Below are 56717 nucleotides of genomic sequence, written 5' to 3'. Positions count from 1 at the left end.
CTGGTGCTCGCGCCGATCGCAATTGTTCTGGTCGGCGTCATTGCTTGGCATCGACGTTGGAAACTGGCAGGAATAGTTGCCATGGCGTTCGCCGGGGCGACCATATTCGTTCCCACGATGAAAATACTGATCCATCGCGCCCGACCTATGGAACTATACCAGGGCGCCGACGGATTCAGCTTCCCGAGCGGTCACGCAACGCTGTCCGCAGCAATTGTGGGCATCACCTTTCTTGTATGCTCACATGAATTGAAGCCGCGCGCGCGTCTGGCAGCTTTTGTTCTAGGCGCGGGTCTGATCGTCATGATTGCTTTCTCTCGTCTCTATCTGCGAGCTCATTGGCCAAGTGACGTTTTTGCAGGAGTATTGTTCGGCGTATCGCTCACCTTCCTGCTTGCTTGGCTGATACATGGAAAAATGCTTGCACCGATCTCTCGGCATGCCGCCATGGCGATTGGTGCAGTTTTTCTTGTTGTATATCCCTTCCACCTGATCAGCAGCTATCCATCAGCTCACGAGAAATATGTTCGAGCGGTCGAGGAACGCTTTGTAACCAAGAATGAATGGCTCGCAGATCCACTGCGGTTTGGGTCGGCAAGCCGCATCATGCTTGATGGTGAGCTCGCGCAGCGCATCATACTTCAAACCGACATGCCGATTTCGGAGATTGAAACGATACTGATCCAGGCCGATTGGACGAAGTCGGAGTCGGGCCAAGTTGCGCAGCTCATCAATACGATTTTGCCCAGCCGGAGCGATGTCGGTACATTCGTGCCGTTTCCCGAGACGAACAATGGCGCATTGCCCATCGCAACATTTTATAGGGAAACAGCGCCTTTACAGCATCAGATTTTGCGGTTCTGGGCCACGAAATTCAAGATATCCTCTGGTAGCAGAAGCACAGAACTCCTTGCAGTGACCGTCTCCGATCAAATGGTCGAGCCTGTTGGTTTTGGCTTTTCCTTGCCCGAGCATGTTTCGACCACCCCGCAGGCAGCTGGCTCAGTTGGCCAACAGATATCAAACACATTATCGTCTGCGAGGAATACGAAGCCGCTCCGTTCACTCGGCATTTATTTGGTGCCTTCCGCTTGACCGTATGGAAGGCGGTTCTTGGACGTTTGAATGAAACAAAAATGGCATCATTGTAATAATTCGGTTCACACGGAGCACAGGTTAACTTTGTAAGCAGTTAAATCTCGCTCTCTGCTGAGGAAAAGCTCAACCGTATCGCCATCACTGTCAATGGCACGGTACGATACACCTGCGCCACAGGGGCGCATTACAGCCGATGAGGATAAAGAGGAAATTGCCAAGCTGAAGCGGATCGTTGCTGACCTGCCCTTGGATGAAGGCTTGTTTCAGGACGTTCAGTCCTGAAACCTCAACGCCTCAATCAGCATGGAAAACCCGGAGGAGTGCTGCCGTCGGCTCGGATAATAGAGATAGTAGCCCGGAAACGGCGGACACCAATCCTCCAGCACACGAACGAGCAGGCCGTCGGCGATGAGCGGTAATACCTGATCTTCTGTGATGTAGGCGATACCGAGTCCATCGACAGCTGCTTCCAGCGCTAGCGACGTATCATTGACAATCATCTGCCCGTTTACCCGGACATTGAGCGCGCGGCCGTCCTTCTCGAATTCCCAGGCATAGAGGCCGCCATAGGTAGGGAAGCGCAGATTGATGCAATTGTGGCGGTTAAGATCGCGTGGAGTCTGCGGCGATCCGTGGGCGGCAAGATAGGCCGGCGAAGCCGCTGCTGCCATCCGCATGTCGGGGCCAATGCGGACCGCGATCATATCCTGTGCTACGGTCTCACCAAGCCGTACGCCAGCGTCGAACCGTTCGGCGACGATGTCAACGAAACCGGCGTCGACACTGAGTTCGATATTGAGGTCTGGATAGTCCGTCAGGAGCGGAACCAGTGCCGGTTCCAGAATGGTCCGGGCCGCGTGCGCGCTCGTCGTGATGCGGATCGTGCCCGCCGGTTTGTCGCGAAGCTCGCTTAAGCTTGCAAGTTCAGCTTCAACGGCATTGAACAGCGCACCCACCGACAGAAGCAACCGATCACCGGCCTCTGTCGGCACGACACTGCGGGTCGTACGATTGAGCAAACGGATGCCAAGCCGTTCCTCCAACCCGCGAATGGTATGGCTGAGCGCAGAAGTCGATACGTCCATCTGCGCCGCTGCCCGCGTGAAACTGCGCTCCGTCGCGACCGCACGAAACGCCAGCAGATCATTGAAATTGTTTCGCGCCATTGTTGAGCCTGATTCAAAACCGCATCCTGATTATCCAATCTAATCGCTGAACCTGTCTACGGCTAGATTGTATCGCATAAGGAGATTGTGATCGTGGCAGACAACCAGACACCGATGCGCGCGCCATGGGGCGATATTGCGCCAGGATTGACCGAAATCACCGATACCGTGCTGTTCGATGATGTGTGGATGCGGCCGGGACTTTCCCCGCGCGACCGTAGCCTTATCACTGTGGCCAGCCTGATCGCACTCTATCGCAGCAACGAACTGCCCTTTCATCTGAAGAAGGCGCTGGAGAACGGCGTCACCCGCGACGAGATCGTCGAGATTGTGACGCATCTTGCGTTCTATTCGGGCTGGCCCACCGCCAGCACCGCCATCGCCATCATCCGGCAGGCGTTCGAGGACGTGGATCGACAGCAATCTGCTGCCGACCATGAGCGGCGAACCTGACCCCGACACCATCACCCTTGAAACGTTCAGCCGGGTCATTCCCCAAGCTTGAGGAGCACAAAATGAAAATGAGAAAACTTGGAAACAGCGGCCTTGAAGTGTCCGCCATCGGCCTCGGCTGTATGGGGATAAGCTTCAGCTATGGGACTGCACTGACGAAAGAAGATGGCATCAAGCTCATCCGCGAAGCGGTCGAGCGGGGTGTCACCTTTTTCGACACTGCTGAGGTTTACGGCCCCTTCGTCAACGAGGATGTGGTGGGCGAAGCGCTGCGTCCTGTTCGTGACCAGGTGGTGATCGCCACCAAATTCGGCTTCGATATCGATCCTGACACGCGCGAAAATCGCGGCGTCAGTAGCCGACCTGAGCATATCCGCCGCGCAGTCGAGGGTTCGTTGAAGCGTCTCGGCGTCGAAACCATAGACCTGCTCTATCAGCACCGCGTCGACCCGAACGTGCCAATCGAAGACGTGGCTGGAACAGTCAAGGAACTGATCGCCGAGGGTAAGGCAAAGCATTTCGGCATGTCGGAACCCGGTGTGCAGACATTGCGCCGTGCCCACGCCATTCAGCCTGTCGCAGCGGTCCAGAATGAATATTCGCTCTGGTGGCGCGCGCCCGAAACCAATGGTATCCTCGATGCCTGCGACGAACTTGGTATCGGATTCGTGCCTTATAGCCCGCTCGGCAAGGGCTTCCTAACCGGGGCGATGGACAAGGATACGACGTTTGGCGCCAACGACTTCCGGGCCAGTGTGCCGCGGTTCTCGCCACAGGCAATGGAGCGAAATCAGGCGTTCGTCGATCTGCTGAAGCGTGTCGCTGATGAAAAGGGAGCGACGCCCGCGCAAATCGCACTGGCATGGCTGCTTGCACAGCGGCCTTATATTGTGCCGATCCCCGGCACGACGAAGCTGCATCGTCTTGAGGAGAATATCGGCGCGGCGGCGATCCAACTTTCCGATGCCGACCTCGCGGCGATCCAGCAGGCTGCCGCCGGGATTTCAGTGGAAGGTGACCGCTATGCGCCCGCGCACATGGCCATGGTCGGCCGCGAGGCACCGCCGTTGAGCACCAACACCTGACACCATCTCCACAGCCATAAAGGAAACCGCCATGCGTGCCACTGTTATGCACAAAGCGCACGATGTGCGTATCGAGACCGTTCCCGATGCAGCCATCGAAAACCTACGGATGCCGTGACCCGCATCACGCGGGCATGCATTTGTGGTAACGATCTGTGGCCCTATAATGATCTCCAGCCGGACAGTGTGCCCGGTGGCGTCGCATGGGGTACGAAGCAATCGGAGTGGTTGAGGCGATCGGCAACGAGGTTCGCCCGATCCGCCCCGGTCAGGTCGTCATCATGCCCTTCGCCTATCCGGACGGCAGTTGCATGTTCTGCGAGGACGGCCTGCACACCTCTTGCCGCCATGGCGGGTTTTTCGGGGCGGGCGGCGCTACCGATATGGTAAGCGCTCGCGGCCCGGCGGAGCGAGCGGACGTGTATATAATCAAAGGCACTCGCTATGCGCCGCGATGGCATTTTTCGGCCGAAGAGAAGATCAGGGTTGTGCTGGAAGGCCCACGCGAGGAACGATACCCGAGGGTCGGCTGTGCTGCGCCGTCAGAGCATCCACCTTAGCCGTAATGTTGCCGATGCGCGGGGCAATTGCACCCCGAAGCCACTCGCTGCCTCGATGAATGAATTGCCGCGCGGTGCCCGCCTCGGATGATTCTATTCCTTCTTGATGTGATCGTGATGCGCCGAACGGAGAACGGCCGACGGGATCATTACTCCTCCAGCCGGATCAGCGCCGCTTTGGCCGCCTCATTCCCCAGATCAGCCGCCTGTCGGTAAAGTGCCAATGCCCTGATCGTATCCTGCGGCACACCCAGACCACGCTCGTACAAGCTTGCCTCGCCGACCATTCCGTCAGAGGCGATGGCGTCCCCGCGCGCGGCGGATTTCTGATACCAGGCCATCGCCGCCACATAGTCCTGCGGCGCGCCGGTGCCTGTTTCATAGGCCTGGCCCAGATAATATTGGCTGGTGATATCGCCCAGTTCCGCTGAATGACGGAACCATTGCGCGGCCGTCTGTGTATCTCCTTTTTCTTGGGCGATCAGGCCAATATAGCGGCCTGCCTTCATGTCCCCCTCGGCATTGGCTGTCTTGAAGTACTCAAGCGCCTTGTCCGGATCGGCGGTCACGCCAAAACCCTTCATCCAGATATGGCCGAGAAGCAGGTTGCCACGGCCGACACCGGCATCGGCGGCTTTTTGTGCCCATTCCATCGCGGCAGCATAGTTCCGCGCCACGCCCTTCTCGCCCTCAAGATATATCTGTGCGATCTGGGCCATAGCCTCGGGCTTGCCCTCGGCTGCAGCGGCGGTGAACAGCTCCAGAGCCTGCGGGCCGTTGCCCGCATCCATGGCTGCCTTTGCCGCAGCAAGCTGAGGATCCGAATTGATCGGGTTTTGTGCCTGTGCCATGCAGGAGGGTGACATAGTGATCAGGAAGGTCGCCAGAAAAGCACGGCGTGCCACCGCCCTCATGCTTTCACCTGCCGGAACAGCCAATCGCGGGCTGCGGTGATGTAGAAGAATTTACGAGCCGACCCCATGTGGTCAACGCCTTTGAATGTCAGGAAGGTGATATTCCCGCCCTCATCCAGATAGCCGTTGATCTGAGCGGTCAACTCTTTCTGATCATCGGCAGGGAAGATCAGTGCAGGGTTCAGAAGAGTATCCGGTCGCGTCACCTTCGCTCCCGCTTCCCGCCAGACGGGCACGCATTTCTCATTCCAGGGCGTTGCCTTATTGTCGTCGGACCCGGTGATGATCAACACGTTCTGGTCGGCCAGAGTTACCATGTCCTGGGGGCGTTGCTGCCCGGCAATAACCAGCCCGCCGGCGAAGGTGTCGGGATGCTTGGCCAAGAGCCAAAGCGTTGTCATCGCGCCCATCGACCAGCCCGTGCAATAGACCCGCGCCGGGTCGATCTTCAGCACTTTACCCGCCCGGTCCGGTAGGTTCGGATTGCCATAGTTCCAAGTGTTGGACATGAGCGATTGCACCAGCCGGTAAGTGTTCTCCACATCCGCCGTATGCTCCCAATAGTCGTTCATCGTCGTGCGTTCATAGCGCGGGGTGATGATGACGCATTCGTGACGCGCCTGCTCCTCGGGCATGCCCCAGATACTGGCGATGACGGTCTCGGTCAGGGTCTCGGCGCAGGTGCCGTCATAGCTGGTACCGGAATGGGTAACAGCCAACAGCAGCGGATAGGATTTCTCTTCGCCCCCCGGCGCGAGGAAGGATTTCGGCAGATAGATGCTGTATTCCAGCCATGCCGCACGATCGTCATCCCGCCACCAGTGATTTTGCTCCCAGTCATCAACACCGCGGATCGCCACGTTGTTGCCGCCGCGTTGTCCGATATTGCTCCAGCTTTTCGGATCTGCGACGTAGGTTGTGCCAGTCGTGGTGCGCACATCCCGAAGCTGGATGATGGCGACCATATTGCTGTCGGCTGTGGGGATGCTGAGGTCGGTATCATGTGCGAATTCGACGATCACGAAGGACCCGAGTGCGCTGGACTTGTCGGAACGCAGCGCGGGCTCATTGTTGGTATAAATCGCCATCGGCGCGCGGGGCGCGGGCGGCTCGGTCGTTGCATTTTTGTCGGGGCCCGATGGCATGCCGGGGAAATAACCCGCCGCTGCCGGAACAACGCTTGTCGCGAAACTATCCAGCCCGAGATCAGTCGGGTCGATCTCGATGTCATATTCGATGGCGATACCATAGACTTTTTCGCCGCCGCCGGTCACTTCGCAGACGGCAACGATGCGTTGTATGCCCGGCGTTTTTGGCCCAGCATCAGGCCCATCCAGAGCACTGGAAGCTGCCGTGAATCCCCCGCCCGTGCCTTGTGCCCTAACAAGTCGCGGGACGCCGCCGGCAAAAGCAACGAGGGCAATCCCGCCCGACAATATGCTTCTTCTAGAAAAATCGGTCATCTGCGACTCCGCCACTGAATATATGAAACAAAACCGATGCCAAATTCCGCGTTTCGAACAGAAGCACGTGGTTCCGCATCGAAATCAAGTTAATCGTTCTACTCAATTGCCTGCAATTGCCGTCGAACTACAAGGAGAAAACGGGCTTAAAACTGCGATCTCTGCCTGCGCACGGTGTTGTAATGGCTGGTCAGCATCATGCTGACATTCGGGCGAGTGTGACTGGTCGGTGAAAGGTCCTGCCTCAGATCTGATATGTTGACGAACCATTCCAACGTCATTTCGCGTTATGGTGATCCGAGTTTGACCTGCCAATCCGGACGCAACATCAGAGCAGCAGCTGAGGCCGTTCGCAGCCGCCGCGACAGGACGATTGTGTCGGTCGAAGCTCGAAATGCCCGGAAATGCGGTGTCGCTAGATGGGCCTGATAGGCGGCCTCATCGCGGTAGATCTCGAAGATCGTAAAGCGGTTCGGCGCGTCCGCATCTGCGGCGGACAGTAGCGCCAGACATCCGGGCTCGGTCCGCAGGGCGGCTGCGGCGATGCGGGCGGCAGCGGCTGCGAAATCGGTGCATCTCGCAGGATCGACCTCCAGTTCGGCGATGCGGATAAAGGGCGGCGTGGCGGTCTGCTCGGTTGGCTTGTAGACGCTCATGGGGTGGCGCCTTTCAATCCCAGCAGCCGTTCGGCATTGCCATATGCGATCAGGGCCTTGTCAGTCGCGCTGATATCCAGCTGTTCAAGAAATGCACGGGCGCCATTCAGGCTTTGATAAGGATAGTCGACCGAATAGAGGATGCGGTCTGCCCCCATCACCTCGTGGATAAAGCGGAAATGCGGTTCAGTCAGCATCCCCGAGGGGCTGACATAGACATGGTCGCGATAGGTCTGGATGATGGGGCGCGACAGGCCGGAAGCCTCTGTTGGGATCGAATCTTCCAGCCGTTGCAGGAAGAACGGCACCATCTCGCCCCAATGGCCGCTGATGATGCGCAGATCGGTGAAACGGTCAAAGGCACCCGACAGTAGCAGGCGTAGGGTCAGGATGCCGGCTTCGTTGTGCCAGCCCCAGGCGAACATCGACAGCCGCGCCGACAGTTCGCGATCAAACCCGCCGTAATAGGGTTCCTGAACCACGTGCAGCGGCAAGCCGGGGTGAATATAAAGCGGCAGTTTCAGCCGGTTCAGCGCGTCCAGCACCGGAGCGTATTGCGGCGCGTCAAGGAAATCGGAGCCGGGGCGACCATTGATCAAGCAGCCTTTCAGTCCGTTAGCGGCGGCGCGTTCCATTTCCTGCACGGCGGCCTCTGGCGCCTGCCATGGCAGGGTGGCGAAGCCGGAAAAGCGGCTAGGGTGGTTCACGATGATTGCGGCCAACCGGTCATTGGCGGCGCGGCACAAATCAACCGCCTGGCCAGCAGGCAAAAGCTGCGGGAAGCCGCCATAGGACAACACCTGTGTGTCGATGCCCGCCCGGTCCATGTCGGACAGCCGATCGTTGATCGGGGCCAGCCCTTTGCGGGTGGATTCCGCGCTGGCCAGTACATGCGGGCGGGGCGTGTCCGCGACCTGACCATCGGTCACACGAAGACCCCAATCGGGCAGATAGGGCGCCTCAGCCATGGCAAAAGACGCGCCCGCCTGACCGATGGCGGGATCGAGAAGATGTTCTTCGACACAGATCAGTTTCATCACGGCCTCCAATAAAAGGGCGCGCGCGGCGAGGGTGCCGCGTCGCGGATATCAGGCCAACAGTGCGTCGCGCAGCACTTCGCCCAGATGGGCCGCCGATTGCGGGTTCTGCCCGGTGATCAGGCGACCATCGCGGATGACGTTATCGGACCAGTTCGGGCTGTCCACATGATGCGCGCCCGCCAGTTCCAGCCGGTCGGCCAACAGGAAGGGCACGACATGGGTTGACTGAACCTCCTCCTCTTCACCATTAGTGAAGGAGGCGAGCTGCTTGCCCGCGACCAGCAGGATGCCATCGGCGCCCTGCGCATTCACCAGCGCGGCGGGGCCATGACACACGGCCGAGACGATCCCGCCAGCGGTGTCGATCTCGCGGATCGCCCGTTGGATCGCGGCATTATCGGGAAAGTCCCACATCGTGCCATGCCCGCCGGCAAAGAAGATCGCCGAATAGCGCGCGGGGTCGACCTGATCGATCGGCATGGTGTGGCTGATGGCCCGGCGGAATTCGGGATCGGCCCAGTAATGCGCGATCACCGGGTCGTTCATATCCTCCAACCCGTCAAGCGGCGCGTCGCCGCCCTTGGGTGAGGCGAACTCTACCTTGATGCCCGCCTGTTGCAGCTTTTCCAGCGGATGGGTAACCTCGGCCAGATTATAGCCGGTGGGGATGCCGGTCGCCCCCTTGACGTTGTTGCTGCTGACGACGAACAGCACTGGTTTCACATCACTTGCATTGGTCATGTCGATGATCCTTTCAAGTTCGCCTTAGGCGAACAGCATTTCCCAATTGGTGAAGGGGCCGACCGGAATGGTCTCGAAAGTGACCAGACCGGCCTTGGCCAGTGGGAACCCCTCGACGGCGGCGCGGGCGGCTTCAAGGCTGTTGGCCTCGACCATCACGACAACGCCCAGCACATCCTGACGGAAATAGATTTCGCGGAAGATGCCATTCTTGTAATTGTCCCAGCCATAGCGGACCTCGGCCTCAAGATGGGGTTGGAACTGTTCCATACCGGCCCCTTCGACGGGGCGGCAAATGCAGACGAAACGCATGGCCTTTCCTTTCTGTGGTGAATTGCGTGCCGGGGCCGATCAGAAGTCCTGACGGGTCGGGCGGATGGTGATTTCATTGATGGCGACGTCGGCGGGCTGTTCGATCGCATAGGCGATGGCGCGGGCGATGCTGTCGGCGGGGATTTCATTCGCGGCGTAAAAGGCCTGCATGGCCGCACCAGAGGTTGCGTCCGAGCTGCCATGTTTCAGCTCGCTGTCGATGGCGCCGGGATACAGCGTGGTGACGCGGATATTGTCGCCCGCGACCTCGGTCCGCAACCCCTCGCTGATCGCCTTCACGGCGAATTTCGTGGCACTATAGACTGTGCCCAACCCGCCCGAGACCTTCAGCCCCGCTACCGAGGACAGGTTGATGATATGCCCGGATTTGCGTGCTTGCATGCCCGGTAGGACGGCGGCGATGCCGTAAAGCACACCCTTGATGTTCACGTCGATCATCTGGTCCCATTCATCAACCTTGCGCATCGCCATCGGGGCCAAGGGCATCACGCCCGCATTGTTGATCAGCACATCGACATGGCCGAATTTGCCTGTCGCCTGACGGATGAGGTTTTCCAGATCGTCGCGCTTGGCGACATCAGTGGTGACGGCCAATGCCTCTCCGCCCCTAGCCTCGATATCGGCGACCAGCTTTTCCAGTCGTCCGGCCCGGCGTGCAGCCAACACCAGCTTGGCGCCATTGGCAGCCAGATGGCGGGCCGCGGCCTCGCCCAGACCGCTGGATGCACCGGTAATCACGACGACCTTGTTTTCGATATTACTCATCACATGCTTCCTTTGTTGTTTTGATGGCGATTAGGCCTCAAGCCCTTCGACCAGATAGGCACGGTTGCTGGCGGCGTTCAGCCGGTGGGGCAACAACTCGCGATAGGCGGGCGAGCCATACCAGTCCCGCGCCTGCTGCAGACTGTCGAAACGCAGCATCACCACCTTACCTTGTGGAGCGGAGCCTTCCAACGCGTCAAGCGTGCCCCCATGCACCAGCGGCGTCGAGGCAAAGGGCGCCAGCGTTGCACCGGCCTTTTCCAGATAGGGCTTCATTGCCTCGGGGTCGTGAATGTCGATTTCCAGGATGAAATAGGCGGGTTTTCTCATGGCTTTATTCCTTCAGGCGGCTTGGCGCAGCGGAAGATCGCGCAGCGCTGCGATCAGTCGGTCGGCGTGGTTATGGGCGCGGGCTTCGACATTCACGCGGTCCGCATCGCTGCTGACGCCGGGGATGAAGGTCATGCCGCTGGAATGGATCGGGGACAGGTATTCCATCCCGCATAGCGCAGCGGTCTGGCGCTGTGGCGGCAGGAATTCCTCGATGGTGAAGTTCATCGGCTTGCCGTGGGCATAGGACTCGGCCGGTGCGCCGGTGGTGAAGGACTGGATCAGCGCTTTACCACGCAGCTTGTCGCCGCCCGTGCCATGGGCAAAGCCGAAGACCAGCACGTCATCGACCCATTTCTTCATTAACGCCGGCAGGCCATACCAATGCAGCGGGAACTGCCAGACGATGATGTCGGCCTGCGCCAGCGCTGCCTGCTCAGCTGCCACGTCGATGCGAAAGTCGGGATACAACCGATCCAACCGGCGCTGTTCGACCTGAAGTACCGGCAGATCCTGAAGATCCGACAGGATGGTGCGGTTGGCCAGCGAGCGGTCCAGATCTGGATGGCCTGAGATGATGAGAAGCTTTGTCATTGCAATGTCCTTGCTATCTATGATTGCGTTGAGGAAAAAATAGCAGCGTTGATCCTTGACGATTAGCTGCAGACTGGCGAAATTATTCTTTCCTGAATGGAAAGGGTGACATTGATGGACAACACGCTTTACGGCCAGCTGCAGGTCTTTCACGCCATTGCGACCGAGGGCAGTATTTCGGGCGCCGCGCGCCGGTTGGGCCTTGGCGTGCCCGCCGTCAGCAAGTCGCTGAAGGCGCTGGAGAACAGTATGGGCGTGCCGCTGTTCAACCGCAGCACAAGGCGGCTGGAGATCACCGAGGCCGGGCAAATGTTGCAATCCCGCAGCGCGGATGCTCTGCAATCGCTGCGCTATGCCGTTGAAAGCGTGCAGGATCTGGGCCAAACGCCCAGCGGCGTCGTGCGGGTCACCGTCGCGCGGCATGCCTATAAGTGCCTGTTGAAACCGCGTCTGGCCCGGTTCTGCCATGCCTATCCTGAGATCCGATTGGAAATCTCGGTCTATGATGGCACCGTCGATATTCTGGAACAGGGCTATGACATGGGCATCCGATTTGGCGACCGTGTCGAAGAGGGCATGGTCGCCCGCCGTCTAAGCGCGCCTTTCCGCGAAGGACTTTATGTGTCTGAAAGCTATATCGGTCGCTATGGGACGCCTACGGGGCCGGAGGATCTGTCGCGGCATCGTCTCATCGGTTATCGCTTCATTACCGCCAACCGCATGTTACCGCTGATCCTGAATAATGGCGGTGAGGAACTTGCCGTCGATATGCCAACCACCGTCACCACCAATGATATCGAGGTGATTGCAGATGCGGTGCGTCAGGGGCTGGGCATCGGTCGTCTGTTCGAGCCGGTTTATCAGCACCTGCCCGACCGTGAGACCTTTATTCCAGTATTGGAACCGTTCTGGCGGCGCTATCCGGCGCTTTATCTGTATTTTCCGCAAAACAGCCAGCGCGCCAAGCGCATCCGCGCCATGATCGACTTTCTTGCGGATGGAGATGGTAGGTGATGGCAACCGCGGTGAAAATCCGTTTTTATCTCAGTATGCTGCGTCAAGCCATCAGGGTTCATTTTGTGAGGCTATAACGTAGACGTGGTTCTCCGTTTCATCAACTTCGGTCGCGCGCCGGTTCAATTCGGCGGTATTCTGGCTGCACCGCTCGCTGATCGCGGCTATGACAGTGATCAGGTACACAAACGGTGAGCTGCTTTTTTAGTAGATCACGTTCCTGTCGCAGAAGTTTGTTTTCTTTACGAAGCCGGGCCAGCTTTTGGCTCATGTCCTCATGCGGCCCAGAAAGCAAATCTTTCTCAGCAAAATTACGCCGCCAACGGTCAAGCGTTGATTTGCCAAAACCAAGGTCCTCCGCAACCGATGAAATGCTGCGCCCGCTCGTCGTTAAAATACGAACGGCTTCCCGCTTGAAATCTTCTGTAAATTCTCGCTGCTTCAATTCTAAGTCTCCCGTCAGTCTTGTCTAAAAGAAGCCCACCTCTTTTGAAGGGAAGTCCAACTGGTCGCATTACGACCTTTATGACAAGTCTGAGCCGGTCGGGCTGGCACTCGAACGATTGATACCGTTCTTCAAAGGGCATCTCGGTGAGACAGCCAGCGCGCAGTTTTGAACTCAAAACTGGTCCATGAAAAATTTGGTTGAGGGTTTAAAGTTTTGCGCGCGCGATGCTAACGAATTTGATACTTTCATCCGTCAAGTTGCGAGCAATCCCAAGGACTTATGAGGAGTAATCTTGGGGCTTTTAGGAGGAATTTATGAAGATTACTGCGCTGGAAACCGTGCGCGTGGCTGAACGCGCTAACCTGCTCTGGGTTCTTGTCCATACGGACGAAGGTATTACGGGGCTTGGTGAAACATTTTTCGGCGCAGAAACAGTCGAAACCTATATTCACGAATATGTTGCACCAAGGGTTATAGGCCGAGATCCTTTGGAAATCGATCTGCTGGCATCGGATCTCGTTGGTTATGTTGGTTTTCGCTCGTCAGGCGCAGAAGTGCGCGGAAACTCAGCTTTCGATATTGCGTTGTGGGATATTTTTGGCAAGGCAACCAATCAACCGATAGCACAGCTTCTTGGTGGTTTCTCGCGACGGGAAATCCGAACCTACAATACTTGCGCAGGCACCGAATATATCAAGAAAGCGACCGGCCAGACCACAGGCAATTATGGTCTTTCCAGCGGTCGCGATTACGATGATCTCAACGGCTTTTTGCACAGGGCTGATGAATTGGCCCATTCGCTGCTTGAGGATGGCATAACGGCCATGAAAATCTGGCCATTCGATGCAGCTGCGGAAAAAACGCGGGGGCAATATATCTCTTCAACAGATATGAAAGCCGCACTCGAGCCTTTTGAGAAGATCCGTAAAGCTGTTGGTGATCGCATTGACGTTATGGTGGAGTTTCACTCCATGTGGCAGCTTTTGCCAGCCATGCAGATCGCGAAAGCACTGACGCCTTATGGGACTTTCTGGCATGAAGATCCCATCAAGATGGATAGTCTTTCCAGCCTCAAGCGCTATGCAGAAGTCTCTCCCGCGCCCATTTCCGCATCTGAAACGCTGGCTTCCCGATGGGGCTTTCGCGATTATCTTGAGACCGGTGTTGCAGGGATCGTCATGCTGGATATCTCGTGGTGTGGGGGGCTGTCCGAGGCACGAAAAATTGCGTCGATGGCGGAAGCATGGCATCTGCCCGTTGCTCCGCATGATTGTACTGGTCCGGTGGTTTTGTGTGCTTCGACCCATCTATCACTGAACGCGCCGAACGCGCTGGTGCAGGAGAGTGTCCGCGCCTTTTACCGGACCTGGTATCGTGATCTGGTCACAGCTCTCCCAGAGGTGAAGAACGGTATGATTACGGTTCCTCCCGGCCCTGGCCTTGGCATGGAGCTAAACCCGGAGCTGGATAAGGCATTCACGGTGAGCCGTCGTATTTCGGATGCGACCTCAATTTGATGTCGAGCAATAACGAACAGTTCTGAACGGAGGCTCCATGTCTGCCACCACACAACAGCAGCGCGGCGGCAGTGCAGTTCCGGCAATCGCCGGACCGGCACTCATGCTTATCGGCATGCTGATGTTTTCATTAAACGACGCAATGGGTAAATGGCTTGTCGCCAGTTACAGTGTTGGTCAGGTCATTCTGATCCGCAGTGTTGCAGCACTTGTCATTCTGGCTCCTTTTCTTTGGCGGGCTGGTCTGCAACCTATTATAAGGGCGGAGAAGCCGCTTCTGCAGGCAGCGCGTGTCTTCTTTTCGACCTTTGAGGTTTTTGCATTCTACTTTGCTGTCATGTATCTGCCGTTGGCTGATGTCATGACCTACTGGCTGGCCGCACCGATCTATGTGGCGGCGGCATCGCCTTTTCTGCTTGGTGAAAAGGTAGGCTGGCGTCGCTGGACAGCTATCGCTATTGGCTTTGTGGGCGTGATTATTGCGCTCAATCCGTCCAGCGCGATGTTTACGGCTCCTGCCATTATCTCGATCCTTGGCACCATTGCTTTCGCGTTCATGATGATTTCGGGCCGCAGTTTGCGCGCTACGCCGGACAAGACACTTGTTTTCTTTCAATTGATGGGCGCCCTGATCGCTGGCATCATCTTTGCGCCGCTTGATTGGCGGCCGCTGGGCACATCGGCCGATATCGCACTCATGCTGCTTTTGGGTATCGTAGCGATGGCCGCTCATATGCTCGTCAACCGCGCACTGAAAATCTCCGACGCAGCAACCGTGGCACCACTGCAATATACGCTTTTGTTATGGGCTGTGCTTTTTGGCTGGATGTTCTTCGGGGATATTCCGAAAACGAGCATGGTGATCGGCGCAGCGCTAATCGTCGGATCGGGCCTGTTTATTTTCTTCCGTGAACAGCGGGTGAAACAGAGAGCATAAACGAATGGGCAACTGCTTCGTCCATAAAATGATCTTACAAGAAAGCCCGTGGTGAATTATCACCACGGGCTTTCTTTTTGCGTTAGCGCCGAGAATTACTTGCGCAGATCGGCAAGGATACTCTGAGCGCGTTCCACGATATCAGCGCCGATGTCGGCTTTATGCTTCTCGTAAATTACCTGCGACTTTTCCAGAATGCGTGCATGTTCTTCTGGCGTAATCGTATTGAACTTCACTCCTGCCGCTTCGATTTTTTCAAGCGACTTCTTGTTCAGTTCCGTGATTACCTTGCGTTCTACGTCACGACCGACGCCAGCGCATTCCTTCAGAGCAGCCTGTTCTTCGGGAGAATAGGTGTTGAAGATCGGCTTGGAGAACAAGAAAAGGAAAGGTGTGTAGGCGTGTTTTGTTTCTGAAACATAGGCTTGCACTTCATAGAATTTTGAAGTGTCGATCGTCACGTAAGGGTTTTCCTGTGCGTCGATAGCTTTGGTTTCCAGTGCCGAGAAAACTTCGCCAAATGCCATTGGAGTGGCGTTGGCACCAAAATTCTTGAACGTATCGAGGAAGATATTGTTCTGCATCACGCGAACCTTCATACCTTCAAGATCTTCCCATTTGTTGATGGGGTGCTTGGAGTTAGACAGGTTGCGGAAGCCATTTTCCCAATAAGCCAGATTAACAAGGCCAGCTGCATCCAGCTTTTCGTTCAGCAGATCGCCAAACTCGCCATCCATGACAGTGTAGGCTTCTTCGGAATTGGCAAACAGGAATGGAAGATCGAAGACGCCAAGTGCCGGAACAATGCCAACCAGAGGTGAAGAGGAAGTAACAACTGCTTCCTGAACGCCAGAGCGCAGAGCCTGAGTTGCCTGAAGATCGCCACCCAAAGCGCCGCCCCAGAATGCTGTAAGCTTCATATTGCCATTCGACTTTTCATCGAGGCATGCCTGCATTGCCTTGATGCCATTGCCAACCGGATGATCGGCATTGATGCCATTGGAGACGCGGATATTGCGGCTTTTAAATTCAGCCTGTGCAGGTCCGACGGCAAAAGTGGCCGCAGCGGAAACGAGTGCAGTTGCTGCGATTAGGAATTTTCTCATGAGTATCCTCCCAGAGTTTAGAGAAAATGAAAGAATACCAGTGGCTCAGTAGAGCCAGCTGGCGGGAACAAGAACGAGATCAGGGAACAGAACCAGAAGGAACAGTACGAAAATCTCGGCAAGTAGGAACGGGAACACACCCTTTATGACACGACCAAGTGGAACGCGGCCAACACCCGAAACCACGTTCAGCACGACGCCGACAGGTGGCGTGAGAAGACCGATAGATGTGTTCATGATGAAGAGAACGCCGAAATAGACAGGATCAATGCCCGCCTTCTGGATAATCGGCATAAGGACTGGTGTTAAGATCAGGATTGTCGGGGTCAGATCAAGTGCCGTGCCAACGATCAGAACCAGAATCATGATCGCAAAGAGCAACAAGGTCGGACGGTCGATTAATGGCTCGATGTAGCTGCTGATCTCTGCGGGAATGTTCGCTGCTGTAATGAGCCATGCAGAGACAAGAGCGGCGCAGACGAGGAACATGACGACAGAAGTCGTTTTCGCAGCACGAAGGAACACGTGACCAAGATCGGTGATCTTCAATTCGCGGTAAATGAACATGCCTACGAAAAGCGCATACATGGCGGCAACCACAGCAGCTTCCGTTGGAGTCACTATGCCAGCCTTGATACCGCCCAGAATGATGACGGGCATACCGAGCGCCCAGGCAGCACGACCGCTGGCCTTCAAGCGTTCTTTGCCTGAAACCCGTGGAAGAGTTTCGACCTTGTCCTTACGGACAACAAACAGCCAGGTGATGATGAGGGACGTGCCCATCAGAAAACCGGGAAATATGCCAGCCATGAATAGCTTGGTGATGGAGACGTTGGCAGCTACACCGAAGACAATAAACGCCATCGAAGGGGGAATGACCGGCGCAATAATACCGCCTGCGGCGATAAGACCCGCAGAGCGCGGAACATTATAGCCCGCTTTGGCCATCATCGGGATGAGGATAGCAGCCAGAGCTGCGGTGTCTGCGGCAGCGGAGCCGGAAATCGATGCCATGATGATCGCGGCAAAAATAGCAACGATCCCCAGTCCACCGCGAATATGACCAACACAGGCAATCGCGAAGTCGATAATACGGCGGGACAGGCCACCGGAGTTCATCAACTCACCAGCCAGAATGAAGAACGGGATGGCCAACAGTGTGAATGTATCTGCGCCTGCAATCATGTTCTGCGCAATGATTTGCGCATTGAACATGTCCATGTGCCACATAAGCGCGACACCACAGAGCATCAGCGCAAAAGCGACTGGAACTCCGACGGCCATAGCGCTGACGAGCGATCCAATGAATACGAGAAGAGTCATCAGGCACGCTCCGAAAGTTGTTCAATGCTTGTATGTTCTCCAGCGAAGGCTGAAATCTCGTCTTCGGTGACGCGGCCAGTCAGAATGCGAAATAATCTTTCAAGTGAGATCAGGAAAATACCTGCACCAGTGAACAGCCCGATGCCGTAGACCCAGCCCATGGAAAGGCCGCTCACGGGCGCGACCATGGAGGCGTTTATCGGTAGCTGTTGCCAGGTTCCCAGAAAGAGGATTGCGGAAACGCCCATAATAATCAGATTGGAAACGCCCATGAGGACAATTCGGCCCTTGCGTCCGAAGCGGGAAACGACCGTTTCCACACCCATATGCAGGTTTTCACGGTGCGCAACGACAGCGCCAATAAAGGTCAGCCAGACAAAAAAGTATCGTGACATCTCATCGGAAATGGCAATGCCTGAATTCATGCCATAGCGAAGAACGACATTGACAAATACCATCAGTGCCATGCTTGCCAGGGCCAAAATCATGAGCAGTGCCAGAAAGCGGAAGAACAGGTCGATCAGCTTCTGAATCATAGGATCATACCTTTTCGAGAAGGCCGCGCGCGGCGAGATTCCGGAAGAGTGCCCTTGTGCCGAAAGTCCATTCTGGACACGCATCAGTGCGATCAACCCAATTGACAAGGCGACCTAGCAATGGCGTTGCAATCTCCACGCGGTCGCCGATTTCGTGCGTGAACCCCTGACCGACACCGCGACGGTCCTTGACGGGGGCGAACATGGTTCCCAGGAACAGGACAGCGCCATCGGGATATTGATGATTACGATTACGAAGCTGCGATACCAGATTGGCAGGTGAGCGGCTGATGGCTTCCATCGGGCTTTCGCCGGTCATTTCAAAGCCGTCCTCACCCCTGACCAGTAGCGAAACGCGAACCTTGGAAAGAACGTCGAGCGTGAATGCATCATGGAACAGGCGGATGAACGGGCCAACAGAACAAGAAGCATTGTTGTCCTTGGCTTTTCCAAGCAGCAGTGCCGATCGGCCTTCCACGTCACGCAAATTGACATCGTTACCGAGTGCAGCACCAAGAATTTCGCCGTCGGAACGCACTGCCAGAACCACTTCCGGCTCCGGATTATTCCATTCGGAAATCGGGTGAATGCCCACTTTGTCGCCACACCCAACCGAGGACATCGGCTGTGCTTTGGTGAAAATCTCGGCGTCCGGTCCAATGCCGACTTCGAGATATTGCGACCAGAGATTCATGTCCTGAAGAAGCGTTTTAATGCTGGCCGCTTTTTCTGAGCCAGCTGTAACACCACGCAGGCTGTCGCCAAGGACAGGAGCAAGCTTTTCGCGGATGGAACGAGCGCGTGAAGGATCACCCTTCGCCTGCTCTTCAATAACGCGCTCTAGCATACTGTCAGCAAAAGTCACGCCGGCGGCCTTGACTGCCTGCAAATCGATCGGAGCCAGAAGATGGCCTGTCGTGCCATTCAAAAAATCGTCCAAGGAGCCGAGATCTGGCAGGTTTGTGGTGTTGGCAAGCTTCGCTGCAACGCCATCGATCTCAAACAGGCCTGATACGGTTGCGGCAATAGCTGTCAGGTCGAGTACGCGTCCATCGCGCACCAGAACGGGGCAGGGGCCGTCTGCAACTTTGGACCAGACGCGTCCTACCAGAACGGCTTTACTGGCGTCATCAGGCAGAATTTGATGTGCACTCAACGAATGCTTTGAAGTCAAGCTATCCTCCTCCCGGCAGCCTCCATCAAAATGGAAAGCCACAATTATATCGCTCCAGTCCGGCTCAGTGGTTTTAGAAGGTTGACAGTTCCCCATGGTTTAACCCATTGGTTTATCTGATCCCTCTCGCCAGTTGCGGCGTCTCCCACTGTTCAGGCAGTGACCCTCCAAAGCCAGCTTGCCTTATTGTCAGGATGTCTGACAACCATTTATATCGTTTTAGTTCGAGAATTTATCGCTGTCTAGAACTGAAATAGGTTGTTCAGAAAAATGCGGCTTTCCGCCTTCTTTGAATCAAAGATCAGCAACCATCCTCAATAGGATTCAAGTGCCAGTCCGATTCTGGCTGCTGCTCCCATGAGATGCTGGCGCATGGCATCACGTGCCACCAGCGGGTCGCGGCTGGCGATGGCGTCGCGCAAATTGACGTGCTCCTCAATCGTTATATTGACTATCTCCTCCAGAATGGCTTTTGAGCGGGCCACATTGATTGCATGGCTGATGCGCTCAATGATGAACCCAACGAATGTGGAAAAATATTCGTTGCCGGTCGCATCGGCTACTGCCTTGTGAAAGGCAAGGTCCGCAACGATACCTTGCTCTGTCCATTTTGCGGCCCCGGTCATTTGCTCGAGGGCTTCATCAAGCCGCGCTAAGTCATCGGCCGTATGATGGGCTGCAGCTAAACCCGCCGCTTCAATCTCCAGAGGGAAGCGCAACTGGAACAGGTCGCGGAAACTATCGCGACTGAACAATTCATCCTCATTAATTCGGATCGATCGCGCCTGTCGCTCCGTTACGAAGGCACCGACACCCTGACGGGTATCAACGAGGCCTTCATTGCGTAACTGCGCAATCGCTTCCCGAACAACTGAGCGGCTCACACCAAAGGATTTTGACAGAACGTGTTCCGTCGGCAGCTTGTCGCCTGGCTGTAACCGTCCTTCATGGATATCACTGCCGATCTGGGCGGCAATCCGCGCAGGGAGATGCTCGCTGCGCTTTATATGGCCAAAATCCATCGACATGTTAGGTCCTTTTAATTGCTCGTCTCTGGACAAGGCGGCAAGTTCATTTGGCAACCCGGGTTCATCGCAAGGGTAGGGTCTATTGCAGTCTTGATTGCGGACAGCAGTTGGCGTTGTACGTCTGGCATGCGCTTCTCAAAATCCGGTCGCTTGAGCCGACCAATTCCATGCTCCGCGCTCATGGAACCGCGATAGCTATCGAGTACATCGTTGATGATGTTTTTTGCCTTGTAGATACGAGCATCGATCTCCGCGCGGTCGAGTGTATTCGGCGGCAATACATTGAGATGAACATTTCCGTCGCCCACATGACCATAGGATACACAGACGCAATCTGGCAGACCATCATAGACCGCAGCCTCTGCATCACGCACAAAGTCTGCAAGGCGCGACAGCGGCACGGAGACGTCGGTGCGCAAATGGGGCCCTCGCTTGGCCTGGCCTTCGTTCATGCCTTCGCGGAATAGCCACAATTTGCGGGATTGGTCTCGAGATGTCGCGATGACGCCATCCGCCACCAATCCTTCTTCCATAACCTTTTCAAGGAAACGCCCCATGAGGTCTTCGATGTCGATCAATCCGGAACCGGAGATTTCCATCAGAACATAGGCTGAATAATTGCCATCCATCGGCATGGCCAAATCCGGCATTGCTTCTCGCGCTAACGTGAAAGCAAGTGGCGGCATGAATTCGAATGCCGACATCAAGTCGCAACAGTCGCGCCGCGCACGGCGATAAAGCGCGATGGCGTCTTCGAGTGCATTCAGGCTAAGCAATGCAGTCGCAACCTGCTCCGGTTGCGGCATAAGCTTTACGGCGACTGCTGTAACAATCCCCAAAGTTCCCTCAGCGCCAATGAAAAGCTGTTTGAGGTCGATGCCGCGGTTGTCTTTACGCAAGGTGGAAAGACCATTGAAAATGGAACCGTCAGGCAGAACGACTTCAAGGCCGAGCACGAGTTCACGTGTCATGCCATATCGCAAAACATTGATGCCACCCGCGTTGGTCGAAACGTTGCCACCGATGCGGCAAGAACCCTGTGCGCCAAGCGCCAGCGGAAAGAACATTCCCGCCGCCTCCACCTTGTCCTTGAATTCGGAAAGGATGCAGCCCGCGTCCACCACAGCGGAAAAATCATCGGCATCAATGCTGCGAATTGCAGTCATGCGTTCGAGGCTGATCACAACCTGAGATTCGGGCGAATCGGGCGTTGCCCCCAGCACAAGCCCGGTGTTGCCGCCTTGCGGAACAATAGACAGGCCGCGCGCGCGTACAGCCTTCACGCAAGCAGATACATCCGATGTGGAACGCGGGCGAAGCACTGCAACTGCATTGCTCTTCACATCGTCATGCCAGTCACTGCAATAGCGTGCGACCTCTTCACCCGAGAGAACAAGGTCCGTGCCAAGGCTGTCGACCAATGCCTGTACATGTTCATGCGTCTGGGTGTCGACGCTCATCGTCTCGTGTTCCTGGGACATGTTTCCTCCTGCTGCCTGCCTACTGATGCGAAGTAGGTGGCAACCGCATTATTTTGGTTTTCAATCGCATGATATAAGGTTATCAGACAACCTTACAAATACTTTTTCACGATCGTTGTTTTTACGAGGGTGAAATCGAATACGGTACATGGTGGAGGAGAAACAAATGCACATTTTGATCATCGGCGCGGCTGGCATGGTTGGCCGCAAACTCTCAGAACGTCTTACGAAAGACGGTTCGCTTGATGGTAAGCCGATTGAAGCGTTTACACTGGTGGATGTGGTGACACCGCAGGCACCTGCGGGTTTTACCGGGCAGGTAACGCTTGAAACTGGTGACCTTTCTGCGCCGGGTACGGCTGAAAAGCTGATCGCACGACGCCCGGACGTTATCTTCCATCTGGCTGCTATCGTTTCGGGCGAAGCAGAGCTTGATTTTGACAAGGGATACCGCATCAACCTTGATGGTACGCGCTACCTGTTCGATGCGGTTCGTATCGCCCACAATGAAGATGGGTATTTCCCACGCATTGTGTTCACCTCGTCGATTGCAGTTGTCGGCGCACCACTGCCTTTCCCAATTCCCGACGAGTTCCACCTGACACCGCTGACCAGCTATGGCACGCAGAAAGCCATTTGCGAACTTTTGCTGTCCGATTATACCCGCCGCGGGTTCTTCGATGGCATCGGCATCCGACTGCCTACGATCTGCATTCGACCCGGCAAGCCCAATGCGGCTGCATCAGGCTTTTTCTCAAATATCCTGCGTGAACCGCTGGTCGGTCAGGAAGCTGTCCTGCCGGTTTCGGATGATGTTCGCCATTGGCACACTTCGCCACGTTCTGCAGTTGGCTTCCTGATCCACGGTGCGACTATGGATCTCCAGCGTGTGGGTTCGCGTCGCAATCTGTCCATGCCCGGCCTCTCTGCGACTGTGGGAGAGCAGATTGCAGCGCTCCGCCGTATAGCGGGTGATAAGGCGGTTGCTCTCATTCGTCGTGAACCGGATGAGATGATCATGCGCATGTGTGCGGGTTGGGCACCTGGTTTTGAAGCCAAACGCGCGCGTGAGCTAGGCTTTACCGCCGAAACCTCGTTCGACGAAATCATCCGCGTCCATATTGAGGATGAGCTTGGAGGTTCGCTGTGACGCGTAAAATTGCATTTCTAGGCACCGGCCTTATGGGTGCACCGATGGTGCGCCGCCTTCTGAATGCCGGCTTCAGCGTTAGCGTGTGGAATCGTGACTCATCCAAAGCTGAAGCATTAGTCAAAGATGGTGCGGAAGTGGCATCAAGTGCTGCTGAAGCCGTCACGAACGCCGATATCGTCTTCACCATGTTGTCGGATGGCAAGGCGGTGGGTTCAGTGTTGTTTGATGGCGGGGTGGCGAAGGCTTTGAAAGCTGGCACCGTCGTTATCGACACCTCTTCAATTGCGCCGCCAATCGCCAGAGAACATGCCGAAAAGCTAAGTTCAATCGGCGTTCGTCACATCGATTGTCCTGTGTCAGGTGGCACTGTTGGCGCAGAGGCTGGAACACTGGCATTAATGGCTGGCGGCGATGCAGCCCTGATCGAAGAACTGGCGGATGTTTTTGCAGCGCTGGGCCGCGTCACGCATGTCGGTCCTTCAGGTGCAGGGCAGATTTGCAAACTGGCTAACCAGCAGATTGTAGCAATCACGATTGGCGCAGTTGCTGAAGCAATGATGCTGGTGGAAGCTGGTGGTGCGGATCGTGGCAAGTTCCGTGATGCCATTCGGGGTGGCTTTGCGGAAAGTCGCATTCTTGAATTGCATGGGAAACGCATGGTGGATCGTAGTTTCCAACCGGGCGGTCCTTCTGGTCTGCAATTGAAAGATCTAGATGCCGTAGCTGCAATGGCTGAGAGCCTTTCGCTCACGCTACCGTTGACTGAAGAAATTCGCGACGAATTCCGCACTTTTGTAGAAGCCGGACATGCGGAAACAGATCATTCGGGCATTTTGCTGCATATTGAAAAGATCAATAATCGCCAGCGGGAAGACGATAAATGAGTGATGATCAAAAAACGCCGCGCCGTCTGCGTTCGCAGGACTGGTTCGACAATCCCGACCATCTTGACCTGACAGCGCTCTATCTGGAGCGCTTCATGAACTATGGCACGACGCCAGAAGAGCTGCGTTCGGGTAAGCCAATTATTGGCATTGCGCAGTCTGGTAGTGATCTCAATCCCTGTAATCGTCACCATCTCGATCTCGCCAAACGCATCCGCGACGGCATTCGCGATGCTGGCGGAATCGTGATCGAGTTTCCGAGCCACCCGCTGTTTGAAAACTGCAAGCGACCAACCGCAGCGCTCGACCGCAATCTGGCCTATATGGCGCTTGTCGAGATCCTGTATGGATATCCGCTTGATGGTGTTGTCCTAACAACCGGTTGTGACAAAACTACGCCTTCCGCATTGATGGCGGCTTCCACCGTGGATATTCCGGCTATCGTGTTTTCCGGTGGTCCGATGCTTGATGGCTGGCATGAAGGCAAGCTCGTCGGTTCCGGCACGGTAATATGGCAGTCGCGTCGCAAATATGCTGCCGGTGAAATCACCAAGGAAGAATTCCTCGAAGCGGCACTCAGTTCCGCGCCTTCGGTCGGCCATTGCAATACAATGGGCACGGCTTCCACAATGAACGCAATGGCCGAAGCTTTAGGCATGTCGCTCACAGGTTGCGCTGCCATTCCGGCTGCATATCGTGAGCGTGGTCAGATGGCGTATCGCACCGGTCGTCGTGCGGTGGAGCTGGTGCTAGAAGACATTCGCCCTTCAAACATTCTGACGCGAGCGGCGTTCGTGAATGCCATCAAGGTCAACTCCGCCATTGGTGGTTCGACCAATGCCCAGCCACATCTTATGGCAATGGCAAAACATGCAGGTGTGGAGCTGAAGCCTGACGATTGGCAGGACGAAGGCTTTGATATTCCACTGCTTGCCAATATTCAGCCTGCTGGCAAATATCTTGGCGAGAAATTCCATCGCGCAGGTGGTGTGCCAGCGATAATGTGGGAACTGCTGTCCGCAGGCAAAATCGATGGCTCTTGCGCGAGTGTCACCGGAAAGACAATGGCGGAAAATCTCGAAGGTCGGGAGTCATCTGATCGTGACGTCATTTTCCCCTATGACAAGCCACTTAAGGAGCGCGCTGGCTTCCTTGTTATGAAGGGCAATCTGTTCGATTTTGCCATTATGAAAATGAGCGTGGTTTCACCTGAGTTTCGTGATCGCTATCTGTCGGAGCCAGGACGAGAGGGGATTTTTGATGGGCGGGCTATCGTTTTCGATGGCTCGGAAGACTATCATCAGCGTATCAATGATCCCGCGCTCAACATTGATGAACGCTGCATTCTGGTCATTCGGGGTGCTGGTCCGCTCGGTTGGCCGGGTTCTGCCGAAGTCGTCAACATGCAGCCGCCGGATCATTTGCTCAAGCGTGGAATCACAAGTTTGCCAACCATCGGTGATGGTCGCCAATCTGGCACCGCTGATAGTCCATCGATCCTCAATGCTTCGCCGGAAAGTGCAGCGGGTGGGGGGCTGGCTTGGGTGCGCAACGGTGATACTATTCGCATCGATTTCAACAAGGGCCGCTGTGATATGCTCGTGGACGAGGCGGAAATCGCACGTCGCAAGGCAGAAGGTATTCCTCAGACACCGGCAGATGCAACGCCTTGGCAGATGCTCTATCGACAGACGGTAACGCAGTTGGCCGATGGAGCTACGATCCGCGATTCTGATAAATTCCGCCAACTGGCCAAAACACCACCGCGCCATAACCACTAAAGCGTGTCGCATTTTATCATATCCACGTGACACGCTTTAAGTCTTTGTTTTTGATCATGTCTCCCAAATCCGGTTCCCACTTTTGGGAGACATGCTTTAGTGAACCGTTGAAGCGGTCGAAATAGGAACAGGGCGCCAAGATACAGTTGGCAGCAGGGCCAAACCGGATGGGTAGAATCTCCTCGCCGGGCAGCGATCTGTCTGGCGGCAAAACTATTTTCAGTTAAAGAGCCGACAAAGCTTTGCTTCGCAATTTGCGAGACAGATTTTTTGGGCTTCCTAAAGAACGGCTATTTATCTTTCGTATTTTTTATCATCCTGTCCCTTGCTGGTCACGCCACATTGCTGGACTTAACGATGTGACGCGCCGGAATTCCCGATTGAAATTGGATTTGGTCTGAAACCCTGATTCAAACATTATCGTCGTAACGGGCAGTGTAGTTTCTTGCAGCAGCCGACAGGCTTCAGTGATGCGATAATCATTGATGTATTGCGATACGTTTTTACCGGTAATCCGGTTTATGGAGCTCGAGATCTGGCGCGCTGGCAGGCCCACTTTTCGCGCAAGCCTTATAAGAGTCAAATTCTCGTCCAGATACAGCCGGTTCTGAATGAGGACACGTTCTACACGCGCGAGACTATCCCGATCCTGCTCGTTGCGGGCCTCGTTTTCGCTTTCTTCAAGCGGAACAGGTTCAGAAGGTTTTGCGCGGCTTGCAACCATCGCTGTGAGGCCCACGAAAAGCAGCCCGAGCAGATTGGCGTTGCTGACGATCAGCGCTGCGTTTTTACCATTCGTCCATTCAAAGTCCATCAAAACGGCCAGATCGAAAAAGGCGGATAGGCAAAGCGATATTGCTGCAATAATAAGCGCGCGATGCGCCGAAATCGCGCTGTCGAAACGCGCATCGTCAAGCCCGTCTGGGCCGGTTCTGCCAAGATAGAGAAGTGCGAGTGCATATCCCACAAACAGAACAACAAGGCCAGCATCCAAGAGAACGGGAACAGTCAGCAGGATGGCTGTAGTCACAATCGGAAAAGCTGCAACATACCAGATGTGACGGGTTCGAACCTTGCTGTCTCCACGTATCAGGCTCCGAAAACTCACATATACGAGTGGAGGCAAGCAGCTCGCGATAATGGGAAGCAAATAGCGGACATCTGCCAGCCCATACCCCCAGCGAAGACCCACAGCCATGGATTGTACTGCGCACAACGCGATTAGCAATTGGAAAGGGAGATTGGTGGCAGCATTCTCCTGACGGTGCCACATCGCTATCAGGAGGATGAGCAACAAAAGCGCAACGACAAAGGGCAAAGGAACGAAAATCAAAAGCGGTCTCGCAATCTGATAGGCGATATGTTGCCGATCAATGATCTATATCGCGATTCTGAACGACCTGAATCGTGATTTAGAACGCCAGATAATACGTTTTCTGGAAAGCATGGCTCATCGTATGAAATATGGAGATACATGATGAGCCGCTTTAATTTGTTGTTCTCAGCCATCGCTATTGGCACAACGCTTGCCGCTTCCAATGCTTTTGCTGCTGATGTGGGTGTCCGCACAGTTGATGTGCCGTCACAAGTGCGGGGGAAAAATCTCGCAGTAACGCTCTGGTATCCAGCGACGGGAGCGGGGGCTGCCGCGCTGTTTGGTGATAACAGGATATTCAAAGGCAGTGCGGCGTCAAAAGATGCGTCACTTGGTAATGGACGGTTTCCTCTCATCATGCTTTCGCATGGCTCGGGTGGGCGCGCTGAGGCGGCAGGCTGGCTCGCCGTCGAGCTTGCCAAGGCTGGCTTTATCGTTGCAGGCCCCAATCACCCCGGCACGACCTCTGGTGACTCCTTGCCTTCTGAAACACCGAAGCTTTGGGAGCGCACTCAGGATCTCTCGACGGTCATCGATTATCTGACCGGCAACTCAAACTGGGAGGATCATATAGATGCAGATCGTATCGGCGTTGTCGGCTTTTCGCTTGGTGGCTCGACTGCAATGGAAATCGCCGGTGCTCGGGCCAATCTGGAAGCTTATGCGCGCTATTGCGATACTTACACGAAATGGGATTGCGCTTGGTATGCGGGCGGTCGGGGCTATGCCGATGATGAAGCGGTGAATGTTGAAAAGTTTGATCTGCGTCGTGTCGATAAGGCCCGTTTTGAACAATCAAATCTCGATCACCGTATTAAGGCCGCTGTGATGATCGATCCGGGTCTGGCTCAAGCCTATGTGGCTCAAAGTCTCAGGGAAATCAAAATTCCAATGAGCTTTATCAATCTGGGCAGTGAAGGAGACATTCCAGCCGCGGTTCAAGCGGACCATTTGGCGACACTCGTTCCAAACAGCACCTATGTCACAGTTAAAGGTTCGGACCATTTCAGCTTCTTGCCCGAATGTAAGGAAGGAGCGTCTGCGTTCCTCAAATCAGTTGGAGAAGTTGATCCGATCTGTGAAGAGACCGGCAGAGCGCGTAAAGATATTCATGCTGAGATATCAAATCTGGTGCTGATGAACCTGCAGATGACGCTTAAGCGTTGATCCGCTTTCAGTCGTTTGCTGAATGCTGAAATAAAGCAGCGGGCATGTTTAGCCCGCTGCTACTTTTGATTCTTCAACAATGATTTGAAAGTTCAACGCTTTGCGCGTTCGCGAATAGCTTTGATCCAGCTGTTGTTGAACATTGTTACGCCGATGGCGAACGCAACCACACCAAGAATTATCATTCCGACGGCGACACCCTGATCGCCAAACTGCTGATAGAGCCAGCCTGATTTTTCAACTGCCTGAGCTGGATATCCCAGTTTTAAAATCCCCTGAATGAGCGCGCCGATGCCGACGATCAACAAACAGACACTACGGATCATGGGAAAGGCCTAAATGAGGTTGGCGGAAATCTTCGGACGCAGCGGAGGTTTTGCGTATTGCGAATAAAATTTCCAAAGGTAGAAACACGCTCGGAGGCGTTAATTCTCTGTACTGTTCTGGAAAGCCTCGGAAAACTGGAGCGGGCGAAGGGATTCGAACCCTCGACCCCAACCTTGGCAAGCAAGAAATTACGCTGTCAGTATAATCGAAGCAAGTATTCCAAATTTCAACCCAATACAAAAGGTTGCGTTTCTCTTTCAAGGACGGAAATTAGGATTTTTTATCCGATCTGTAATCAGGTTAATAGATTTCAACGGCATCGAACCAGCGTAGCGGTGACCGCACCGTAACCTAAGGATTGTCCATAACATGTAAGACGTAATACGGATATATTGACTGCTAGGCTGCGCTAGGCTTTTTTGGTTGAAATAGTTTGATGGAGTGATTCGTGTCCCTGCCTCTTTTTAAGGATGTTGATTTAAAATTAACATCCAATACAGAACTTTTCGAGTTTTCCGCCAAACAAAATCAAATAATAGCGGGTGAGGCGAAAGCAACTCTTAATCGAATACCGGATAATTTTGTGGATGCAATTGTAACTAGTCCTCCATATTATGGACAGAGGGACTACTCCCATGAAGATCAACTAGGGCACGAGTCGACTCCTAACGACTATGTTGATCGTCTAGTAGCCATTTGTCGAGAAGCCCGACGAGTTTTAAAGCCATCGGGCACGTTTTGGCTAAATTTAGGGGATAAGTACCAAAACGGCGCCTTGTGTGGACTACCTTGGAGAGTAGCTCTCGCATTGGTGGAGGACGGATGGATTTTGAGATCTGATATTATCTGGCATAAGCCGAACGCTATGCCTTCGTCTGTAAAAACGAGGCCTACGGTTGACCATGAGTACCTTTTTCTTCTTACCAAAACTGACACGTATTTTTATGATGCTGATGCTATTCGTGAACCCCACGTAACATTTTCTGATGAAAGCCAAATGAGGGGTGGGCGAGGCCATTTTGGTAAACGGGGTGGTACACCTGAAGCTGGCAAGAATGGTGGTAACCCAAACCTTCACACTGGGCGATGGGATCAAGCGTTTCACCCGAAAGGGCGGAATAAGCGGACTGTATGGAAAATATCCTTGTCAAAATATCGTGATGCTCATTTCGCTGTATTTCCGGAGGCGCTAGTCGAACCATGTATTCTGGCGGGTTGCCCTGCAAAAGGAGTGGTTCTAGACCCGTTTTTTGGGGCCGGAACCACTGGCCTTGTCGCTCAACAACACAATCGCCGATTTATCGGAATTGAGGTTAATCCCTCATATTGTGAAATGGCGTATAAGAGACTCCACGGTTAGGCGGCAAGTTTCACAAAAATTGGCATGCACGCTGCAATTTGTTCTCGTAACATAGGTTCAACTTCTTTAATTTGGTTTGGGTTGCGGTCCACATAAATGACGTGTTTTGCATTTAGTGATTCGAGCTTACCACCCCAAGACTCTGCAATCACTATAGGGATGCACTCAAGTTCTGCCGCTCTAGCTGCGGATATCGACTTATGAATGTCGCGAGTAAAAAGCAGAGCATGGCCTCCACCCATCGTCTCACGGGTCTTGACGGGTATAAGGATACGCTCCTTTGGCCCGTCAACGGCTACGTCGTATGTTTCCCCTTCTAGCCGAATTTCAACTTCGCTAACCTTAAGAGGCAATTGATATTGCTCAAACAGCTCGCTCAATATTCTACGCACAATCGCCTCAAATAAAGTTCCCTTTATTGCACGTCGGCTCCCCTCTAGACGGTCACTCATCACCTCAGCGATCGTTGGCCAGTTCCAACGTTCGGGTTGGCTAAGGAAATGACTTACATGTTCTCTTATTAGATTAAGCAAGACAGCTCGGCGATGATTCAGCGTGCGTCCTTCAATATATTTCAACATAGGTCGAAGGCGTTGTTCTGGAGCATCTCTAAGAATCCATGAGACTAGAAGCCATTTTGCTTTGTCCTGTTGGTAAGGTCGCGCGATCCCATCAAGGAGTTGCACCCCGGTTGGGAGTTTTCGTTCGAAATACGCAACTAATGTATCTATTGCTTGATTACTGTCTTTTTCATCAATGAAATTATGAAGAGACTGGTACCCTAATGTTGATAAGAACGAGACGAAATCATCGAACATGACTTTGTTTTGCTCCGTCACGGCTACAAGCTCGGCTAAACGTATATTCTCATATGCAAAAGTCATTAGAAATCCTGACAACCGATAAAAATTTCACCACTCTTAGTACTTGAGGTGGAGTTTATATTCACCTACGCTAAAGTCTAATGGCGACCTAATTCGCTATATATCTCAACTAATGTTCTTGGGTCTATAAATAACTGACTTGCCAGCTTTGAATGGTTAAGCCAATAAAAACCCAATGCGCATGCTAGTAGGTAAGTAGAAACCGGTTTTATAAAGCGAGGCGGCTTCTAGAGTGTCCATCTAATAAACCTGATACGCCGCTGCATGCAGCCGTTCCGAGCGCGCTATAGATTTCTGAACCGTACACGGACTGGGGCTACGCGTGCGTGAGGGGGCTCCCTAAAGTGTCTGAAATTTGTATACCGTAGGTCGCGTCACTGCCAGCACAGCGTCAAGTTCGCGACGGCAGTGAGGGCGGTGACGACGGTTAGGCTGGTGACAGTCGCGGTAGTAGGGGAGGGGAAGGGGTATATGATGACCATTGATACCATTCCGGGCCATATTGATCCTATGAACGACGAATCGTATTGGTCGCGGATGCAACTACAATTTGACTCGCTCAGTAGTTTGTTCGACATGCGCTTCGAAACCATGGAAGAGGCGGTGGGTCACGAAGAAGAGCATATTGACCGAAAAAGGCTATGGGTAAGTGACGCTCCCCGCTGGGACGGTCGGCGTGCTTGGCTGTTGTTGCCGTATATCGACGCGCTAGACCAAACCCGCCTGCAAGAGCAGATCGAAATTGGCTATGGCCTTGTTCAGTCGATTCACGAACGACTACAGAAACGCGAATTGTCCCCATCCTTTCTTCATGACTGGGGACGATTTCGTGCCGCAGCAGGTCTGATCGAATTCATTTATTTTTCTGATACCTCTACAGGCCATAGACGTTCGGCTATCGCGGGTGGCAAGGCCAAATTTAATGATGCCGAAGCTCACCAGCGCTGGTTCGCGCATTATTTTTTTGCGGAATTATAAGCGCGGTCAACGAAAGGAAGCCGAGAGATTTGTAGAGCAACTTTTGAATGCAATCATTGACGGAAAAATTGCGGTACCCGCGGTGTGGGATGTCAAATGGTTTGAGAATTATCTGATACTCAGCGATCCGAAATCTCCTGATTATGGAACATTACGACCGGCGTTTGATGAGCACTCTCTTTCTGTCATAACGATGAAGAAACTTGTTGAGATGGGCGCTGAGGGTATTCCCCCGATCGATCTTGAACTTCCAGACCCTTAGGTCGGAGGGAAGAAATATACGCCACTCTGGTTAAATTATACTGGTCAGTGGCCACTGACGTATTTCTAATTTTTATGGAGAAACGTCAGCATGACGAACCACATTATCGAGAAAACGAATACGACGCAGGAGCATTTTGGCTTTGAAGCCCTCCTCACGATTCAGCAGGCCGCTGAGCGACTTGGCGTCCACGTCTGGGCGCTTCGCCGCGCTGTGAACTCTGGTACTATACCAGCTTACCAGCCTTTCAACGGCAGAAAGCTCGTTCGTCTTACAGAAGTAGTCGCAGCGATTAATGCCTCAAAGATTGGAGGCGAAAATGCCTGATGGAATCTTTGGAAGTGAGGCTCACAAATTCTGGGACCGTAATTTGCCCGTTATTCCAGTGAAGGGCAAAGCCCCGATCCAAACAGGTTGGCAGGGTAATCTGGGCGGGATTCCCAACGAGGAAAAGCAACGCGAACTAGTTGCCTTATATGTACGCCACAATATCGGCATGCTTCTTGGCGTGCCAGTTGGTGGAGACAAGGTGCTTGTCGCTGTTGACGTCGATGACGACCGATTGTTGAAACTGACGCTGCAGCTTCTTGGTCTGAAGTGCAACGAAGATCACCAAACGCTTTCCGGTAAGCGTGGCAAGAAAGGCGCGACCATTTTCGTACGTGCACCAAAATCGCTTAAGTCCACGGTCATAAAGGGCGCTGGGGGGCTTGGAAACATTGACTTTCTGGCTGCTGGCAAGATGACTGTTATGCCGCCATCAATCCATCCAGACACCGGAAAGCCATATGAATTATATGGTAAATCCATACTAAATGTTGATCATGCGGAATTACCAGAAATCACAGATCATCACATTACGCTAATGAAGGCGGCTATTGGTTCCGAATACGCCGTTATAATTCATTCGGGTAAAACGACGCATGACGCGGGTTTGGCTCTGGTAGCAATCTTGGCTCGCGCAGGTGCAACAGACGAAGAGATTACCGAAGTTATTTATGGGCTTCTCCCAGATGGATATATGGGCGATTCTTTGAAAGAGCTTCCCGGATGGATCAAGTCTGCTCGCGAAAAGGGCTTTGATGAATCGCAAGGTGAAACAAATTCACTCACACAAGCGCTTGTCGCTATTGCTATGAATAGTGGAATGGCCCTGTTTAATGACGGAGCATGGGAATGCTTTTGCGACGTTGCCACACATGGGCAAGTCTGTTGCCGTGCGGCTTGGCTCGTTGATGTTCAACACGTGGTTGCGGCATCTTGCGTTTACCGTTCTGGAACGCCCCGTTAGTAGCGGGCCTTTGAGAGAGGCCATAGCGACACTGGAAGCTTGTGCGTTGTTCGATGCTCCGTGTGTTCCTGTTTACGTTAGGGTGGCGGGCGACAAACAGCAGGTTGCCATAGATGCCGGTTTACCGGACAGAAACATTATAAGCATCAAGAGTAAAGGCTGGAATGTTGCGGTTGAAACGGCTTATCGGTTTGTACGTGGAGCAGGATTCGGCCAACTTTCTGCTCCGGCACGTGGCGGAAAGCTTGAGGTACTGCAAATGTTTCTTGGACTGGATGATCAAAATTACAGACTTCTGGCTGCATTTCTCATCAACGCACTGAAGCCGACTGGCCCTTACTTCATTTTGCTTGTCGAAGGCGAGCAGGGTTCGGGTAAGAGTTTTTTCTGTGAAATAATCAAGCGCATCATTGATCCCAATCAGGCAATGCGCTTGCGGCTTCCAGATAAGCCTCAAGACCTGATGATACAGGCAAAGGAATATCGGCTACTCAATTTTGACAACGCATCTGGTATGAGCGCTGAAATGTCAGACTCGCTTTGTTCACTGGCCACGGGTGGCGGTTTGGCAGTGCGTAGGCTTTACAGCGATGGTGATTTGTATGTGATGAGTTATTCACGTCCATTCGTTATCAATGGCATTGGTGGATACGCCAACCGCCCCATCTTATGGAACGAGCCATTCCAATCAAGTTGTCGCCAATGCCAGAGGGCGGACGCAAAACAGAAGCGGAGCTCATGGCAGAATTTGAACAAATGCTGCCAGGAATTCTTGGTGCGCTTTACGAAGCCGTCGCTCACGCGCTTCGTACTTTTGATGATACCGAACCGCCCCGTCATTTGCGTATGGCGGATGCTGCCCGGTGGGTCAAAGCGTCGGAAGGTGGCCTAGGTGAGCAGCCTAGTGCTTTGATCGATGCTATATTCGCGGCGCAGAATGAGTTTATGGTCGAACGCGTCAATGATGATGCCCTCGTCATGATGCTCCGCCGCGTCGCTGAGCCACTTGTGTACGAAGGTTACGTTGGGGAGCTATATCGAAGGATCGTTGAGCAAGACGATGCTCGACATTATCGCAGCCTACCTAAATCGCCGTCGCAGTTGTCAAGCCAGATTACCAGAATGCGACCTGCAATGGCGAAGGCGGGCATAAAGGTAGAGTTTTTCGGGAAAGACCGGGGTGGACGCAAGGTCAGCATTCGCTTCGTTGACGAATCCACGGATTCCCAAACTTAGTGTGACGGCGTGACGTTGGTGACATGCCTTCGGGGTAGTTGACTCCAGTTTGTTAATGGGAGGAGTACCCTCTTTTTAGGTACTGGCTGCGGCTGCCCACTACTGGCGTCACCGCCGCCACAGCGTCACTCTGCGGTGCTTCAGTGTTCCCGCGTGCCGTCACCACGCTACCCACCGGGCGACTGGCCGCCCGCGTGGGCTGCTGGAACACTGCTGGCGGGCTTTGCTGCCCTTGTTGCTGCTGTTCCAAGTTGTAGCCGCCAGTTGTCGTGAGAGTTCTGCAAGGGTCTTGAGCGGCGATTTCAACCTCGGTGAGGGAGGAATCAAATCCACTCAGGACCGCGTTGTCTCGCGGTCTCGCTTTTCAACGACATGCAGAGGTTACACGGCTGGTTACAATTCGAGCCATTTCTAGGCTTTTCCCGACAACTGACGATTAATTGTGCTGGTTGTTTCGCCGTGTTTTTCTCGCAATTTTTGTCAAATGCGAGCAAGAAAATGAAAGACTTCAATATCTCAATTACCAGCACCACGCGTCGTCGCAAGTTGAGCGATGGGACCATTGCTGAATACCCGCAGTGGTATTGTGAGTACAAAGACCCAATCCTCAAAAAGCGCCGCCGCCGCGCTTTCAATCGTAAGAAGGACGCCGAAGCCTTCCGCAACGATTTGTTGGTAAAAGTCGTGGATGGCCGGTATGTGGACGAGCGGAAAGCACCTACTGTATCACAGGCTACCGATCATTGGCTGGCAGACCGCGAAACCAAGGTGAAGTCGTCGACGTTTCAGGGATATAAGGTCGTGGTCAACGGTGCTATCCGGGGACCATTGTTAATCGGAACAGCACAAGAGCGTGCAAAATACACGGAGAATGGCGTTCCGCCGAAGTCTGCCCGCTTCGTGAAATTGCTGGGCGATGTCAAGCTGACGGAATTGACCACCGCCATGATCCGCGCATGGTACAAGACGGTAGCCGAGCAATGCGGCACCTACACCGCCAACCGCGCCAAGAGCCATCTCAAGTCTATTCTGGCGCTTGCTGAGGAAGACTTTTTGGTTCGTGCACCAACCATGCCGACCGGGCTTGTGCGTGCCCGAACGCGTCAACGGCGTGTTATTCTTACGCCGGAACATATCGCCAAACTTATTGCTGCCGCCAAGCTGGATCCAGAATACGGCATTTATTATGCCTTTCCGTTTCTTGCCGGAACGCGCCCATCTGAACAATTGGGTCTGTTGTGGGGTGATGTCGACTTTGAGAAGAATACTATTCGCATTTGTCGCATTCAGGAGCGCGACGGGGCGTTGACGGAGACGACTAAGACAGAAGCCGGAACCAGAGAAGTTCCGATGAGCGCGATGCTGCGCGAGATGTTATTAGCTTGGCGCGTACGTTGTCCTCGCAGGAAAGGTGAACTGCATAGAGTCTTTCCGGGGCCGGGAAGGCTACAGGCATGGCCGTTACCGCGTCTTGGCGGCGGAGGAGCGTTGCTATACCAGAATTTTCGGAAGCGGTTTTGGGTGCCAGCGTTCAAGCAATTGAATGTCCCTTACGTGACACCGCATTCGGCGCGACACTCGTTCATTTCCACCTTGCAGGCGGAAGGGATTGAGGTCGGGCTAGTAGCAAAAATTGCTGGCCATGCTAATCCAACCGTGACGCTTGGTCATTATACGCAGGCTGTCCGCAATGCAGATGTTGCTATCGAAGCGTTAGATCGCGCTTACGCTGGATAATACAAAGCGGGCGTCGATTGAAACCGACGCCCTCCCATTTTTTCCGTTGTTTGTCTCCGGCTGGCTACTCCGGTTGAAGGGCGATGTAGTCTCGGCCTTCGCATTCACCGAATTCCTCCAGCGCACTGTCAATCTCGTCTGCGGCAATTCCCATGAGTTCCGAAGCCTGTTCCAAGGGAATCCATTCTTCCATGCCGTTACGCTTATCTCTCACCATTATGTGCATCGCGTTCTCCTGACTGTTCCCCAAAAGGAAAACACAGAGAAATTTTCCACGAAATTATTCGTTTAATTTCGTCCTGTTAGGAGAAATTCGATTGATGCAGCGCTGCCACATCGGTCTGCTTCGCTGGGAAGCGGACTGAGGACGCGCGCTGCGGCCCACCCGCTATGTATATAGCTGGCCCAGTGCCTGCTGGTTTCGCGTATGCCTTCCCGTGGCGAGGCGTATCAGTCGCGTAGTGCAGCGGTCGTAGCTGCACTGACTTCCAGCTTTCGGGGTGAGCTGTTTGCAACTCCCCCCACCAACAAAACTATTTGGCAGTGACAGGGGACCCGGTCTGCCTTGCGAATAGGCTTGGAGACATACCTAGGTACGCCAGCCCAATCGCAACTACGCGCAGGTATTAATCTTCCCGCTCTTCACCATTTCCTGCCACTTGGGGCCAAGTGTCTGCCGGGCTGGGATAGCGCGTTGCGCTCCGGCTTCACCGTCACGGAACATGTAGATCGCAAATGCCTGTTCGTGACGACCATAAATCACGGGAATGCCCGGTTGGTAAGTCGTTGTTCCGCTATAATGGCCGTTATTGATATAGCCTGATGTTTTATAAGAGCCGGGTGTTTGAGCCATCTGCACATTGTTGGCACTTCGAGCATCGACGATGATATATCGGTCATATCCAGCTTTGATGGTTTCGATAGCCGCTTGCATTTGGGCGACCTTGGCCGCTCCAGTGCTGCCACAAACGGGTGCGGCACTGGTTTGGATGATAGCCGTGTTTGCGGAGGTCCGCACGGCGCTGGACGAAGTGCAGGCGGCCAAGGCAACTGCGGGTGCAACAAAAGCTAGTGCCTTCAGGGTGTTCATGTGTCTATCCTGTTGAAATTAATAAGAATTACAAAAACATGAGGGAAAATCGCCGTCAATTATCCCCTGTCAGCGTTTTCTCTTCGAGATATTCGGATTTGATAAAACGTGGCTCCCAACGATGCGTCACAGCTCCGGCAGCAATCCGCAAGCGGTCAGGGCTACGGGGATGCAGGATCAAGAAGAACACTACATGGGCAGTGGTGAACGCCCATATTGAACACCCCGGCGCACTGGCGCGTAACTGTTCCGAACGCTGAGCTATGAAAGCCTTCCGCTCAATACGTGGAAAATGCTGGTAGATCAGTAGCGATTGGCCCATACCGTAGAATGTGGCGGCTTCGTCCAGATAGAGGTACTTAGAGGAATTCTTCCGCCCCTTTGCTATAGACACTTCCAAGCCATTGTCAGGATCGAAGAACACTAGGTCGGTATGGCCAAGGGCAGCTGTGCAGCGGTTCATGAACGCTTGCCGCCCAGAAATGTCATCCGGCAGTAATTCGTTAAAATACGTTGCCTGCGGAATTGCGCCACTTTCTTCGACCGCCCGCAAACGGCGGCGTTCCGGTTCACCAGCGGCATGAGCCAGAATATCAAACAATTTAGGGTCAAAATGGCGGAACCCATCCGGCTGCTGCAAGTAGCTGAGCTTGCTCCCGTCTGAACGCCCGTCATCTGGCGTCAGCATCCAGCAGATGCCTAGAGAATTGGTTTCGTCCGCCGATAAAGCCCTCAGCAATGCGTACTTACGATAGTCGTTTATGTCCCCAACGTATTGATGCTTCACTTAATCCCCACATAATGGCGTTGCTTATGACGTCATAATGTACATAGACCCGTTGGTTCTGTCATGAACATTTCGTTCGTATGGAATTGTTTGCAGCGAATCTTAAAAAGCGTGCTCAAGAACTCGGGATTTCAAATGCTGAGGTAGCAAGACGTGCGGGGTTAAGTGAGCGCAGGTATGGCAACTACGTCAGTGGGCGTCGTGAACCCGACCTTGCGACACTAACTAAGATCGCTTCTGTTTTAGCGATCACACCGACGGATTTGCTAACCGCAACGGCTCTTAATAGCAGCTACACCGACCCGAAAAAATTGCGCGCTTTCGCTGCGTTAAATGCGATCGAAGGTCCAGAGTTGGACGTTATAGTGGTTATACTTGAGGCGGTAGCGGCGAGAGTGAATCGACCGAAGGCCGGTTCTGATTGACAGAACAATAATTGTCTTCTTACTCTCTAATTGAGCGTTAGACTTTAATAGGGGGGTAAAATTGCCGATTAGTCACATACACACATATCTTGTTAGGCCGAATAAAGGGGTTGAGAACGTAGTTGCTACTACCGGAAACTCCGTCCCTCAAGAAGGTCAGCTTTTCTCATTATTAAATGATATCTACAATCGAGCCGACGAGGAATGTTCAATAGGCATCGCGTTCCGCCGTGGGAACGATGGTGCGCAGGCAAACGAGTGTCGGTCCATTTTAATAAACTACTTAACTAACCCTGATATAGAGAGTGGCAGAATCCTAGCTGATAAGCTTTCCGGCGTTACGACCAAGCGTTCGGGTCTTGGGTTGATGTTCTTATTGTATGGTATTGAGGGTGCACACCATAAGGTCGTTATATCCCGGTTCAGAGCCAATAATGGTGTCCTTGTTGACGATGCTGCGGACGCATTAACTGTAGAATTCATCGACCGCGTTTTCATGAAGAATGCTCATTCATACAAGGCGGTCCGGTATCAGCATGAGTCTTTAGCTGCGGGATTTTGGAGCGGTCATGCGGTTGATAAACAGATCAACAGTCGTGACGCTGAGACATCCAATTACTGGGTTCGAGATTTCCTTGAGTCAGAATTTTCAACCACACCCGCGATGGGGACACGCAGGCTTGCATTAGCGCTGAAAGATGCAGCTAACCGGGCTACTGATTTGCAAGTGAAGCAACAGATAACCGCTGCTGCTACTTTGGCGCCCGGTATCGAAGGGCATCACATGAATGCGAATGAGTTTTGTGACCGCTTCGGTTTTTCGGCGCAGACGAGAGAACAAGTTTTACGAGCTTTTCCCAGAGCAGATCTGGCTGAGGACAATTTCGTGTTTAATGCGGAGGAGTTCTTCAAGCAACTGCCTTACAAAACGGTAGAGTTAGATTCTGGTGCTGTCTTAACTGCACAGTCTTCGCAGTTTGATGAAGTATTTGATCGAGAAGAGATTAATAATGATGAGTTTATTTTCTCAACAAAAGGGAAGATAATAACAGAAAAACTTGAGAAAACAAAATGAGTCATATCGCGGATGAATACACTGTTCGACACGAGAAGGCGTTGATACCTATATCTAGAAACCTTGAGGCTTTCATTGCTAACTTGTTGAAGGGAGTGGATCGTATCGATAGAATTTCTGCTCGAGCTAAAAGCATTGATCGTTTCGTAGGGAAGGCTGAAAAGGTTGTGGAAGGTAAGCCAAAGTACGAAGCACCATTTCATCAAATTCAGGATCAAATTGGAGCCAGAATAATTACGTATTATCGTTGTGATGTTGATCGCATTGAAGATGAAATATTGCGATACTTTCATCCCATCGAATCAAAGGATGTTGTTCCTCAAAGCGAGTGGGAATTTGGCTACTTTGGAAGGCATCAAATTTTACTTTTGCCGCCAGACGTTGTTGCCAATGATATTGATCCCGCGCTTGTTCCAATATGTTTCGAGCTTCAAATAAAAACATTGTTTCAACATGCTTGGTCGGAGGCAAATCATGATTTGGGATACAAGCCAGGGCAAAGGGAACTTGATCGAGATGATTTGAGACAGTTGGCGTTTACTTCTGCTCAAGCTTGGGGTGCTGATCACATTTTTAACGAGTTGTTTGAAAAGAGAAATGTCGGCCGGGGCTGAATTCTTAAAATAGCCCCGAATCTTATGACGCAACGGCTACACATTTTGCCAGTTGTGCAGATTGGTAACCGTTCCGTAACCGCAGCCAGATTAGTCGTTCCCGCATATCTCGAATCGAATTGCCCGAAAAGCAAAAATCCCGGACAAAGCCGGGATTTTGTTGCCTACACTTAACGGAAAACTGGAGCGGGCGAAGGGATTCGAACCCTCGACCCCAACCTTGGCAAGGTTGTGCTCTACCCCTGAGCTACACCCGCTCGCGCCAGTCTTCTCTGAGAGAAGTCGTTTCCGTTAGGCACGCGCTATATGGACTAATGATTTCGGGATTGCAACAGGGAATTTGATGTTTCGACTAAGATATTTACAAAGATTCACAGGCTGATCCATTCAGTCGTTAACGCTTGCGCCGCGCAATGCTGATGATGGAGGCGAATGCAGCAAAGCCTGCAGCGACGAGCAAGATGTTGGGGATATTCGCGATCCCCCAATGGGCGAGCAGGAAGGCAACAAAGGCCGCGCCGAGCGACTGCCCCATCAATCTTGCAGTTCCGAGCATACCACTTGCAGCGCCACTTCTGGCGCGAGGAGCAGAGGTTATGATCATGCGGTTGTTCGGTGCCTGGAAGAAGCCAAATCCGATGCCACAAATCGCCATGCGCCAGCAGATATCCTGTATTGTCGGTTGTTCCGGCAAAAGGCCAACTAGCGCCAGACCTGTCGCAAAGATAATCAATCCAACAAGACCAAGTGTTGCGGGCGAGTATTTATCTGAAAGTTTACCGGATAGCGGGGCGATGATAGCCAGTGCAATTGGCCATGGCATTATCAGGAAGCCGACTTCAATGGGTGTGAAGCCGTAAACGCTCTGAAACAGGAATGGCAGAGAGATGAAGGCCATCATCTGCGCCAGAAATGACATGATCGAAGTGCAAAGCGACAGGCTGAAAACGGGAATCCGTAACAGATCGAGCGGTAGCAGCGGATCGCTGGTGCGAAGCGAGCGGCGGATAAGCCAGGTTGCAGCGAACACGCAGGCCGCAGCTTGCAGTAAAAGCCAGCCAGCATCAACGCCATTGCCTGCACTATCGATCACCGTTACCAGCAATCCGAGCGCGAGCGCACTGAGAACTGCACTGAGATAGTCGAACCGGCGCGACGAGCGCTCATTGTCTGGCAGGCTTTTGAGGCCCATCGCGACAGCCAGCACTCCAAGCGGAATGTTTATCACGAAAAGCCACGGCCAGCTCAGCGAATGCAGGATGATCCCGGCGAGTGTTGGGCCGATGGTCGAGGAAACAGCAACAAAGAGTGCGTTGAGACCAATGGCCGTGCCGAACTTGGCCTGTGGAACCGTATAGCGCAGCAATGCAGTGTTGACGCTCATCAGGCCCGCAGCGCCAAAGCCCTGAATGACGCGCGCTATTGTGAGTGCTTCTAGGGAACGGGAAAACACGCAGGCGATCGAGGCAAGCGTGAACAATGATACGCCTATAAGATAGACGCGCCGGTAGCCGTAAATTTCACCCAATGCCGCTAAAGGCAGAAGTGTGATGACGATTGCCAGCTGATAACCATTGACGATCCAGATTGATGCGGCCGGTCCCGCAGAAAAATCGGCAGCAATGGTCGGAAGTGCAACATTGGCGATGGTGCCATCAATCACGGCAAGGGTAAGCCCCACCATGAGCGTTGCCCAAGCCCAGTAGATACGTGGCTTGGGAAGGCCATCCGGTGCTACGAATGCTCCTTCTTTGACGACTGTTTCATGCTTCATTTCATCGACCAATTATATGGGTGACGAGCGACAGAGCGTTACGCTGCGAATAAACGAAAGAATTCTGCCAACCCTATCCAGACTTGGGAGGCCAGCAAGGCATCTACTCCAAAATTTCGCGCAAAACACCGGCTTTGATCCATGAAATGGGTCAGGTAACGCTATTGTGTGATGTTTTCAGTCGCCATTGCGAAGCTCATCACACGTGCATAGTGTCGCGGATTGAAGCTCAGATAAAGCGGGCAGATACTTGCAACCAGAATAAGATGCATAATCCAGCCTGAAGCAAAGCTGCCAGTTAGATTGTGCAGGAAAGCTGTTGCAATCGGGCCGAGGGCGGCAATCAGAAAGCCGCCGCCTTGCATCATGGCCGCCAGTGCGCCAGCTTCTTCCGGTTTTGGAAGGTGGTCGAGCGACGTTATCATCGCGAGTGCAAAACTGCCGCCGAGACCAGCTCCACAGATAGCAGACCAGAACGGTGGAGAAAGCTGCGGGGCGAAGGCGAGACCTGCAAATCCTGCGCCCTGCATAGCCAATGTCAGAAAAAGCCAGGGCCGACGGTCGATACTGCGTCGGGCAAGGAGTGGAAGGCCGAAGGCCGAGAGCGCCTGAGCAATTGCCATGACCGCCACCAGATTGCCTGTCGCGGAAGCTTCGACACCGAGCGACTGATAATAAGGTGCAAGCCAGGCCACCATTGATGAGTAACCTGCATTCACCAGTCCGAAGGCAGCCATCAAAACCCATGTACGTGGGCGTCGAAGCAGCTTGATCGTTATGCTCGACTTTGAACCGGACGATGCCGTTTCACTGAGGATCGGTATTGCTGCAAGCAAAGCCACGACTGCAGGAATTGCGAGAACTGCGAGCGCAAGACGCCAATTATGTTCGGATCCCGCCAGCCAAGGTGTCAAACGAGCACCAAGCGCCCCGCCGCCCATGATCATTGCTGAATAAAGGCCTGTAACGGCTGCAATACTTGCAGGAAATTTCGCTTTGATGAGCCCCGGCATGATTACTTGAATCATGGCAACGCCTGCACCGCAGAGGACGGCGGTGAGTACCAATGAGAAACCGTTGGGTACGAAACCGCGCAGGACCGAGCCTGCGGCGAGCACTACAAGTGCTGCGAACATGCTTCGGCGCGTGCCGATCAATGATTGAATGCGTGGCGCGACAAAGGCACCAAGCCCCATCAATAACATTGGTAAAAACGTGAGTAATGACAGCGCGCCAAAGCCCATTCCGGTATCGTTCGCGATATCCGTTAGAACAGGCCCCGGTGCCGTGAGGAAAGGCCGGAGATTAAGGCCGATCAAGACGACGAGTATTATAAGAGCAATTGAACTGGCCTGTTTGCCAGCTGGCGCAGTTGTGGTGGGATGCATTTTTATCTAGCGCTTTGACTGTTCTTTTTCCTGCCATGCGCGATAGAGCCGTTCGCCATCGTCAGGGGAGCAACGCTCAACCTTGATGCCCGTTTGCTCGCTTATAGGCCTGGAAAGCTCTTCGGCAATTTTTGCCGTCGAGAGATTGTAGGGGGCAGCCTGGTCGTTTGAATAGGCGAATACGATTTCGGTAACGCCTGACATGCGCATGGCAGCAAAACACATGGGGCAGGGCTGGCCGCTTGCATAAACACTGCAACCGTCGAGACGCGGGGACTGCAATATTTTGCCTGCTGCGCGCAGTGCCAGTAATTCGGCATGGGCAGTTGGATCGCAATCTGCCTGCATGCGGTTGATGCCCGTGGCGATGACCTTTTCGTCTTTTACGACGACTGCACCGAATGGGCGTCCGCCTTGCTCGACATTTTCAAACGCAAGCGCAATTGCCTGATCAAGAAATGCGTTGTTCATACTCATTTCGCGCCAGCCTTTTCAAGCATTGCCACCATGGGCGCAAAGCCGCGCTGACGTGCATGCTGCAATGGTGTAACGCCATCATTGTCGGCAAGATTTACATCTGCTCCCGCATCAATCAGCAGTTTCACGATATCGACATGACGCTGCCCACCATCGCCCAGGATGATGGCTTCAAGAAGAGCGGTCCAACCGAGATTATTGACGTGGTCGACGTTCACGCCTGCTTCAATCAGCGTCCGCACGGTTTCCACATGACCACGTTCTGACGCCGGGATCAGTGCTGTGCCACCATAGCGATTAGTGCTTTTGAGGTCAGCACCGTGAGAGAGCGTGAGTTTCAGGATTTCGAGATGACCGCGTGCGCCCGCATAAAGATAAGGGCTATCCTTGATCGCATCTTTGGCGTTTACGTTCGCGCCCGCTTCAATAAGCGCGCGAGCGACATCGACATGATTGGCATGGCTGGCAGCCAGCAGGGCTGTTTCGCCCCGGGTACCACGTGCGTCGAGATTTACGCCTGCTTTAATGGCGTCTTTTACGGCAGGAAGATTGCCCGCTGCGGCGGCTTCAATGAGCGAGCTTTGTGCGTGTGCTGCGGCGTGATGGCCTGGCAGAGTTGGTTCGGTCACGACAATCGTCCCTGCAATCAATGCCAAGGCACTCAAGCTAAGTATCGTTTGACGCATCGGCGGTGCTCCTAAAGCGTGTAGCGTTATATCGTATTCACGTAACACGATTTAGTTCTTTGTTTTTATGCATATCTTTATCCCAAAACCGGTTCCCAGTTTTGGGAGACATGCTCCGAATTTATTGATTAAATACTAGCTACAAGTCATATTTAGAAATTAAATGTTCAACTGGTATTCATTCAGATTATGAATAACGTATTCAGTCTCGATCTCCTGCGTGCTTTTGTAGCTGTCGTCGACAGCCGGAGCTTCACGGTTGCCGCACAACAGCTGCATTCCACGCAATCGACTGTAAGCCAGAAAATCCTCCGCCTTGAAGAAGCCGCGGGGCAATCTCTTCTGGAGCGTGCACGCCATGATATCCGCCCAACAGATGCTGGCGAAAAGCTGCTGGGCTATGCACGACGCATGCTGCATTTGCATGATGAGGCAGCTGCAGCCATGACCGGTAACGCGCTTACCGCCGTTTTCCGACTTGGATTGGCTGAGGATTTTGCGGCAAGGCTCGTGACGCCGGCGCTCGCAGCTTTCCTGCGTACACATCCCAACATGAAGCTGGAAGTGACCAGTGGGTTAAGTCGCGAGCTACAGAAGGGCTTTGAAACGGGTGAGTTTGATCTTGTCATGATCAAACAGAAGCGTGGAGAAACTGTTGGGACCATGCACTGGCCGGAACCGCTGTCATGGCTGGAAAGCGCGGACTATCCGGTTTCACACGTTGATCCTTTGCCGCTGGTCGTATTCCCACCAAACGGTCTTTACCGCAGCGACATGATGGAAGCCCTCGACCGTATTGGAAGGCCTTGGCATGTCGTTTTTACCAGCTCCAGTCTCGCAAGTGTTCAAAGTGCAGTTGGAGAAGGATTGGGCGTCAGTCTTCTCCCCACGCGCGTCGCTCAGCCTGCGCACCGTATTGTGCCTGCCACAGCGGGTTTGCCTGTTGTTGATCCTATGGAAATCGTCATTCGACATATGGAGAATGGCCCCGACCAGATACAGCAATTGGTCGAAATGCTTGCCGAAATTGTAGGGGAATGATCGAATATTGCTTTAAAAGGCCGATTTAATGTGACTCATTGCGTCAAACACCGTGAGACTGCTTGACTCTACTGCAAACGCGGTGTTTTTGCCTGTTCATAGCGCTACAGATATGCCGACAGGATAGCCCCACTTTCACCATCTTAAAGTTCCTCTCGCTCGCCGCGACAGCCAAACGGCATGGTTCTTGCTTATTGCAGGCGGGAGGCGCTTTACGGGATTATGATAATGTCCAACACCACCATCACTCATAACGATGGAAACACTCTGTTTCCGATCGTTCTTTCAATCGTTGCGGCAGCTGCAACAGGCGTTCTCTGGGCCTATGCGAACCCGATCCAGCTCGTGCCGGGCGTTATCCAGTGGCGTATCTTCGCTTTCCTGCCACCGCTTGTTGGTATCCTTCTTGGCCGCAAAAGTGGCTTCATCTGCGGTTATCTCGGCACCGTCATCTGGTCGTTGCTTGCTGGAACATTCATTCCTGCGCATTCGCTTATCATCGATGGCATCATGGTTGGCCTGACTGGCTTGATCCCGGGCATGTTGTTTGATCCGAAGACCACCACATTTAATCGCGCCACGCTGATTAAAATTGCGGCAACCTGCCTTGTTGTTGGTCTTTTGATGGTGGTCGCTGTTTCTGCCAGCCTTGCCTATCTCGGCATTTTCCCATTCTGGTGGGCAGTTATGTATCTCGGCCTCTCGGATATCGTTCCGATGCTGATTGGTACGCCACTGCTGGTTGTTCCAGCCTTAAAAATTCTCAAGGGCGCTCATCCGTCCGGCTTCACCCGTTTCTGATTGCGAGCCTAAAAAGTGCTCCAACTACAGAATGTAAAAGTAGGCTTTGGCGATTCCGTTTTAGGCATCGCCGAAGCCAGCCTGGATATCCGTGATGGCGAACGTCTTCTCATTTGCGGAGCGGGCGGAAGTGGTAAAACGACGCTGCTCAATGCGGCGTCCGGTATTGTGCCGCGGCTGATCACACCTCAGGTTTTTGCTGGCGAAATATCGCTTAATGACAAACCAATTTCTGCCATGCCGAAGGACGAACTCTTCAGTATGGTCGGGGTGGTATCGCAGAACGTCGAAGACCAGCTATGGGATTTGGGCGTTGAAGACCTCGTTGCATTTCCGTTGGAAAATCGTGGTCTTGCCAGAGATGTCATCCGTGCACGTATTGATGATCTTCTGAATGAGCTGGAACTCAACGCTTTGCGTGGCCGTCGTGTGCTGACGCTGTCCGGCGGTGAGCGCCGGATGGTCGCGATGGCTGCGGCACTGGCAGCCGAGCCGAAGCTGCTTATTCTCGATGAGCCGACCACAGGTCTCGATCCAGCTGCACGGCAGCGACTTGTGCGCGTTTTAAAGAAATTGGGTGCGGAAATTCCGGCTCTGCTGATTGCAGAACAGGATCCTGCGTCTTTGCAAGCTGTTGTAACAAATGTCGGTTTGTTGAAAGAAGGGAAACTCTCGCCTCTGGTGCCGCTTTCCGAAATCATCAATGATGCTGCGGTATGGGAAGATGCAGGCGTTCTTCCGCCCATTGGCATTCGCAAGCGTCTTGCAGGCGCCAAAGAGAATGGCAAAGTGCTTGTTTCTGTTTCCGGGATCAAGACCCAGCTTCAGCGCCGTGATGGTCAACCGGTTCTGGAAAACGTGAATTTTGAAATTCGCGCTGGTGAAGTTGTTGCACTGATCGGCAAAAACGGTGCGGGCAAAACCACGCTTTTTCAGTCCATTCTGGGGCTTCAGAAAATTGCGGCTGGCACCATTACCATTGGCGGCGAGAATGCCGACAAATGGACGGCTGCAAAGCGCGCACGTTCCATCGCCTATCTGCCACAGAATATGCGCCGTATTCTGTTCAATATGACAGGGCTGGAAGAAGTGGTCTTTGCGATTACTGCTGCCACGCGCGCACCAAAAGACGATGTGGTTACCGCCCGTGCGACCGCTTGTTTGCAAAAATATGGCCTTGGTGGGCATGAGGAAACCAACCCGTTTGCTCTCTCGTCGCGTCAGCAGGCTTTGCTTGGACTTGCTTGTGCAGAGGCAGCCGGTGCTTCGGTTGCAATTCTCGATGAGCCGCTTCTAGCGCGCGATTTACACGGCCGTCGTATGCTGGAGCTGTTCCTTGAAACAGCGCTTGCCGAAAATCGTGCTGTGATGTTGATCTCTCATGACCTTGAACTGGTGGACGATGTTTCGTCTCGCGTCATGATCCTGGATCGTGGCCATCTCACCTTTGACGGTGATGTGGATGCATCATGGGGCTCAGAAGCTTATCGCGCACTTGGCTGGCCAAAGCCCCGTGTTGTCGAGACCGGAGAAGCAGCATGAAAATCTTCTATGATCTGAACTTCTTCGTAAAACTCGCAGCAGCATTTCTGGTCATGCTTGCAGCCTGGTTGGTGCCGGGCTGGAAATATGGATTGCCGTTGGCGCTGGTCACGGTCGGCTTTCTGGTGTTGGTCAAGGTGCCGGGCCTGCGTGGGTATCTCAAGGGGGCTGTGCTTCTGACACTGCTCGTCATGGCAAGCTGGATTCTTAACCTCGTGCTGCAAGGTATGGCATTCGTTGATACTTTGCCTATTGCAGGAGGCATGGCGGCGCGTCTGGTCACGACTACCGCAGCCTTCTATTTCGTTATGGAAACCAGCACGCCCGGCTCCATTCTGGCTGCGGCCAGTGCTGCCCGTCTGCCGCCGATGGTGACGCTGGTGCTGTCGCTGACCTTCGGTATTATCCCGATGTTGCGTGAAGATTTTGAGCGCATCGCGGATGCTCAGCGCGCCCGCGGCATGGAAATCGATGACGTATCCTTCCCCATGCGCCTGCGTTTTGCGCTGGCGCGCGGAGTGCCACTTTTGGTGCAGGCGATCCGTATGGCGCATGCCATTTCGCTGTCTCTTGCTATTTATGGCTTTGATACCAGGCGCAAGCGCACCACATGGCGTAACGTCGGCCTGCTGGTCGAATCGAAACTCAGAGCGGCACCCACAAAAGATGAATAGTTGAAACCGCTCTGACTGTTTGTTTTCACGCATTTCCGGGCGCAAAACCGTTTCACACTTTTGCTGGAAATGCTTCAATCCCAAGGATGCAAAACGATGACTGAAGACAGTGCGAAACTCTCCGGAAACGGTCAGGTCTGGACCGTCGATGTGGCGGGCAGCAAGGTCGATCTGCCGATTGTGCCGATTAATCCAAATTTCGCCATTTCGTTGATGATGGTCATCGATCTCGGTGTTCGTTTTGGCGAGCACGTAGGCAAAGCACTGGCTGAAAAGCTTGCGCCGCTGAAACCAGATGTAATCGTCGGCGCTGCAACACTTGGTATTCCGGTAGCGATTGAAGTGTCACGTGCTCTTGGTCTTGATGATTATGTGATTTTGCAAAAGTCACCAAAGATTCATCTTGGCGATGCGTTGGTACAGACAATCTCGTCCATCACGTCGAAGGGCGAGCAGCGTCTGCTTCTCGACCGTCAGGCAATTCCACTGCTTGAAGGCAAGCGCGTAGTTGTGGTGGATGATGTGGTTGCGTCCGGTTCGAGCCTCAAGGGTTCAATCGAACTGGTGCGTAAGGCAGGCGGCGAAGTTGTCGGTGTTGGCGTCATCCTCACTGAAGCCAAGAATTGGCAGGAAGCGCTTGGCGATGATGTGAAGCTGCTTCACAGTCTCGCGCATATTCCGCAGTTCGATAATCAGGATGGTGAATGGAAGCCAATTCCAGAGAGCTTCCTGTAAAATTGCACTTTGCAGCAACAATTAGAGCGCCGATTTGATTGGATCAGATTGGCACTCTATTCATTTTCTCGCATATCTTTTCCGAAAACCGTTTCACTCTTACGGGATACGCTCTAGATGCCGCGTTTTTTATGCGGTTTGTACCTTGTTTCGCGCATGGGTTGCTTTTCAGAATTATCGTTCGTCAACAGGCTTCAATCTTTTCATAAAGGCTATCGAATTTCAGATTGACTGATTTTGTATCCAGGATATTGTGCTCAGAAAAGTTGGGAGGCTTTTCTATTGGCGGCTTTTGAATGGCGCAGTCAGACCCGTTTGCTGGACGAAGTGGCAGAGGCACTTCGTGAGCGAATCTATGCTGGTGATTATGCGCCGGGCGCGATACTCAGGCAGGAACATATAGCGGCTGAGTTCGGCATCAGCCGGACGCCCTTGCGTGAAGCCTTGCGCGTTCTGGAGCGTGACGGGCTCGTCATTCACCTGCCAGGTCGGGGGGTGCGTGTCGCTTCCGCCGATCTCACCCGTCTGATCGATGCTTATGCCGTGCGCGAAGTGCTGGACGGTGTGGCCGCGCGCTTTGCCGCCGAACGGGCGAGCGATGCGGATATTGCAAAACTGCGTGCGCATGTTGCTGGACAGGGCACGGTCGTCGATCCGTGGGACCCGAAAGCCTATACCCAGTCCAATGTCGATTTTCATATGGCGGTGATGAATACGGCGGGCAATGCCTCGCTGATCGCCTTCGTGCCGCTTCTGCGGATGACATCGCAGGTCTTTGCGCCTTCGTTTTCACTGTCTGTGGACAGGGCGCGCGATGCGATCCGCGAACATGGAGCCATTGTCGAAGCCATCGCTTCGCGCGACGGTGAAGAAGCCGAGCGGTTGGCGCGGGCGCATATTCGCGCCACAACCGCGAGACTGGAGGCGGAAATGCCTCTTCGGGAGAACGAAAATGAAGCATGAGAACAAGACGGGAGGAGCCGGCTTGCTCCGTTATGGCAATTTCATCGCAGGCGAATGGCAGGATGCAGTTGGCGGCGAGCATATCACGCTCCGAAATCCTTCCGACGGCAGCGATCTTGCGCTGATTGCGCGCGGCACCAAGGCTGATATCGATCTGGCAGTGGCTGCGGCCCGTAGCGCGCTTTCCGGCGATTGGGGGAAGCTGACGGCGACCGAGCGTGGTCGTGTGCTGCACCGCATTTCGGAAGAAGTGCTGAAGAATATCGATCTCCTGACCGATTTGGAATCGAAAGATGTCGGCAAGCCGGTCACACAGGCCCGCGCCGATGTGGTGGCACTGGCGCGTTATCTCGAGTTTTATGGTGCTTCCGCAGACAAGGTGCATGGCGACACGCTGCCCTATCAGAACGGCTTTACGGCTCTGTCGATCTATGAGCCGCATGGCGTCACGGGGCATATCATTCCGTGGAACTATCCGATGCAGATTTTGGGCCGAAGCCTTGGCGCAGCGCTGGCCATGGGCAATGCAGCCGTGGTCAAGCCTGCCGAAGAAGCCTGCCTGACGATTCTGGAATTCGCGAAGATTGCTCAGAAGGCGGGCCTTCCGAAAGGCGCATTGAATGTGGTGACCGGACTCGGCGCGGAGGCCGGTGCGGCGCTCTCCGAACATCCTGACGTCAATCACATCTCATTCACCGGATCGGTGCGCACTGGTGAACTCGTTCAGGCCGCAGCTGCGAAAAACACCGTGCCAGTGACGCTGGAACTCGGCGGAAAATCGCCGCAGATCGTTTTCGCCGATGCCGATCTCGATCGCGCTTTGCCGTTTCTGGTCAATGCCGGTATCCAGAATGCCGGTCAGACCTGCTCGGCTGCGTCGCGCATTCTGGTTGAGCGCAGCATTTATGAAGAAGTTGTCGCCCGTATGAGCGAGCGTTATCGCGCATTGAAGGTAGGGCCAGCAAGTGCCGATCCGTCCGTTGGGCCGGTCGTGTCGCAGCGCCAGAAGGCGATTGTCGAAAGCTATCTCGATCTGGCGAAGGAAGGCGGATTGTCCATTGCCGCGCAAGGTGTGTTGACCGAAGACGCGCCGGAAGGCGGGGCTTATGTTCTACCGACCTTGATCCGCGATGTTCCTGCCGATCATCGTCTGGCGCAGGAGGAAATCTTCGGTCCGGTGCAGGTCATCCTGCCGTTCGATACCGAAGAAGAAGCCATCGCGATTGCCAATGGCACATCCTATGGCCTCGTCTGCGGCATCTGGACCAATGACGGCGGACGTCAGTTTCGCCTCGCGCATGCCATCCATGCCGGTCAGGTGTTCATCAATAATTATGGCGCTGGCGGCGGCATCGAACTGCCCTTCGGCGGCGTGAAGAAATCAGGCCACGGCCGCGAGAAGGGTTTTGAGGCGCTCTACGGGTTTGCCTCGCTGAAAACGATTTCCGTGTATCACGGCTGGAAATAGCATTCGGGAGAATTACAGTGTCGCTTGAAGGTAAGGTCGCGCTCATCACGGGAGCAGGTTCGGGGTTTGGCGAAGGCATGGCAAAGCGCTTCGCTGATGGTGGCGCGAAAGTCGTCATCGTTGACCGCGACAAGGCGGGAGCCGAGCGCGTCGCAGGCGAAATCGGCGATGCGGCACTCGCCGTTGCTGCTGATATTTCCAGGGAAGCCGATGTCGATGCAGCAGTGGAAGCTGCTCTGTCAAAATTCGGCAAGGTCGATATCCTCATCAACAATGCCGGTATCGGTCACAAGCCGCAAAATGCCGAACTGGTGGAGCCGGAAGAATTCGACCGCATTCTCGGCGTCAATGTGCGCGGCGTCTATCTGATGACGCGCAAGCTCATCCCGCATATGAAAAAGAACGGTGAAGGCGTCATTCTGAACGTCGCTTCGACTGGTGCCGGTCGCCCGCGTCCGAACCTCGCCTGGTACAATGCCACCAAGGGCTGGGTCGTTTCCGTGACCAAGGCGCTGGCTATCGAGCTTGCTCCAGCGAAGATTCGCGTGGTTGCATTGAACCCGGTTGCCGGTGAGACGCCGCTTCTCACCACCTTCATGGGCGAAGACACCGAGGAAATCCGCAAGAAGTTCCGCGATTCCATCCCGATGGGCCGTCTGTTGAAACCCGACGATCTGGCTGAAGCTGCGGCTTTCCTTTGCTCGCCCGCTGCCTCTATGATTACCGGGGTTGCGCTCGACGTGGATGGCGGGCGTTCGATTTAAAAAGTTGGAGGGATAGGGGAACCCATGGGTAACTTACTGAAAGCCGGGCTTATAACGGCTACGATGCTGGCATCAATCAACGGTGCCTTCGCGAAAGACACGCTGGTGGTCGGCGAAGTGCTGGAGCCGCCGGGTCTGGACCCGACCGCCGCCGCCGCCGCCGGTATCCGGCAGGTTACCTATGCCAACCTTTATGAAGGTCTGGTGCGCATTGTCGAAGACGGCACGGTGAAGCCGCTTCTGGCCGAAAGCTGGACTGTCTCCGACGACAAGAAAACCTATACGTTCAAGCTGCGTCAGGGCGTGAAGTTTCACGACGGCACACCGTTCGACTGCTCGGTGGTGAAATTCTCCTATGAGCGCGCTGTCGCGCCGGATTCCACCAATGCGCAGAAGGGCCTGTTCGCGCCGATTGAAAGCACGCAATGCCCTGATCCAGCGACCGCCGTTGTCACGCTGAAGCGCCCGACCTCGAATTTCCTGTTCAATATGGGCTGGGGTGACGCGGTCATGGTCGCGCCGAATTCGGCTGCCGACAACAAGACCAAGCCGGTTGGCACGGGTCCGTTCAAGTTCAAGCGCTGGGTGCAGGGCGACCGCGTTGAGCTGGAACGCAATCCGGATTATTGGGGCGAACCGGCAAAGCTCTCCGCCGTCACGTTCCGCTTCGTGAGCGATCCGTCGGCTGCTGCCGCTGCCATCCTTGCCGGTGACATCGACGTGTTCCCGATGTTTCAGGCGCCGGAGCTTATCAGCCGCTTCAAGAGCGACGACAAGCTGCAGGTCGAAGTGGGCGATACGGCAGGCAAGGTGCTGCTGTCGCTCAACAATGCCAAGGCGCCTTTCGATAATGTGAAGGTGCGTCAGGCGCTGGCTCATGCCATCGACAGCAAGGCGCTGATCGAAGGTGTTTATTCAGGTTTCGGCACGCCCATTGGCTCGCATTATGCGCCGGTCGATCCGGGCTATGTCGATCTGTCGGAAACCTATCCATATGATCCGGCCAAGGCGAAGCAGTTGCTGGAAGAGGCTGGCGTGCCGGCTGGCACATCGATCACCATCACGCTTCCACCTCCGGCTTATGCGCGCCGCGGCGGCGAGATCATTGCGGCCATGCTGGCGGAAGTCGGCATTCAGGCCAATCTCGTGCCGATCGAATTTGCGCAATGGCTGGATCAGGTGTTCAAGCGGTCGGATTTCGATGCGACGATCATCGCGCACACCGAAGCGCGCGATCTCGATATCTATGCCCGCGACAAGTACTACTTCAACTATAACAACCCGGATTATAAGGCGCTCTACAAGGCCTATGCCGAGGCCGGTAGCGATGAGGAACAGCTTGAACTCGTGAAGAAGCTGCAGGAAAAACTTGCTGCCGACGAGCCGAATATCTTCCTCTATGCACTGCCGAAAATCGGTGTGTGGAACAAGAATGTGAAGGGTCTGTGGAAGAACATGCCGATTCCGGCTGACGACCTGACGCAAGCCTATTGGGCTGAATAACAAGGTTCGCCCCGTCGTTTGCTCGGCGGGGCGGTTTTACGCGAATAGCCGCGCACCCCATAAATATAAGGGGAGGGCGTGCGGCGAGTTGGAATGTGGAAAGCGGATATCCGTCTTTTCAAGGAGGTCGCTTTGCTGGCTTATATATCCGGGCGGTTGGTCTCGCTCTTGCTGACGACGCTTGCGGCTTCCGTCATCGTCTTTCTGCTGATGCAGGTGCTGCCGGGGGATCCGGCAGCCGTGATCCTTGGCATCAATGCGCAGCCTGAAACGCTGGCAGCCCTTCACAAGCAGCTCGGCTTCGATCAGCCGCTCTGGTGGCGCTATCTTTCGTGGATTGGCGGTTTTCTGAAAGGTGATTTCGGCACGAGCTACACATACTCCGTGCCGATCAGCGAATTGCTCGGACCTCGCGTCATGGTCACGCTGCCGCTGGCTTTGCTTTCCATGATCCTGTCCGTTGCTGTTGCTATTCCGGTTGGCGTCTATGCGGCGTCCAAGCGTGGCAAGACCGGCGATGTGCTTTCCATGGGCGTGGCGCAGGTCGGCGTTGCAATCCCGAATTTTTGGCTTGGCCTGCTTTTGATCCTTCTGTTTGCGCTACAGCTCGGCTGGTTTCCGGCTTCGGGTTTCGCCGGATGGGAGAATGGTTTCTGGATAGGGATACGCTCACTTTTTCTGCCTGCGCTGGCCCTTGCCTTGCCGCTTGCTGCAATTCTCGCTCGCGTAACCCGATCTGCCGTCATTGAAACGCTGGGTGAGGATTTCGTGCGGACTGCGCGTGCCAAGGGCCTGACACGCAAGGCCGCACTCTGGCGCCATGCGGTGCCAAATGCACTGATCCCGGTTGTCACCATCATCGGCCTGCAATTCTCCTTTCTGCTGGCAGGAACCATCATCATCGAAAACGTCTTCAATCTGCCCGGCCTTGGAAGGCTGGTATTTCAGGCCATCGCGCAGCGCGATCTCGTCACCGTGCAGTCGCTGGTGACGCTGCTTGCCGCTTCCGTGATCGCGGTCAATTTCATTGTCGATCTCGTCTATGGCTTTATCGACCCGCGCCTTTCGACGGGAGGCAGCCGATGAGTGAAACGCAAGCTCTTCTGAAACCGGGTGTGTTCAAAACAGTGCTGCTGAGCCGCAGCCTGGCTGTCGGTACACTGATCACGGTTATCCTCGTCGCTATGGCTGTCATCTCATATGTCTGGACGCCCTATTCGCCGACCGCCATGAACTTCCGGGACAAGTTGCAAGGTCCGAGTTTCAGCCATCTGTTCGGCACGGATAATTTCGGGCGCGACGTGTTTTCCATGATTATGGTCGGCGCGCGCAATTCCATCGCCGTTTCCATCATTGCCGTGCTGGTTGGTGCCGGTATCGGGATTCCGCTTGGTGCCTTCGCGGCTGCACGCGGCGGCATGGTGGACGGCTTCGTCATGCGCATGACCGATCTGGCCTTTGCGTTTCCGGCGCTTCTTACCGCCGTCATCATCACCGCTATTTTCGGGCCCGGCGCCGTCAATGCGATGATCGCCATCGGCATTTTCAATATCCCGGTGTTTGCGCGTGTCACGCGTGGCGCATCACTGGGCCTGTGGAAGCGCGAATATGTGCAGGCAGCACGTTGCGCCGGGCGTGGCGATGTGTCGATCACGCTTTTGCATGTGCTGCCCAATATCAACCATGTGCTGATCGTGCAGGCGACGATCCAGTTCGCACTCGCCATCGTTGCCGAGGCGGGCCTTTCCTATGTCGGGCTTGGCACCCAACCGCCGATGCCGAGCTGGGGCAAGATGCTCAACGATGCACAGACCTTTATCTACGACGCGCCATGGCTCGCCATTTTCCCCGGCCTTGCCATCACGCTCGCCGTGCTCGGTCTCAATATGCTGGGCGACGGATTGCGCGATGTGCTTGATCCGCGCGTCAGGAGGCAGAGATGACGGCCCCCCTTCTTGAAATGAACAATATGTCCGTTGAATTGCCTATTGGCCTCAAGGTCGCGGATATCGTGTCCGATATTACGCTGACGCTCAATCGCGGTGAACGCCTTGGCGTGGTGGGTGAGTCCGGCAGCGGCAAATCGATTACCGCCCTTGCCGCCATGGGGCTGCTGCCCGACCGGATGCGCGTGCGCGGTACGTTGCGTTTCGACGGACAGGATCTTGCCGCCACGCCAGAAGCCGAACTGTGCAGGATGCGTGGGCGGCGAATGGCGATGATCTTTCAGGAGCCCATGACAGCGCTCAACCCGGTAAAAACTATCGGTGCACAGATTGCCGAAGGCCGCCGTCTGCATTTGGGCGAAAGCCGCGCCGATGCCGAACGCAAGGCGCGAGAGCTGCTTGATCGTGTGGGGTTGCCAGCGCCGCGCTTCAATCTCGATCTTTACCCGCACCAGCTTTCCGGCGGGCAACGCCAGCGCGTGATGATCGCCATGGCGATTGCCTGCGAGCCTGATTTGCTGATCGCCGATGAGCCGACAACTGCGCTCGACGTGACTGTGCAGGCGCAGATTCTCGATCTCATGGACGAGCTGATCGACGAAACCGGCACGGCCCTGATGCTCATTACCCATGATCTTGGCGTAGTGTCAGAAATGACCGACCGTATTGCGGTCATGTATGCGGGCCGCATTGTCGAAACCGGGCGCACGGAAGCGGTGTTCCATCGCATGGCGCATCCTTATGCAAGGGGGCTGTTCCAGGCTTCT

59 protein-coding genes, 1 tRNA gene and 3 pseudogenes (2 of these 63 cut by a window edge) are annotated in these 56717 nt (G+C 54.2%); 35 read left to right on the top strand and 28 right to left on the bottom strand.

Features of this window, described 5'->3' with window-relative positions:
- Together CEV33_RS02880 and CEV33_RS24590 are read left to right on the top strand one after the other, a co-directional pair.
- Positions 1-1095, top strand: the 3' portion of a protein-coding gene (locus tag CEV33_RS02880; protein ID WP_094538949.1) for a bifunctional DedA family/phosphatase PAP2 family protein. Its footprint begins 927 nt before the window's first position; the window shows 1095 of its 2022 coding nt (coding positions 928-2022); the start codon falls outside the window, past its left edge; its stop codon occupies positions 1093-1095.
- A 150-nt stretch (positions 1096-1245) separates the two neighbouring features.
- Positions 1246-1380, top strand: coding sequence for a hypothetical protein (locus tag CEV33_RS24590; protein WP_268875792.1), 135 nt, complete (start codon positions 1246-1248; stop codon positions 1378-1380).
- Here CEV33_RS24590 and CEV33_RS02875 read toward each other — a convergent pair.
- Positions 1371-2264 (bottom strand): LysR family transcriptional regulator, encoded by an 894-nt coding sequence (locus CEV33_RS02875; RefSeq protein WP_094538948.1) that lies wholly within the window; start codon positions 2262-2264, stop codon positions 1371-1373. The genes CEV33_RS24590 and CEV33_RS02875 overlap by 10 nt on opposite strands.
- Positions 2265-2357: 93 nt before the next feature.
- Between CEV33_RS02875 and CEV33_RS02870 the strand changes: the two genes are divergently transcribed.
- The 3 genes and pseudogenes from CEV33_RS02870 to CEV33_RS24780 form a co-directional block, all read left to right on the top strand.
- Entirely contained in the window at positions 2358-2717 is a 360-nt protein-coding gene (locus CEV33_RS02870; RefSeq protein WP_235818349.1) for a carboxymuconolactone decarboxylase family protein, read from the top strand.
- A gap of 62 nt (positions 2718-2779) precedes the next feature.
- Positions 2780-3802 carry an aldo/keto reductase gene (locus CEV33_RS02865; protein WP_094538947.1) on the top strand — a complete coding sequence of 341 codons (1023 nt, stop codon included), beginning with the start codon at positions 2780-2782 and terminating at the stop codon, positions 3800-3802.
- Positions 3803-4005: 203 nt separating this feature from the next.
- A pseudogene (locus tag CEV33_RS24780) lies at positions 4006-4185 on the top strand (alcohol dehydrogenase catalytic domain-containing protein); the annotation flags it as partial.
- 326 nt (positions 4186-4511) lie between these two features.
- Here the strand turns inward: CEV33_RS24780 and CEV33_RS02855 are convergent.
- The 9 genes from CEV33_RS02855 to CEV33_RS02815 form a co-directional block, all read right to left on the bottom strand.
- Positions 4512-5276: a tetratricopeptide repeat protein gene (locus CEV33_RS02855; RefSeq protein WP_094538946.1), complete on the bottom strand. Its 765-nt coding sequence runs from the start codon at positions 5274-5276 to the stop codon at positions 4512-4514.
- Positions 5273-6739: an alpha/beta hydrolase-fold protein gene (locus CEV33_RS02850; protein ID WP_094538945.1), complete on the bottom strand. Its 1467-nt coding sequence runs from the start codon at positions 6737-6739 to the stop codon at positions 5273-5275. The genes CEV33_RS02855 and CEV33_RS02850 overlap by 4 nt, the downstream gene beginning before the upstream one ends.
- Positions 6740-7026: 287 nt before the next feature.
- Complete coding sequence (locus CEV33_RS02845) at positions 7027-7395, bottom strand: putative quinol monooxygenase (protein ID WP_094538944.1); 369 nt, start codon at positions 7393-7395, stop codon at positions 7027-7029.
- On the bottom strand, positions 7392-8432 hold the full coding sequence (locus CEV33_RS02840; protein ID WP_094538943.1) for an amidohydrolase family protein: 1041 nt from the start codon (positions 8430-8432) through the stop codon (positions 7392-7394). Before CEV33_RS02840 ends, CEV33_RS02845 begins: the two co-directional genes overlap by 4 nt.
- A 51-nt stretch (positions 8433-8483) precedes the next feature.
- Positions 8484-9176, bottom strand: coding sequence for a type 1 glutamine amidotransferase domain-containing protein (locus CEV33_RS02835; RefSeq protein WP_094538942.1), 693 nt, complete (start codon positions 9174-9176; stop codon positions 8484-8486).
- 24 nt (positions 9177-9200) lie between these two features.
- Complete coding sequence (locus tag CEV33_RS02830) at positions 9201-9488, bottom strand: YciI family protein (protein WP_094538941.1); 288 nt, start codon at positions 9486-9488, stop codon at positions 9201-9203.
- A gap of 39 nt (positions 9489-9527) precedes the next feature.
- On the bottom strand, positions 9528-10277 hold the full coding sequence (locus CEV33_RS02825; RefSeq protein WP_208620149.1) for an SDR family oxidoreductase: 750 nt from the start codon (positions 10275-10277) through the stop codon (positions 9528-9530).
- Positions 10278-10304: 27 nt separating this feature from the next.
- Positions 10305-10604 (bottom strand): DUF1330 domain-containing protein, encoded by a 300-nt coding sequence (locus CEV33_RS02820; RefSeq protein ID WP_094538939.1) that lies wholly within the window; start codon positions 10602-10604, stop codon positions 10305-10307.
- A 12-nt stretch (positions 10605-10616) separates the two neighbouring features.
- Entirely contained in the window at positions 10617-11198 is a 582-nt protein-coding gene (locus CEV33_RS02815; RefSeq protein WP_094538938.1) for an NAD(P)H-dependent oxidoreductase, read from the bottom strand.
- Between the two features lie 114 nt (positions 11199-11312).
- On the opposite strand from CEV33_RS02815, the gene CEV33_RS02810 reads away from it, so the two are divergent.
- Positions 11313-12212, top strand: a complete 900-nt coding sequence (locus CEV33_RS02810) for a LysR family transcriptional regulator (RefSeq protein ID WP_094538937.1) — start codon at positions 11313-11315, stop codon at positions 12210-12212.
- Between the two features lie 190 nt (positions 12213-12402).
- On the opposite strand, the pseudogene CEV33_RS02805 reads toward CEV33_RS02810, so the two are convergent.
- Positions 12403-12675: pseudogene (locus CEV33_RS02805) on the bottom strand (transposase); the annotation flags it as partial.
- Positions 12676-12715: 40 nt separating this feature from the next.
- On the opposite strand from CEV33_RS02805, the pseudogene CEV33_RS24775 reads away from it, so the two are divergent.
- The 3 genes and pseudogenes from CEV33_RS24775 to CEV33_RS02790 form a co-directional block, all read left to right on the top strand.
- A pseudogene (locus CEV33_RS24775) lies at positions 12716-12829 on the top strand (alpha/beta hydrolase); the annotation flags it as partial.
- 145 nt (positions 12830-12974) lie between these two features.
- Positions 12975-14177 (top strand): mandelate racemase/muconate lactonizing enzyme family protein, encoded by a 1203-nt coding sequence (locus tag CEV33_RS02795; RefSeq protein WP_094538936.1) that lies wholly within the window; start codon positions 12975-12977, stop codon positions 14175-14177.
- 37 nt (positions 14178-14214) lie between these two features.
- Positions 14215-15114 carry a DMT family transporter gene (locus tag CEV33_RS02790; RefSeq protein ID WP_208620148.1) on the top strand — a complete coding sequence of 300 codons (900 nt, stop codon included), beginning with the start codon at positions 14215-14217 and terminating at the stop codon, positions 15112-15114.
- Between the two features lie 95 nt (positions 15115-15209).
- Here the strand turns inward: CEV33_RS02790 and CEV33_RS02785 are convergent, their stop codons facing one another.
- The 6 genes from CEV33_RS02785 to CEV33_RS02760 all read right to left on the bottom strand — a co-directional run bounded on the left by CEV33_RS02785 (position 15210) and on the right by CEV33_RS02760 (position 21741).
- The gene (locus CEV33_RS02785; protein ID WP_094538935.1) at positions 15210-16220 is read right to left on the bottom strand and encodes a TRAP transporter substrate-binding protein; all 1011 of its coding nucleotides are present in this window, start codon (positions 16218-16220) and stop codon (positions 15210-15212) included.
- A gap of 45 nt (positions 16221-16265) precedes the next feature.
- A complete protein-coding gene (locus tag CEV33_RS02780) occupies positions 16266-17543 on the bottom strand; it encodes a TRAP transporter large permease (RefSeq protein WP_094538934.1) in 1278 nt (425 codons plus the stop codon).
- A complete protein-coding gene (locus CEV33_RS02775) occupies positions 17543-18076 on the bottom strand; it encodes a TRAP transporter small permease (RefSeq protein WP_094538998.1) in 534 nt (177 codons plus the stop codon). The genes CEV33_RS02780 and CEV33_RS02775 overlap by 1 nt, the downstream gene beginning before the upstream one ends.
- Positions 18077-18083: 7 nt before the next feature.
- Positions 18084-19253 carry a fumarylacetoacetate hydrolase family protein gene (locus tag CEV33_RS02770; protein ID WP_094538933.1) on the bottom strand — a complete coding sequence of 390 codons (1170 nt, stop codon included), beginning with the start codon at positions 19251-19253 and terminating at the stop codon, positions 18084-18086.
- Between the two features lie 314 nt (positions 19254-19567).
- A complete protein-coding gene (locus tag CEV33_RS02765) occupies positions 19568-20281 on the bottom strand; it encodes a FadR/GntR family transcriptional regulator (protein WP_094538932.1) in 714 nt (237 codons plus the stop codon).
- An 11-nt stretch (positions 20282-20292) separates the two neighbouring features.
- Entirely contained in the window at positions 20293-21741 is a 1449-nt protein-coding gene (locus CEV33_RS02760; protein WP_094538997.1) for an FAD-binding oxidoreductase, read from the bottom strand.
- 187 nt (positions 21742-21928) lie between these two features.
- Here CEV33_RS02760 and denD point away from each other — a divergent pair, with 187 nt between their 5' ends.
- From denD to CEV33_RS02745, 3 genes are read left to right on the top strand one after another with little or no spacing between them, the layout of a single operon-like run.
- Complete coding sequence (gene denD, locus CEV33_RS02755) at positions 21929-22912, top strand: D-erythronate dehydrogenase (RefSeq protein ID WP_094538931.1); 984 nt, start codon at positions 21929-21931, stop codon at positions 22910-22912.
- On the top strand, positions 22909-23799 hold the full coding sequence (locus CEV33_RS02750) for an NAD(P)-dependent oxidoreductase (RefSeq protein WP_268875791.1): 891 nt from the start codon (positions 22909-22911) through the stop codon (positions 23797-23799). The genes denD and CEV33_RS02750 overlap by 4 nt, the downstream gene beginning before the upstream one ends.
- Positions 23796-25580 carry an IlvD/Edd family dehydratase gene (locus CEV33_RS02745; RefSeq protein WP_094538930.1) on the top strand — a complete coding sequence of 595 codons (1785 nt, stop codon included), beginning with the start codon at positions 23796-23798 and terminating at the stop codon, positions 25578-25580. Before CEV33_RS02750 ends, CEV33_RS02745 begins: the two co-directional genes overlap by 4 nt.
- A gap of 313 nt (positions 25581-25893) precedes the next feature.
- Here the strand turns inward: CEV33_RS02745 and CEV33_RS02735 are convergent, their stop codons facing one another.
- Positions 25894-26778, bottom strand: a complete 885-nt coding sequence (locus CEV33_RS02735) for a helix-turn-helix domain-containing protein (protein ID WP_328588546.1) — start codon at positions 26776-26778, stop codon at positions 25894-25896.
- 279 nt (positions 26779-27057) lie between these two features.
- Between CEV33_RS02735 and CEV33_RS02730 the strand changes: the two genes are divergently transcribed.
- Positions 27058-28122 carry an alpha/beta hydrolase family protein gene (locus CEV33_RS02730; RefSeq protein ID WP_094538927.1) on the top strand — a complete coding sequence of 355 codons (1065 nt, stop codon included), beginning with the start codon at positions 27058-27060 and terminating at the stop codon, positions 28120-28122.
- A 92-nt stretch (positions 28123-28214) separates the two neighbouring features.
- On the opposite strand, the gene CEV33_RS02725 is transcribed toward CEV33_RS02730, so the two are convergent.
- Positions 28215-28448, bottom strand: coding sequence for a hypothetical protein (locus CEV33_RS02725; RefSeq protein ID WP_094538926.1), 234 nt, complete (start codon positions 28446-28448; stop codon positions 28215-28217).
- 449 nt (positions 28449-28897) lie between these two features.
- On the opposite strand from CEV33_RS02725, the gene CEV33_RS02720 reads away from it, so the two are divergent.
- Positions 28898-29809 (top strand): DNA-methyltransferase, encoded by a 912-nt coding sequence (locus tag CEV33_RS02720; protein WP_208620147.1) that lies wholly within the window; start codon positions 28898-28900, stop codon positions 29807-29809.
- On the opposite strand, the gene CEV33_RS02715 is transcribed toward CEV33_RS02720, so the two are convergent.
- A complete protein-coding gene (locus tag CEV33_RS02715) occupies positions 29806-30693 on the bottom strand; it encodes a hypothetical protein (protein WP_094538925.1) in 888 nt (295 codons plus the stop codon). The two genes, CEV33_RS02720 and CEV33_RS02715, sit on opposite strands and share 4 nt — an antisense overlap.
- A 471-nt stretch (positions 30694-31164) precedes the next feature.
- Here CEV33_RS02715 and CEV33_RS02710 point away from each other — a divergent pair, with 471 nt between their 5' ends.
- From CEV33_RS02710 to CEV33_RS02680, 6 genes are all read left to right on the top strand, one after another.
- Positions 31165-31671, top strand: coding sequence for a hypothetical protein (locus tag CEV33_RS02710; protein WP_094538924.1), 507 nt, complete (start codon positions 31165-31167; stop codon positions 31669-31671).
- Complete coding sequence (locus CEV33_RS02705) at positions 31616-31933, top strand: hypothetical protein (RefSeq protein WP_141211556.1); 318 nt, start codon at positions 31616-31618, stop codon at positions 31931-31933. Before CEV33_RS02710 ends, CEV33_RS02705 begins: the two co-directional genes overlap by 56 nt.
- Before the next feature lie 90 nt (positions 31934-32023).
- Positions 32024-32260 carry a helix-turn-helix domain-containing protein gene (locus CEV33_RS02700; protein WP_094538922.1) on the top strand — a complete coding sequence of 79 codons (237 nt, stop codon included), beginning with the start codon at positions 32024-32026 and terminating at the stop codon, positions 32258-32260.
- A complete protein-coding gene (locus CEV33_RS02695) occupies positions 32253-33224 on the top strand; it encodes a bifunctional DNA primase/polymerase (RefSeq protein ID WP_167388106.1) in 972 nt (323 codons plus the stop codon). Before CEV33_RS02700 ends, CEV33_RS02695 begins: the two co-directional genes overlap by 8 nt.
- On the top strand, positions 33133-34116 hold the full coding sequence (locus tag CEV33_RS02690) for a hypothetical protein (protein WP_141211555.1): 984 nt from the start codon (positions 33133-33135) through the stop codon (positions 34114-34116). Before CEV33_RS02695 ends, CEV33_RS02690 begins: the two co-directional genes overlap by 92 nt.
- 803 nt (positions 34117-34919) lie before the next feature.
- The gene (locus CEV33_RS02680; RefSeq protein ID WP_167388105.1) at positions 34920-36197 is read left to right on the top strand and encodes a tyrosine-type recombinase/integrase; all 1278 of its coding nucleotides are present in this window, start codon (positions 34920-34922) and stop codon (positions 36195-36197) included.
- Positions 36198-36261: 64 nt separating this feature from the next.
- Here the strand turns inward: CEV33_RS02680 and CEV33_RS23950 are convergent, their stop codons facing one another.
- The 3 genes from CEV33_RS23950 to CEV33_RS02670 form a co-directional block, all read right to left on the bottom strand.
- Positions 36262-36423, bottom strand: a complete 162-nt coding sequence (locus tag CEV33_RS23950) for a hypothetical protein (RefSeq protein WP_167388104.1) — start codon at positions 36421-36423, stop codon at positions 36262-36264.
- 387 nt (positions 36424-36810) lie between these two features.
- Complete coding sequence (locus tag CEV33_RS02675; RefSeq protein WP_094538917.1) at positions 36811-37287, bottom strand: hypothetical protein; 477 nt, start codon at positions 37285-37287, stop codon at positions 36811-36813.
- 55 nt (positions 37288-37342) lie between these two features.
- A complete protein-coding gene (locus CEV33_RS02670) occupies positions 37343-38074 on the bottom strand; it encodes a hypothetical protein (protein ID WP_141211554.1) in 732 nt (243 codons plus the stop codon).
- 80 nt (positions 38075-38154) lie between these two features.
- Here CEV33_RS02670 and CEV33_RS02665 point away from each other — a divergent pair, with 80 nt between their 5' ends.
- The 3 genes from CEV33_RS02665 (at position 38155) to CEV33_RS02655 (ending at position 40188) form a co-directional block, all read left to right on the top strand.
- Positions 38155-38499, top strand: coding sequence for a helix-turn-helix domain-containing protein (locus CEV33_RS02665; RefSeq protein WP_094538915.1), 345 nt, complete (start codon positions 38155-38157; stop codon positions 38497-38499).
- 61 nt (positions 38500-38560) lie between these two features.
- Positions 38561-39574, top strand: coding sequence for a hypothetical protein (locus CEV33_RS02660; RefSeq protein ID WP_094538914.1), 1014 nt, complete (start codon positions 38561-38563; stop codon positions 39572-39574).
- Complete coding sequence (locus CEV33_RS02655; protein ID WP_094538913.1) at positions 39571-40188, top strand: GTP pyrophosphokinase; 618 nt, start codon at positions 39571-39573, stop codon at positions 40186-40188. Before CEV33_RS02660 ends, CEV33_RS02655 begins: the two co-directional genes overlap by 4 nt.
- Positions 40189-40370: 182 nt before the next feature.
- Here the strand turns inward: CEV33_RS02655 and CEV33_RS02650 are convergent.
- The 5 genes from CEV33_RS02650 to CEV33_RS02630 form a co-directional block, all read right to left on the bottom strand.
- A tRNA-Gly gene (locus CEV33_RS02650) sits at positions 40371-40445 on the bottom strand.
- 137 nt (positions 40446-40582) lie between these two features.
- Positions 40583-41962: an MFS transporter gene (locus tag CEV33_RS02645; protein ID WP_094538994.1), complete on the bottom strand. Its 1380-nt coding sequence runs from the start codon at positions 41960-41962 to the stop codon at positions 40583-40585.
- Between the two features lie 161 nt (positions 41963-42123).
- Entirely contained in the window at positions 42124-43350 is a 1227-nt protein-coding gene (locus CEV33_RS02640) for a cyanate transporter (protein ID WP_094538912.1), read from the bottom strand.
- Between the two features lie 6 nt (positions 43351-43356).
- A complete protein-coding gene (locus CEV33_RS02635) occupies positions 43357-43827 on the bottom strand; it encodes a nucleoside deaminase (RefSeq protein ID WP_094538911.1) in 471 nt (156 codons plus the stop codon).
- Positions 43824-44513, bottom strand: a complete 690-nt coding sequence (locus CEV33_RS02630) for an ankyrin repeat domain-containing protein (protein ID WP_094538910.1) — start codon at positions 44511-44513, stop codon at positions 43824-43826. The genes CEV33_RS02635 and CEV33_RS02630 overlap by 4 nt, the downstream gene beginning before the upstream one ends.
- Before the next feature lie 189 nt (positions 44514-44702).
- Here CEV33_RS02630 and CEV33_RS02625 point away from each other — a divergent pair, with 189 nt between their 5' ends.
- The 12 genes from CEV33_RS02625 to CEV33_RS02570 form a co-directional block, all read left to right on the top strand.
- Positions 44703-45554, top strand: a complete 852-nt coding sequence (locus CEV33_RS02625) for a LysR family transcriptional regulator (RefSeq protein ID WP_094538909.1) — start codon at positions 44703-44705, stop codon at positions 45552-45554.
- 228 nt (positions 45555-45782) lie between these two features.
- Positions 45783-46355: an aminotriazole resistance protein gene (locus CEV33_RS02620; RefSeq protein ID WP_094538908.1), complete on the top strand. Its 573-nt coding sequence runs from the start codon at positions 45783-45785 to the stop codon at positions 46353-46355.
- Between the two features lie 15 nt (positions 46356-46370).
- Entirely contained in the window at positions 46371-47897 is a 1527-nt protein-coding gene (locus tag CEV33_RS02615) for an ABC transporter ATP-binding protein (RefSeq protein ID WP_094538907.1), read from the top strand.
- Entirely contained in the window at positions 47894-48571 is a 678-nt protein-coding gene (locus CEV33_RS02610) for an energy-coupling factor transporter transmembrane component T family protein (protein WP_094538906.1), read from the top strand. The genes CEV33_RS02615 and CEV33_RS02610 overlap by 4 nt, the downstream gene beginning before the upstream one ends.
- 96 nt (positions 48572-48667) lie before the next feature.
- Entirely contained in the window at positions 48668-49306 is a 639-nt protein-coding gene (locus tag CEV33_RS02605; RefSeq protein WP_094538905.1) for a phosphoribosyltransferase family protein, read from the top strand.
- 282 nt (positions 49307-49588) lie between these two features.
- Complete coding sequence (locus tag CEV33_RS02600; protein WP_036585627.1) at positions 49589-50269, top strand: GntR family transcriptional regulator; 681 nt, start codon at positions 49589-49591, stop codon at positions 50267-50269.
- Positions 50259-51737 (top strand): aldehyde dehydrogenase family protein, encoded by a 1479-nt coding sequence (locus CEV33_RS02595; RefSeq protein ID WP_094538904.1) that lies wholly within the window; start codon positions 50259-50261, stop codon positions 51735-51737. Before CEV33_RS02600 ends, CEV33_RS02595 begins: the two co-directional genes overlap by 11 nt.
- Positions 51738-51754: 17 nt before the next feature.
- On the top strand, positions 51755-52501 hold the full coding sequence (locus CEV33_RS02590; RefSeq protein ID WP_094538903.1) for an SDR family oxidoreductase: 747 nt from the start codon (positions 51755-51757) through the stop codon (positions 52499-52501).
- 24 nt (positions 52502-52525) lie between these two features.
- Positions 52526-54004 carry an ABC transporter substrate-binding protein gene (locus tag CEV33_RS02585; protein ID WP_094538902.1) on the top strand — a complete coding sequence of 493 codons (1479 nt, stop codon included), beginning with the start codon at positions 52526-52528 and terminating at the stop codon, positions 54002-54004.
- Positions 54005-54136: 132 nt separating this feature from the next.
- The gene (locus CEV33_RS02580; RefSeq protein ID WP_094538993.1) at positions 54137-55090 is read left to right on the top strand and encodes an ABC transporter permease; all 954 of its coding nucleotides are present in this window, start codon (positions 54137-54139) and stop codon (positions 55088-55090) included.
- Entirely contained in the window at positions 55087-55947 is an 861-nt protein-coding gene (locus CEV33_RS02575) for an ABC transporter permease (protein ID WP_094538901.1), read from the top strand. Before CEV33_RS02580 ends, CEV33_RS02575 begins: the two co-directional genes overlap by 4 nt.
- A protein-coding gene (locus tag CEV33_RS02570; RefSeq protein ID WP_094538900.1) for an ABC transporter ATP-binding protein crosses the window boundary here: on the top strand, positions 55944-56717 show its 5' portion. Its footprint extends 240 nt past the window's final position; only the first 774 of its 1014 coding nucleotides appear in the window; it begins with the start codon at positions 55944-55946; its stop codon lies beyond the right edge, outside the window. Before CEV33_RS02575 ends, CEV33_RS02570 begins: the two co-directional genes overlap by 4 nt.

The sequence above is a fragment of the Brucella grignonensis genome, from assembly GCF_002252505.1.
GTDB lineage: Bacteria > Pseudomonadota > Alphaproteobacteria > Rhizobiales > Rhizobiaceae > Brucella > Brucella grignonensis.
Note: the sequence above shows the minus strand (reverse complement) of the source record. Positions and strands in the feature narration are given on the sequence as shown.

Excerpts from the sequence above, each read along its gene's own strand:
- CEV33_RS24590 (WP_268875792.1), top strand. The coding sequence starts at position 1,246 with ATGGCACGGTACGATACACCTGCGCCACAGGGGCGCATTACAGCCGAT.
- CEV33_RS02875 (WP_094538948.1), bottom strand. The coding sequence starts at position 2,264 with ATGGCGCGAAACAATTTCAATGATCTGCTGGCGTTTCGTGCGGTCGCG.
- CEV33_RS02865 (WP_094538947.1), top strand. The coding sequence starts at position 2,780 with ATGAAAATGAGAAAACTTGGAAACAGCGGCCTTGAAGTGTCCGCCATC.
- CEV33_RS02855 (WP_094538946.1), bottom strand. The coding sequence starts at position 5,276 with ATGAGGGCGGTGGCACGCCGTGCTTTTCTGGCGACCTTCCTGATCACT.
- CEV33_RS02850 (WP_094538945.1), bottom strand. The coding sequence starts at position 6,739 with ATGACCGATTTTTCTAGAAGAAGCATATTGTCGGGCGGGATTGCCCTC.
- CEV33_RS02845 (WP_094538944.1), bottom strand. The coding sequence starts at position 7,395 with ATGAGCGTCTACAAGCCAACCGAGCAGACCGCCACGCCGCCCTTTATC.
- CEV33_RS02840 (WP_094538943.1), bottom strand. The coding sequence starts at position 8,432 with ATGAAACTGATCTGTGTCGAAGAACATCTTCTCGATCCCGCCATCGGT.
- CEV33_RS02835 (WP_094538942.1), bottom strand. The coding sequence starts at position 9,176 with ATGACCAATGCAAGTGATGTGAAACCAGTGCTGTTCGTCGTCAGCAGC.
- CEV33_RS02830 (WP_094538941.1), bottom strand. The coding sequence starts at position 9,488 with ATGCGTTTCGTCTGCATTTGCCGCCCCGTCGAAGGGGCCGGTATGGAA.
- CEV33_RS02820 (WP_094538939.1), bottom strand. The coding sequence starts at position 10,604 with ATGAGAAAACCCGCCTATTTCATCCTGGAAATCGACATTCACGACCCC.
- CEV33_RS02815 (WP_094538938.1), bottom strand. The coding sequence starts at position 11,198 with ATGACAAAGCTTCTCATCATCTCAGGCCATCCAGATCTGGACCGCTCG.
- CEV33_RS02810 (WP_094538937.1), top strand. The coding sequence starts at position 11,313 with ATGGACAACACGCTTTACGGCCAGCTGCAGGTCTTTCACGCCATTGCG.
- CEV33_RS02795 (WP_094538936.1), top strand. The coding sequence starts at position 12,975 with ATGAAGATTACTGCGCTGGAAACCGTGCGCGTGGCTGAACGCGCTAAC.
- CEV33_RS02790 (WP_208620148.1), top strand. The coding sequence starts at position 14,215 with ATGTCTGCCACCACACAACAGCAGCGCGGCGGCAGTGCAGTTCCGGCA.
- CEV33_RS02785 (WP_094538935.1), bottom strand. The coding sequence starts at position 16,220 with ATGAGAAAATTCCTAATCGCAGCAACTGCACTCGTTTCCGCTGCGGCC.
- CEV33_RS02780 (WP_094538934.1), bottom strand. The coding sequence starts at position 17,543 with ATGACTCTTCTCGTATTCATTGGATCGCTCGTCAGCGCTATGGCCGTC.
- CEV33_RS02765 (WP_094538932.1), bottom strand. The coding sequence starts at position 20,281 with ATGTCGATGGATTTTGGCCATATAAAGCGCAGCGAGCATCTCCCTGCG.
- CEV33_RS02760 (WP_094538997.1), bottom strand. The coding sequence starts at position 21,741 with ATGAGCGTCGACACCCAGACGCATGAACATGTACAGGCATTGGTCGAC.
- denD (WP_094538931.1), top strand. The coding sequence starts at position 21,929 with ATGCACATTTTGATCATCGGCGCGGCTGGCATGGTTGGCCGCAAACTC.
- CEV33_RS02745 (WP_094538930.1), top strand. The coding sequence starts at position 23,796 with ATGAGTGATGATCAAAAAACGCCGCGCCGTCTGCGTTCGCAGGACTGG.
- CEV33_RS02735 (WP_328588546.1), bottom strand. The coding sequence starts at position 26,778 with ATGGCTGTGGGTCTTCGCTGGGGGTATGGGCTGGCAGATGTCCGCTAT.
- CEV33_RS02730 (WP_094538927.1), top strand. The coding sequence starts at position 27,058 with ATGAGCCGCTTTAATTTGTTGTTCTCAGCCATCGCTATTGGCACAACG.
- CEV33_RS02725 (WP_094538926.1), bottom strand. The coding sequence starts at position 28,448 with ATGATCCGTAGTGTCTGTTTGTTGATCGTCGGCATCGGCGCGCTCATT.
- CEV33_RS02715 (WP_094538925.1), bottom strand. The coding sequence starts at position 30,693 with ATGACTTTTGCATATGAGAATATACGTTTAGCCGAGCTTGTAGCCGTG.
- CEV33_RS02710 (WP_094538924.1), top strand. The coding sequence starts at position 31,165 with ATGATGACCATTGATACCATTCCGGGCCATATTGATCCTATGAACGAC.
- CEV33_RS02705 (WP_141211556.1), top strand. The coding sequence starts at position 31,616 with ATGATGCCGAAGCTCACCAGCGCTGGTTCGCGCATTATTTTTTTGCGG.
- CEV33_RS02700 (WP_094538922.1), top strand. The coding sequence starts at position 32,024 with ATGACGAACCACATTATCGAGAAAACGAATACGACGCAGGAGCATTTT.
- CEV33_RS02695 (WP_167388106.1), top strand. The coding sequence starts at position 32,253 with ATGCCTGATGGAATCTTTGGAAGTGAGGCTCACAAATTCTGGGACCGT.
- CEV33_RS02690 (WP_141211555.1), top strand. The coding sequence starts at position 33,133 with ATGGGCAAGTCTGTTGCCGTGCGGCTTGGCTCGTTGATGTTCAACACG.
- CEV33_RS23950 (WP_167388104.1), bottom strand. The coding sequence starts at position 36,423 with ATGCACATAATGGTGAGAGATAAGCGTAACGGCATGGAAGAATGGATT.
- CEV33_RS02675 (WP_094538917.1), bottom strand. The coding sequence starts at position 37,287 with ATGAACACCCTGAAGGCACTAGCTTTTGTTGCACCCGCAGTTGCCTTG.
- CEV33_RS02665 (WP_094538915.1), top strand. The coding sequence starts at position 38,155 with ATGGAATTGTTTGCAGCGAATCTTAAAAAGCGTGCTCAAGAACTCGGG.
- CEV33_RS02655 (WP_094538913.1), top strand. The coding sequence starts at position 39,571 with ATGAGTCATATCGCGGATGAATACACTGTTCGACACGAGAAGGCGTTG.
- CEV33_RS02645 (WP_094538994.1), bottom strand. The coding sequence starts at position 41,962 with ATGAAGCATGAAACAGTCGTCAAAGAAGGAGCATTCGTAGCACCGGAT.
- CEV33_RS02640 (WP_094538912.1), bottom strand. The coding sequence starts at position 43,350 with ATGCATCCCACCACAACTGCGCCAGCTGGCAAACAGGCCAGTTCAATT.
- CEV33_RS02635 (WP_094538911.1), bottom strand. The coding sequence starts at position 43,827 with ATGAGTATGAACAACGCATTTCTTGATCAGGCAATTGCGCTTGCGTTT.
- CEV33_RS02630 (WP_094538910.1), bottom strand. The coding sequence starts at position 44,513 with ATGCGTCAAACGATACTTAGCTTGAGTGCCTTGGCATTGATTGCAGGG.
- CEV33_RS02625 (WP_094538909.1), top strand. The coding sequence starts at position 44,703 with ATGAATAACGTATTCAGTCTCGATCTCCTGCGTGCTTTTGTAGCTGTC.
- CEV33_RS02620 (WP_094538908.1), top strand. The coding sequence starts at position 45,783 with ATGTCCAACACCACCATCACTCATAACGATGGAAACACTCTGTTTCCG.
- CEV33_RS02610 (WP_094538906.1), top strand. The coding sequence starts at position 47,894 with ATGAAAATCTTCTATGATCTGAACTTCTTCGTAAAACTCGCAGCAGCA.
- CEV33_RS02605 (WP_094538905.1), top strand. The coding sequence starts at position 48,668 with ATGACTGAAGACAGTGCGAAACTCTCCGGAAACGGTCAGGTCTGGACC.
- CEV33_RS02595 (WP_094538904.1), top strand. The coding sequence starts at position 50,259 with ATGAAGCATGAGAACAAGACGGGAGGAGCCGGCTTGCTCCGTTATGGC.
- CEV33_RS02585 (WP_094538902.1), top strand. The coding sequence starts at position 52,526 with ATGGGTAACTTACTGAAAGCCGGGCTTATAACGGCTACGATGCTGGCA.
- CEV33_RS02575 (WP_094538901.1), top strand. The coding sequence starts at position 55,087 with ATGAGTGAAACGCAAGCTCTTCTGAAACCGGGTGTGTTCAAAACAGTG.